The sequence below is a fragment of the Serpentinimonas sp. SMBJO2 genome (genome assembly GCF_056341105.1).
This window is the reverse complement of sequence record NZ_CP150628.1, coordinates 183,125-239,813: the sequence shown is the minus strand read 5'-3', so window position 1 is coordinate 239,813 and position 56,689 is coordinate 183,125. Positions and strand designations below refer to the sequence as shown.

Sequence of the window (56,689 nt, the reverse complement as noted above, 5' to 3'; positions counted from 1 at the left end):
TTTGCGCGCCACGAACCAGGGCGCGTGCTCGCCGCCCCCGTGGGCGCCCGCACGGGGTTTGAGGCCGCCGATGCCCAGCCCCTGGCGCTGGCCCAGGGTGTAAAAGCTCAGGCCCACGTGCTGGCCGATGGTGCGCCCGTCGGGGGCGCGGATGGGGCCCGGCTGGTGCTGCAGGTAGCGGCCCAAAAAGGCGCGAAACGGGCGCTCGCCGATGAAGCAGATGCCGGTGCTGTCTTTTTTGCGCGCATTCGGCAGGCCGATCTCGGCGGCGATGCGGCGCACCTCGCGCTTGTGCAAGTGCCCGACGGGAAAACAGGTGCGCGCCAGTTGCGCCTGCGTCAGGCGGTGCAGGAAGTAGCTTTGGTCCTTGCTGGCGTCGCTGCCCTTGAGCAACTGGTACAGGCCGCTGGCGGCGTCGAAGCGCACGCGCGCGTAGTGGCCGGTGGCGATCTGCTGCGCCCCCAGGCGCAGGGCGTGCTCGAGGAAGGCCTTGAACTTGATTTCGGCGTTGCACAGAATGTCGGGGTTGGGCGTGCGCCCGGCCTGGTACTCGTGCAAAAAGCTGGCAAACACGCGCTCGCGGTACTCGGCGGCAAAGTTGACGTGCTCGAGCTCGATGCCGATCACATCGGCCACGCTGGCGGCGTCGAGCCAGTCCTGGCGGCTGCTGCAATGCGCGCCGTCTTTCTGGTCGCCGTCTTGGTCGTCATCTTCCCAGTTTTTCATGAAGATGCCGACCACCTCGTGCCCCTGCTGCTTGAGCAGCCAGGCGCTCACCGCCGAATCGACCCCACCCGAGAGCCCCACCACAATGCGCGCACGCGCCGCTGCACCCATGCTCACAACCCCCACACCTCCACCGCCCTGCCACTGGGCGCACTTTCCTGCCGCTGCCAGATGCGCGCCTCCCAGCTCTGGTCGGCGCGGCGGTCGAACAGCAGCAGGTGCGCTTCGTCGGCGCCCACGCGCTGCGCGTAGTCGTCGGTTTGCTGCAGACCTTGTTGCAAGGCCGCTTCGGGCGCCTGGCGCACCAGTTTGAGTTCCAGCACCACGCGCTGCAGCGGGCCAAGGAAGCCTTGCGCTTCGCTGGTGGGCCACTCCAGGAACAGATCGGTGCGCTTGCGCGCCAGCCCGTATTCGCGGCTGATGCGCCCGCCGCCGTTGACGATGCGTTGCAGGAAGGCTTGCAGCAGCAACTGCGGCCCGGCTTCGGGGTAGTGGACGCTGTTGAGCCAGGCTTCGGAGTGTTCGCGGAAGAACTGCTGGAAGGCGACCAGCAGTTTGGGGAGGTCGAGCTTGCGCTCGGGCGTCAGGTACCACTCTTGCTGGTGCGCGATCATCACCTGCTTGCTCCAGGTGAGCTCGCGCGGGATCACTTCCTGGTAGATGCGGTTGGCGATGCGCACCTGGGGCCGGGTGTCGATCAGCCCCAGGTCTTCGACGTATTGCAGGTCGTCGTTGGGGTGTTTGCTGTCGCTGGCTTCGCCGCTCAGGAGGTCGGCGACGATGCCGCGCACACGCGCCTCTTGCAGCTTGTCGGTAAGCTGGTCCAGGTGCGTGGCGCGGCTCTGGATCAGGCGCTCGCGCGCGGCTTTGTAGCGCTCGAGCGTGACGGGCAAGGCGCGGTGGTGGCGCAGTTCGCGGTCGTTGTAGACGCATTCGTAACCGAGCGCGTTGACCAGCCAGGGCTGGCCGCGCGTGTCTTCCCAAAGCTCGGGGTAGATGGCGGCATCGATGGGCTGGCCGGTCTCGGCTTCGTGCTGCTGCCACAGGGCAACGGTTTCGCCTTGGCTGAAGTTGCCCAGGCGGATGGAGGTGGCCTTGATGTTGAAGGCACTCCCCCCCGTGATGATCTCGTGGTGCGCGGTGTGGATGCGGTAGTCGCGCACGTCGCGCACGCCGCACAGGATTACCGACTGCGGAAAGGCCCCCGGGCGCTGCGCGTAGCCAGCGCGAATCTGGCGCAGCAGCGAGATGAGCGTGTCGCCCACCAGGGCGTCGACTTCGTCGAGCAGGAGCACGCAGGGGCGATCATCCATGCGCGCCCAGGCTTCGAGCAGCAGGCGCCACCAGTCGTGCGGGGCTTTGTCGGCGCGCAACTGCAGCCGCACCGCTTCCGGGCGCTCGTCCTGCAGATAGACGCTGGCGGCCGAGCTGAAGGCGCAGCAAATCGCGTCCATGGCGGCGGCGACGTCGTGGCGCGCCGCTTGCGCGCCTTCGATGTTCACGTACAGCGCCCGGTAGCGCCCCTGCGCGTTCAGGTGCGCCATGAGCGCCAGCAAGGCCGTGGTCTTGCCGGTCTGGCGCGGCGCGTGCAGCACGAAGTAGCGCTCCGCCTCGATCAGCCCCAGCACCTCGTCGAGCTGGATGCGCGCCAGCGCGTCGACCATGTAGTGCATGTCGGGCTTGCTCGGGCCAGCGGTGTTGAAGTTTTTCATCGGTTCGGTGCCAAAAGCTGCAGCCCATTATGGCGCAGCGCCGCTGCACCCATGCTCACAACCCCCACACCCCCACCACCCTGCCGCTGGGCGCACGCTCCTGCCGCTGCCAGATGCGCGCCTCCCAGCTCTGGTCGGCGCGGCGGTCGAACAGCAGCAGGTGTGCTTCATCGGCACCCACGCGCTGCGCGTAGTCGTCGGTTTGCTGCAGACCTTGTTGCAAGGCCGCTTCGGGCGCCTGGCGCACCAGTTTGAGTTCCAGCACCACGCGCTGCAGCGGGCCAAGGAAGCCTTGCGCTTCGCTGGTGGGCCACTCCAGGAACAGGTCGGTGCGCTTGCGCGCCAGCCCGTACTCGCGGCTGATGCGCCCGCCGCCGTTGACAATGCGCTGCAGGAAGGCTTGCAGCAGCAACTGCGGCCCGGCTTCGGGGTAGTGGACGCTGTTCAACCACGCTTCCGAATGCTCGCGGAAGAACTGCTGGAAGGCGGCGAGCAGCTTCGGGAGGTCGAGCTTGCGCTCGGGCGTGAGGTACCACTCTTGCTGGTGCGCGATCATGACCTGCTTGCTCCAGGTGAGCTCGCGCGGAATCACTTCCTGGTAGATGCGGTTGGCGATGCGCACCTGGGGGCGGGTTTCGATCAGCCCCAGGTCTTCGACGTATTGCAGGTCGTCGTTGGGGTGTTTGCTGTCGCTGGCTTCGCCGCTCAGGAGGTCGGCGACGATGGCGCGCACGCGCGCCTCTTGCAGCTTGTCGGTGAGTTGGTCCAGGTGCGTGGCGCGGCTCTGGATCAGGCGCTCGCGTGCGGCTTTGTAGCGCTCGAGTGTGACGGGCAGGCCACGGTTGTGGCGCAGTTCGCGGTCGTTGTAGACGCATTCGTAACCCAGGGCGTTGACCAGCCAAGGCTGGCCGCGTGTGTCTTCCCAGAGTTCGGGGTAGATGGCGGCATCGATGGGTTGCCCGGTCTCGCTTTCATGCTGCTGCCACAGGGCGATGGTTTCGCCTTGGCTGAAGTTGCCCAGGCGGATGGAGGTGGCCTTGATGTTGAAGGCACTCCCCCCCGTGATGATCTCGTGGTGCGCGGTGTGGATGCGGTAGTCGCGCACGTCGCGCACGCCGCACAGGATTACCGACTGCGGAAAGGCCCCCGGGCGCTGCGCGTAGCCAGCGCGAATCTGGCGCAGCAGCGAGATGAGCGTGTCGCCCACCAGGGCGTCGACTTCGTCGAGCAGGAGCACCACGGGCTGGGCGCAATGCTGGCTAAAGCCGCTCAGCATGGAGCTGATGCGGTCTTCGATCTGCACCTGCGGCCCAGCTTGCGCGAGCCACTGCTGCATCCAGTCGTCGTGCAGATACAGCGCCGCCGAGCGCGCCAGCACCGAGCAAATGGTGGCGATGCCGGCCTCCACGCGCCCACGCGCCGCTTGCGCCGCTTCGATGTTGGCATAAAGCGCCCGGTAGCGCCCCTGCGCGTTCAGGTGCGCCATGAGCGCCAGCAGGGCCGTGGTCTTGCCGGTCTGGCGCGGCGCGTGCAGGACGAAGTAGCGCTTGGCGGCGATGAGCGCCTCGACTTCGGCCAAATCGATGCGCGCCAGCGGGTCGATCAGGTAGTGATCGCCCACCACCGAGGGGCCAGCGGTGTTGAAGTTTTTCATCAAAGGGACGCTTGCGCGCATGACGGCAGACCCAGCGGCCCACCTGCAGGCCATTGTACGCAGCCCCTCAGGTGCATCGGCTTGTGTCAGCCCCAGGGGTCAAAGTCGCCGCGGCTGGCAAAGTCCTGGAGCTGCTGCTGCTCGCGATCGGCAGCGCGCGCAAGACGGCGTTGCTCGTTCAGCCAAAGCTTGAGGCTGGCCAGTGCCTGCACTTGCTGCAGGTCGTGCTGCATCAGGTCGAGCTCGGCTTGCACATCGTCGAGTTCGTCTTGCAGCGCGCGCTGCAGGCTGGCGGTGCTGATTGCCGCAAAGGGCGACAGGCCAAATTCGGCGGCCCAGCGCCGTTGGCAGGCCTGGCGGTCGCGCTCGAGCGCGGCGGCCTGCTGTTTGAGCAGCAGGGTCAGGCTGCGCAGGCGCTCCTCGCCCACACGCTCGAGGTGGTCTGGATCCACCAGCTCGGCGCGCCACTGCAGCTCGAGCAGCGCCACCAGGTCGCGGTTGGCGTAGGCGGCGTTGACGGCGCTCATGAGCGCGTGTTTCTGCTCCTGATCGGCGGCGTCGGCGGCGCGGTCGGGGTGCAGCGCGCTGGCCAACTGGCGGTAGAGCAGGCGCAGGGTGGCGTCGGCATCGGCCAGGCTGGCAGCGGCTTTGGCGGCGGCGGCGCTGGGTTTGCGGCGCGCTTGTTTGGTGGCGCGCTGGCTGGCTTTTTGCTGCTCGTGCGCGTCGATTTGCTGCTGCAAGTGATCGATGGCGGCATGCAGCCCGGCCCCTGGATTGTCGGGGTCGAAGTCGGGCAGCTCGGTGTCGAGCACGTGGCCCATGACGTGCTGCAGCTCTTGGTGCAGGGCTTGGGCTTGCTCACGCTGGCGCTCGGCCAGGGTCTTGGGGCTGCGCCGGTCGTGCAGGGCCGCCATCTCGGCATCGCCCGCGAGCGCCAGGTCCTCGGCTTGGGCACAGACGATGCGGCGCAGCGTGGCCAACTGGTTGGCGCTCAGGCCCTTGGGTTTGCCCTCGAACCACGGGTCGAGCGCCAGCACGATGGCGCGGCGCAGTTGCTTTTGCTGCTCCAGCAAGGGGCCGAGCTGCTGGGCGCAGCGGGCTTGGTGTGCGAGGCAATCGGCTTCGAGCGTTTGCAACTGCAGGCGCAGGCGCTCGATGCGGGCGCGCTCGCGCTCAAAGGCCTGCCCGGCGGCAGAGCGCAGGCGCTGGCCCGGTGCCAGCACGCGCAAGGCGGTGCCGGCCTGCTGGCCGCTGGCGGTGGCCGCAGCGGCACCCAGGGGCGGGGTGTCGTCACCAAACAGGCTGGGTTGCTCGGCAAAGCGCGGGTCGGAGGCGTGCGCACGGGGCGCGCTGCGGCTGGAGCGTGGCATGGGCTCAACCCCGCACTTCGCCTTGGCCCAGCACCACGTACTTGAGCGAGGTCAGGCCCTCGACCCCGACCGGGCCGCGGGCGTGGAACTTGTCGGTGCTGATGCCGATTTCGGCCCCCAGGCCGTACTCGAAGCCGTCGGCAAAGCGCGTGCTGGTGTTGACCATGACGCTGCTCGAGTCCACCTCGCGCAAGAAGCGCTGCGCGTGCGCGTGTTCACGCGTGAGGATGGCGTCGGTGTGCTGGCTGCCGTAGCGGTTGATGTGCGCAATCGCTTCGTCCAGCCCGGCCACCACTTTGACGCTGATGATCGGGGCCAGGTATTCCTCGGCCCAGTCGGCCTCGGTGGCGGGGACGAGCAGCGGGACGGGCGCGCTGCCGGGTGCAGCGGGGGCGACGCCAGCGCCATCCCCGCCCAGTGCCGGCGTCAAAATCGCCAGGCTCTCGGGGCAGCAGCGCATCTGAACGCCCTTGGCGGCAAAAATGGCCCCGATGCGCGGCAAGAACTCGGCCGCCACGGCTTGCGCCACGAGCAGGCTTTCGGTGGCGTTGCAGGGGCTGTATTTCTGCGTCTTGGCGTTGTCGGTCACGCGCAGCGCGAGCTCGAGGTCGCAGGGCGCATCAACATAGGTGTGGCAGTTGCCATCCAGGTGCTTGATCACCGGCACCTTGGCCTCGGCGCTGATGCGCTCGATCAGGCCCTTGCCGCCGCGCGGGATGATCACGTCCACGTACTGCGGCATGGCGATGAGCTGGCCGACGGCGGCGCGGTCGGTGCAGGGGACGAGCTGCACGGCTTGAGGCGGCAAGCCAGCTTGCTGCAGCGCCTGCTGCACCAGCGCAGCCAGGGCGCGGTTGCTGGCGATGGCCTCGGAGCCGCCGCGCAAGATGCAGGCGTTGCCGCTCTTGATGGCCAACGAGGCGGCTTCGATGGTGACGTTGGGCCGGCTCTCGTAAATCATGCCAAAGACGCCGATGGGCACGCGCATCTGCCCGACGCGGATGCCGCTGGGCTGCTGGCGCAGGCCGCTGATTTCACCGATCACATCCGGCATGGCGGCGAGCTGCTCGCAGCCCTGGGCGCAGGTTTCGATGCTGGCCGCGCTCAGGCGCAGGCGGTCCAGCAGCGGCGCGGCCATGGCGGCGGCGCGGGCGCGCTCGAGGTCGATGGCGTTGGCGGCTTGCAGCGGCGCGCCGTGTTGGCGCAGCAAAGCGGCCAGGCCGCGCAAGGCGGCGGCCTTGACGGCGGCGCTGGCGCGGGCCATCTGCGCCGCTGCGGCGCGGGCCTGGCGGCCCAGGGCGGGCATGAGTTCGGGGGTGTAGGCTTGAGCGTGATCGTCCATGGGGGGATTTTCGCATCAGTGGCAGGCTTTTGTCGGGTGCGGGTGCGGGTGCGGGTGCGGGTGCGGGTGCGGGTGCGGTCGGCGCCCATGCGCTAGCATCCGGGTCTTGCCCCCTTTTCTTGCCCTCCTTCTTGCCCCACCCACCAGACCCAGTACGGCATGAGCACCTACCTCTTCGACCCCCCGCCCGTCACCGCGCTGGCCATACGCGGCTTGCCGCAGCGTTTCCCCGTGAAGCGGCTGTTTTTTGTCGGCCGCAACTACGCTGCGCACGCCGCCGAAATGGGCTTTACGGTGGACAAAAGCCGCGAAACGCCGTTTTATTTCACCAAATCGCTCAGCGCACTGGTGCCCAGCGGCGGCGCGCTGCCCTACCCGCCGGGCACGCGCAACTTCCACTACGAAGTCGAGCTGGTGGTGGCGCTGCACCAGAACGGCTTTCAGGTGACCCCGGAGCAGGCGCCGGCGCTGATCTTCGGCTATGGCGTGGGGCTGGACATGACGCGGCGCGACCTGCAGCAGGCTGCGCGCGAGCTGGGCCGCCCCTGGGACTTGGGCAAAGATGTGGAGCACGGCGCCGTCTGCTCGGAGCTGTTGCCGCTGCCGGGGCAGTTGCTGGCGCCGGCGGCCATCGGTCTGCAGGTCAACGGTCAGACGCAGCAGCAAGCCAGTACCGGGCAGCTGATCTGGAGCATTCCAGAGCTGATCGCCGACCTCTCGCGCTTTTACCACCTGCAGCCCGGCGACCTGATCTACACCGGCACCCCCGAGGGCGTAGGGCCGGTGCAGCCCGGCGACCAGCTGCGCGGCTGGGTCGAGGGGGTGGGTGAAGTGCACACCCGCATCGAGGCGGCCGATACCGGGCAGACCCCGAACCCACCATTGCTGGCCTGAACTGCACAGGGCAAAGGGGTCAAGGCTGCGCCGCCGCCCACTGCACCAGCGCATCGAGCGCTGGGCGGGCGGCGTGGGCGTTGGGGTGGTTGACGAGGGCCACCAGCACCAGCCGCTGGCCGTCGGGGCGGTGCACGTAGCCGGCCAGGGCTTGCACGTCGCGCAGGCTGCCGGTTTTGAGGTGTGCAAGGCCGGCGCCCATGCGGCTGCGCCGCAGCGTGCCGTCGAGGCCGCTGGCGGGCAGCGAGGCCATGAGGTCGGGCATGGCGTGCGAAGCATAGGCCTGTTGCAGCAGCCGGCCCAGGGCGAGCGCGCTGGCGCGGCCGTCGCGGCTCAGGCCCGAGCCGTTGCCGACCTCGGGCAGGGGCAGGTCGGGGCCGAAGCGCTGCCGCCACCACTGCTGCAGGCGCTGGCGTGAGCGCGTAAAGGTGGCCGGGCCATCGCCTTGGCTGAGCGCGAGCAGCAGGTGCTGGGCCATGACGTTGTTGCTGAACTTGTTGGCGTCGCGCACCACCTCGGCCAGCGGGGGCGATTCGAACACCAGGCGCTCGGTGGCGCCCGCAGGTACGCTGCCTTCGCGTACCTGGCCCCCGAGCGTGCCGCCGTTGGCCAGCCACATGGCCTGCACGGCGCGCTCGGCCATGCGGCGCGGCTCGGGGTGGGCCAGCGGCCAGTGGCGCACGCCGCAGGCGGCCGGGTAGCTGCCCTGGAAGCGCGGCTGCAAGGGGTGGGAAAAATCGGCGCGCAGTGCGGCGCGCCAGTCACCGCACTGGGCTGAGGCGGCGTGGGCCGCAGCGGGGGCGCCGGCAGCGTGGGCGGGGGCTTGGCTGCTGGCGCTGAGCGGCACCGTGGCTGGCACCAGCACCCCGGCCAGCGGCGGTTCGGCGCGGATGCGCGCCACGCCTGCGGCCACGTCGGGGCTGAAGGTGAACACCTGGACGCGGAAGTTGACCAGCAGCGCGTCCGGGCCGGCGTTGTAGGCGCGCAGCGGCTCGTCGTTGAAGGCGGCGGGGTCGATCTCGGGTTCGGCAAAGGCGCTGCGGTCGAGCACGATGTCGCCGCTGATGCGCTCGATGCCCAGCGCCTGCACCCGGCGCAGCAGCAGCCAGAGTTTTTCGGTCACCAGCGCCGGGTCGCCGCCGCCGCGCAGGTACAGGTTGCCGTGCAGCACGCGCTCGCGCAGGTCGCCGCTGCTATAGACCTCGGTGCGCCAGAGGTGGCCGGGGCCGAGCAGGTCGAGGGCGGCAAAACTGGTCACCAGTTTGAGCGCGGAAGCGGGGTTGAAGGGCGCGGTGTGCTGGTGCGCCAGCCACGGTGCGGCACCGGGTTGCGCCGGGGCGATCCACAGCGCCAGCGCCTCGGGCGGCACGGCGGCGGCGCGCAGGGCGCTGGATACGGCGGGCGGCAAAGGGGTGGTGTGGCTGGCGGCATGGGGGGCCGATGCGGACGGGGCTGCGACAGCAGCCTGGCCCGAGGCCGCCCACGCCAGGCCAGCGCACAGCAGCACCGGGGCGAGGATGGCAGGGGCAGCCCAGGCGCTCAGCGTGCGCCAGGCGCTCGAGGGGGCCGGGGCCGCTGGGCGGGCCAGGGTGCCAAAGGGGTGCGCTGGGGGCATGGGCAATGATCTCGCGGACGAGGCCTTGAATCGGGCCCTGAATGAGGCCTTGGAGGCGCCAAAGCGACCGGACGCAGCTGGGCGAGGACCCGGCTGCGTGGGCGCGCTGCCAGTTTAGCAGCGCCGGTGTGCGCATCTGGCAGGATAATCCAGAGCCATGAATGCTGCCAGCCCCGCTTTGCCCCCGCGCCCGCGCCACGCGGCGCAGCGCGTGCTGGCGATCGAGACCAGCACCGAGCGCCTGAGCGTGGCGCTGGGTGCGGCTGGGGGCCAGCCGCTGGCGCAATACCAAGGCGAGGGCGGGGCCCAGGCGTCGGCGCTGCTGATTCCGTGTTTGCTGGGTTTGCTGGACGAGGTCGGCTGGCGGCTCGATGAGCTCGATGCCATCGCTTTTGGCCAAGGGCCGGGGGCCTTCACGGGCCTGCGCACGGCCTGCGCGGTGGTGCAGGGGCTGGCGCTGGCGGCGCGCCCAGGTGGGGTGCCGGTGTTGCCGATCGGCACCTTGCTGGCGCTGGCCGACGAGGGTGGGCACGCCGGCTGCGCCCAAGGCGCCGGCGGCGAGCAGGTCCGCCCGCAGCGGCTGGTGGCGGCGCTGGACGCGCGCATGGGTGAGCTGTACGTGGCCGAGTTGCGTTGGCAGCCGGCCACGCCTCTTGACGGGCCCAGCGCACCCAGCGCATGGGCCGGCTGGCGCATGCAGGGCCGACCGCGCCTGTGCGCGCCCGAGGCGCTGCCGCTGGACTGGCTGCAAGGCGCCGCGGCAGAACCCACCTGGTTGGTGAGCAACGCCCTGGCCACCTACGCCGAGCGCTTGCCGCTGGCGTGGCGGGCGGTGCCGCAGGTGCCGGCATGGCCGACCGCCGCCGCGCTGCTGCGGCTGGCGGGCTGGCATTGGGCAGCAGGACGGGCGGTGTCCGCCGCCGACGCGCAGCCGCTCTACGTGCGCGACCAGGTGGCGCTCACCACCGCCGAGCGCGCCGCCCTGCAGGCACAGCGCTCGACCGAGGCCCAGGCAGAGCAAGCTGCCCAAGCAGGGCAAGCAGGGCAAATGGCCCAAGCGGTGCACTCAGAGGCCGTGCGCTTGCCGGTCCCCCTCTGGGGGCAGCGGCAGCCATGAACGACGCCTTGCCACTGGGCCTGCACTGGGCACAGATGCAGGCCGCGCACCTGGCGGCGGTGTGCGCGCTCGAGCGCCGCGCCCACGCGCACCCGTGGAGCGAGCAGCTGTTTCGTGACTCGCTGCAAGCCGGGCACCAGGCGCAGCTGTTGCTGTGCTGCGCCAGCACCCCAGCCGTGGAGGTGCAGCCCGTGGAGGCGCAGCCGCAGGCGCTGCGCGTGCCCGATGGCCGTGGTGTGCTGGGCTATTTCGTGGCGCAGACGCTGCTCGACGAGGTGCATCTGTACAACTTGGCCGTGGCCCGTGCGCGCCAAGGCTGGGGCGGGCTGCTGCTGCAGCGGCTGGTGGCTGCGGCCCAGGCCCAAGGGGCGCAGACGCTGTGGCTGGAGGTGCGCGCCAGCAACCAGCCCGCGCTGGCGCTCTACCGGCGGGCCGGCTTTGACACCGTGGCCACGCGCCGGGGCTACTACCCGGCTGCAGGCGGCGCGCGCGAAGACGCGCTGGTGCTGCGCCGCTGTCTGCAGGCGCTGCCCCTGACGTCGCCACAACCGGAGCCCATCCCATGAGCGCGCCCGAGCACGCGCCCGAGCACGCGCCCGACCCAGCGCCCGACCCAGCCACTTGCAGCGCTGCGGCGGCAGGCGCGCTTGCCGCGGCCACGCGGGAGTCCGCCCGCCCGCAGTTGAGCCCGCGCCACAGCGCCATGCTGGCCGCAATGGGCGTGCGGCCGTGGTGGCTGTTTGGCACCGAAACCGAGGCCGCGCCCGCACCTGCTTCGCACACCGTGCCCGCACGGCCTGCGCGCCGCGCCGCCCCCGTCGCGCACCCTGCCGCGCACCCTGCCGCGCACCCTGCCGCCGCCCCTGCGGCGCGAGCCCCCGCCGCAGCCCCCCCGACCACGCCCTGCGCCCCCGCCCCAGACTGGGACGCGCTCGAGCAGCAGATCCGCAGCTGCCAGCGCTGCCCCTTGGGGGCGCAGCGCCAGTGTGCCGTGCCCGGCATGGGCGACCGGCGACCGGACTGGCTGCTGGTGGGCGAGGCGCCGGGCGAAGAAGAAGACCGCCAAGGCCTGCCCTTTGTCGGCCGCGCCGGGCAGTTGCTCGATCGCATGTTGGCGGCGCTGCAGCTGCAGCGCGGGCAGCGGATGCACATCACCAACGTCATCAAATGCCGGCCGCCACAGAACCGCAACCCGGCCGCCGACGAAATCGCCCATTGCACGCCCTATCTGCGGCGCCAGATCGAGCTGCTGCAGCCCAAGATCGTGCTGGCACTCGGGCGCTTTGCCGCCCAGACCCTGCTGGCCGAGGGCGGCTGCCTGCGCCCAGACGAGCTGCACACGCTGCCGCTGGGCAAGCTGCGCGGCCGCATCTACCAGGCCCGCATCGGTGCGCAAACGCTGCCGCTGGTCGTCACCTACCACCCGGCCTATCTGTTGCGCAGCCCAGCCGACAAGGCGCGCGCCTGGGCCGATCTGTGCCTGGCCGCCGATGCGCTCGAGGCTGCGCCCGAAGCCGCAGCGCTGCCCTAGCCCCTGCTGCCTGCTGCCTGCTGCCTGCTGCCTGCGCAGCCCAACGCAAGCGTCGCGCCCCAAGTCAGAACTGCCCGGTCAGAGCCGACCTTCCTCCACCGCGTGGCAGGCCACCCGCACCCCATCCAGGTGTTGCAGCACCGGGCGCTCGCTGCTGCAGCGCCGGTTCGCTGCGGGGCAGCGCGGGTGAAAGGCGCAGCCCGTGGGCGGGTTGAGTGGGTTGGGCACCTCGCCTTGCACCGGGGTGCGGGCGCGCCCGGTGTGGTGCAGCTTGGGGATGGCCTCGAGCAGCATGCGCGTGTAGGGGTGGCGCGGCTGGTCAAACAACAGCGCCTTGGGGGCCAGTTCCACCAGCCGACCCAGGTACATCACGCCCACGTGGTCGCTCACATGGCGCACCACCGCCAGGTTGTGGCTGATGAACAGGTAGGTCAGGCCCTGCTGGCGCTGCAGGTCTTTCATGATGTTGAGCACCTGCGCCTGCACGCTCACATCCAGCGCCGAAGTGGGCTCGTCGCAGACCAGAAACTCGGGCTGCGTGGCCAGCGCGCGCGCAATCGAGATGCGCTGGCGCTGGCCGCCCGAAAACTGGTGCGGAAACTTGACCCGATCCAGCGCGCTCAGGCCGACCGACTGCAGCAGCTCACCCACCCGCGCGTCGAGCGCCGCCCGCGCGCTGAGCAGGCCGTGTTCGCGCAGCGGCTCGGCCACGATGTCGGCCACGCGCCAGCGCGGGTTCAGGCTGGCGTAGGGGTCCTGGAAAATCATCTGGATGTGGCGTCGGATGGCGCGCCCAGAGCGGCTGCGGTAGGCGGCGTGCGCGTCCTGGCCGGCAAACTCGAAGCGCCCGCGGCTGGGCTGGTACAAGCCCACCAGCAAGCGCGCCACGGTGCTTTTGCCGCAGCCTGATTCGCCCACCAGCGCCAGCGTCTGGCCGCGTGCGATCTCGAAGCTCACGCCATCGACGGCGTGCAGCAACAGGCGCGGCTTGCGTTCGATGACGCGGTTGAGCCACGGCGCCGACACATCGAAGGTGCGCGCCAGATCGACGGCACGCACCAGCGGCGCGGCCGGGGCGGCGGCAGCAGCCGGCCCCAGGGCCGCTTCAGGGTGGCCCAAGGCGGCCGTGGCGGTGGGGCGCGCGCTCATGGCTGGGCCTCGATCGAAGGGGTGGCGTCGGCGTGGGCCGCGGGGGTGAGCCAGCAGGCGGCCCGGGTGGTGGCGGCGGGCATGAGTTCGGGGCGCTCGTGGTGGCAGCGGGCAAACACTAAGGGGCAGCGCGGGTTGAAGGCGCAGCCTGGGGGGATGGCGTTGAGGCGCGGCATGGCGCCGTCGATCTGGTGCAGGTGCTGGCGCTCGACCTCGATGTCGGGGATGCAGCGCATCAGGCCCTGGGTGTAGGGGTGGGCGGCGGCGTGGATGACGTCGCGCACCGGCCCGATTTCGGCGATGCGCCCGGCGTACATCACGGCCACGCGGTCGCAGGTTTCGGCGATCACGCCCATGTCGTGCGTGATCAGCATCACGGCGGCGCCGTGCTTTTTGCACACCGACTTGAGCAGGTTGATGATCTGCGCCTGGATCGAGACGTCGAGCGCGGTGGTGGGTTCGTCGGCGACGATGAGCTTGGGCTCGGCCGCCAGCGCCAGGGCGATGACCACGCGCTGGCGCATGCCGCCCGAAAACTGGTGCGGGTAGTGGTCGATGCGCTCTTGCGCCGCCGGGATGCCGGTTTCTTGCAGCAGCTCGATGGCGCGTTGGCGTGCCTGCGCAGGCGTCAGCGGCAGATGGGTGGTGATGGTTTCGATCAACTGGCGCCCGACCGAGTACAGCGGGTTGAGCGAGGTCAGGGGGTCTTGAAAAATGGCCCCGATGCGGCGCCCGCGCACGCGCCGCATCTGCGCCGGCGGCAGGTTGTCGATGCGCTCGCCCTCGAGCCAGATCTGGCCGCTGGCGATGCGCCCGGGTGGCTCGAGCAGGCCGATGATGGCCGCGCCGGTGAGCGATTTGCCCGCCCCCGATTCGCCCACCACACCCAGGATTTCGCCGGGCGCGATCTCGAACGAGAGCTGGTCGAGGGCGCGCAGGGTGCCGTGGCGGCTGGGGAACTCGACCACCAGATCTTGGACTTGCAACAGGCTCATGGCAGACCTCGGTTCAGCGCAGGCGCGGGTTGAGGGCGTCGCGCAACCAGTCGCCCAGCAGGTTCACGCTCAAGGCAATCAGCACCAGCACCAGGCCGGGGAAGATGGTGATCCACCACTCGCCCGAGAACAGGTAGTCGTTGCCGATGCGGATCAGGGTGCCCAGCGAGGGCGAGGTGGGCGGTGCCCCCACGCCCAGAAACGACAGCGTGGCCTCGGTGATGATGGCGGTGGCCACCTGAATCGTGGCCAGCACCAGCACCGGCCCGAGCACGTTGGGCAGCACGTGGCGGCGCATGATGGCCAGCGACGAGACGCCGATCACCCGCGCCGCTTGCACGTATTCCTTTTGCCGCTCGACCAGGGTGGAGCCGCGCACCGTGCGCGCATACTGCACCCAGCCGGTGAGCGTGATGGCGGCGATCAGCACGCCAAAGGCCAGTGCCTCGTGCGCGTTGGGGAACAGGGTGTGGCCGATGCCGGCGATCAGCAGCGCGATCAGAATCGCCGGGAACGAGAGCATCACGTCGCACAGGCGCATCAGCAAGGCATCGACCCAGCCGCCCAGGTAGCCCGCCAACAGGCCCAGCGTCACCCCCAGCAGCACCGACAGCAGCACCGAGATCAGGCCGACAAAGAGCGAGATGCGGGCGCCGTAGATGAGCGCCGACAGGATGTCGCGCCCCTGGTCGTCGGTGCCCAGCACAAAGGTCCACTGCCCCTCGGGGTACCAGGCCGGCGGCAGGCGGGCGTTGTTCAGGTCGAGCGTGGCCAGATCAAAGGGATTGTGGGGCGCCACCCAGGGCGCAAACAGCGCCGCCAGGCCGCAGACGAGGGCAATCGCCGCCGCAAACAGCGCCGCCGGCGAGTTGCGAAAGCTGTGCCCGACGTCGCTGCCGAGCCACTTGAGGAGGGTGGTTTTCATAGGGGGAGGGTGCAGGCCGGGGTCAGTGTCCGCCGGCGTGATCGACGCGCAGACGCGGATCGACGACAAAGTACAGCAGATCGACGATCAGGTTGATGACCACAAAAATCAGCGCAATCAGGCACAGGTAGGCCGCCATGACCGGGATGTCGGCAAAGGTCACGGCCTGAATGAACAGCAGCCCCATGCCGGGCCACTGAAACACGGTTTCGGTGATGATGGCAAAGGCGATCAGGCCGCCGAGCTGCAAGCCGGTGATGGTCATGACCGGCACCAGCGTGTTCTTGAGCGCGTGGCCAAAGTGCACCGCGCGGTCGCTCAGGCCTCGGGCGCGGGCAAACTTGATGTAGTCGGTGCGCAGCACCTCGAGCATTTCGGCACGCACCAGGCGCATGATCAGGGTGAGCTGAAAGATCGCCAGCGTGATCGCCGGCAGCACGAGGTGGTGCCAGCCCTGCAGCGTCAGCAGCCCGGTGCTCCAGCCGCCGATGTGCACCACCTCGCCGCGGCCAAAGCTGGGGAACCAGCCCAGTTGCACCGAAAAGATCAGGATCAGCACGATGCCGATGAGGAACGTGGGCAGCGAAACGCCCAGCAGCGACAGCGTCATGAACACCTGCGACCACGCGCTGCCGCGGCGCAGGGCGGTATAGACGCCCAGCGGAATGCCCACCAGCAAGGCCAGCACAGCGGCCACCAGCGCCAGTTCGAGCGTGGCCGGAAAGCGCTCGGCGATCAGGGTCGCCACCGGGATGCCTTGGCGCAGGCTCATGCCAAACTCGCCCTGCACCGCGTTGTAGAGGAAGTGTCCGAACTGCACCCACACCGGCCGGTCGAGCCCGAGTGCGGCGCGCACCTCGGCGATTTGCTCGGCGGTGGCGTCCTGGCCCAGAATCTGGCTCACCGGGTCGCCGACGAACTGAAACAGCATGAAGGCGATGAAGGCCACGGTGACCATGACCAGGACCGCCTGCAGCAAGCGGCGCAAAATAAAAGCGAGCATGGGGGGTCCTGACTCCGGCAGCAGGGCAAAGCGCGCAGGGTGCGCCATGAACGAAGCGCCGCCGCTGCAGCCCGCAGGGGGCCGCAGCAGCGGACGTGGAGCGCGTGTGGGCGCGGCGCGCGCCGCTCAGTTGAGGTTGAGGATGCGCCAGTCGATGCGGTTGTCGGGCCGGTGCACGATCTGCACGTTGGCGCGCATGGCCCACGGGATGATCTGGTTGTGCAGCGGAATGTGGGCAATGTCGTCGTTGTGCAGCTGCAGCGCTTGCGTGAGCAGGCGCGGGCGGATGTGCGGGTCGGTCTCGGTCTTGATGCGGTCGATCAGGGCGTCGAGTTGCGGGTTGCTGTAGCGCCCGGCGTTGAAGTTGCCGTCGCCACCGGGGCCGACTGTGCGCGCCAGCGACTGCAGGCTGTAGAGCGCGTCGAAGGTCGGCACGCCCCAGCCCAGCATGTAGATGCTGGCTTCATAGCGCTGGATCATGGGGAAGTAGGTCGTCAGGGGCAGGGTGCGCAGCCGGGCCCGGATGCCGACGCGAGCCCACATGGCGGTGATGGCCTGGCAGATCTGCTCGTCGTTGATGTAGCGGTTGTTGGGGCAGGCGAAATCGACCTCGAAGCCGTTGGGCAAGCCGGCCTCGGCCAGCAGGCGCTGCGCGGCGGCCGGATCGAAGGGCAGGCGCTGGTGCACGCCCTCGGTCCAGCCGGCCACCATCGGTGCCACCAGCGCGCCGGTGTTCTGGCTCAAGCCGCGCATGGTGACGCGGTGGATGGCGTTGATGTCGATGGCCTGGTAGAGCGCGCGGCGCACGCGCAGGTCTTGCAGCGGGTTGCGGCCGCGCACGTCGCTGCCCACCAGTTCGGGCCGGTGCTGGTCCATGCCCAAAAAGATGGTGCGGTTCTCGACCCCGTCGAGCACGCGCAGGGCGGCGTTGGCGCGCACCCGCGGCAGGTCTTGCGGCGTCGGATCGAGCACAAAGTCCACCTCGCCCGAGAGCAGGGCCGCCATGCGCGTGGCGTCGGAGCTGATCGGGGTGTAGATGATCTCGGTCACGTTGGACGTGACGCCGCCCCAGTGGTTGGGGTTGCGCTCGAGCACCATGCGCTGATCGGGCTGCCAGGAGCGCAGCCGAAACGGCCCGGTGCCCATGGCGTTGCGGTGCGCGAAGTTTTCTTCGCGGGTGCGGATGTTCATCGGCTCGAGCGAGCGGTTGCGCTCGGCCCAGGCGCGGCTCATGATGCGCAGCTCGGTGAGCTGGTTGAGCAGCACCGGATTGGGGCCGCGGGTGAAGATGTCGATGGTGCGCGCATCGACACGCACCACGCGCTCGATGCCTTGGGTGAAGATGGAAAAGTTGGAGGTCGGCGCCATGGCGCGCTGCAGCGAACCTGAATCCGTGACCTCAATCCCCGCATCACGACATGCCCGCCCAACCGCCGCCCCAAACTGAGATTTCTCGCACTTTTCCCGCCCAGCGGGCCGCGCGAAGACCCATCGGCGCTCACAAACACCCCGCACAAGGCGCTTGCAAGCCCATCTAACCGTGTTTTCGCCCGCTTTCGCCACCACCAGCGCAGCCTTAGCCCCGCAGAACCCCGCGTTTTTCGCAATCCGTGAGTTCGCTGAGCCCGATCTGACCCAGCCAGCAACCTTAAGCTGCCTTCATCTTGCCAAAGGCACGCTCAAACACCGCAAAGCCCGAGTCCGAGCCCGAGATGCCCAATGCCCAGCCCCGCGCATGGCTGATGACGCGCGCGGCCTTGTACATCAGCTCTTGCATCACGGTCTTGATGCGCCGGCGCAGTGCGGTCTTGCGCATCGGGCTGTCGCTCTCGTGCAGCGTGTACTGCCCCACGATGCGCAGCAGGTTCATGGCCAGCGCCGCCAGCGAGCACACCAGATGGTTGGTGGCAAACTTGCCCGAGGGCAGTCGGTTCAAGTCCATGTCGGTCTTGAACTCGGCATGAAACTGCTCGTGCGTGGCATGGTCTCGGTACAGGGTGATGACTTGCTCATGCGTGACTTCTGGCCCCAGCGTGGTGCTCCAGCCTTCCAGCACGTACTCGGGAAAGAGCAAGGGCTGGCCCCGCTTGTCCAGCGTGCGCTCGGTCAGACGATAGACGCGGCGCAGGGTGCGGCTGCCTCCTTGGGGCACTTGCACGGCAGGCAGTGCTTCGCTCCACAGACACTCGCGCTTGCCGGCTCGGATCTGGTTCCAGACGGTGCTGACATCGGCGCAGCGCTGGGCGGCAATTTGCTCCACCGGCGCCGAGCGTGGGTTCCATTTGATCAGCAGATCGACGGCTCGCCCCAGCTTGTCCGCTTGTTCCAGTGTGCGCGCCATCAGGTGCTGCGAGCAAAAGCCCGAGTCGGCGCGCAGCAGCAAAGGCGCTTGGGCCACCGCACAGGCGGAGCCGAGTGCCCGCTCGATGTTGTATTCGCTCTCGCGCGCGCTGTGCTGGCTGCCCGCTCGCAGATCGAGCTCCAGACAGTAGCCGCGTGTGCCCAAGTACAAGGCGATGGGGCAGTAGCCATCGACGCCGGCGTAGGTGTAGGAGACGCCTTCTTTGGCGCTGTCGCTCTGATCCATGACGAAGGTGTCGATGTCCAGTGGCAGGTGGCCGCTGGGCAGGGTGCCGAAGTCGATCGCTGCACCATCGATGTGCAGGCCCAGCAGGGCGCGGTTGATCGAGTCGGCCAGTTCGCTCCACTCGCAGCCCATGGCGTCGAAGCGCTGGCGCAAGGTGGCGCTGGAGGGCACGGCGCGCAGGCCCAAGGCTTGGTGGGCAAAGCGCTGCTTGCGAAAGGCTTCGACGGCTTCGAAGTCGTTCTTGCCCAAGGTGAGCATGGCTACGTAGCACTTGAGGATGTCGCTGTTGGCGATGCCAGCACGCACCGGGTACTTGGGGTCCACCATCGCTGGCAGGTTGATGCGCTTGAACAAGCGCCCCACCAAGGCCAAGCCACCGTGGCTGCTCAGGTCGTAGGGCAGCTTCTTGACAACGAACTCGACTGGGTCAGTCATTTGCGGCGCTTGCACCTAGTGGGTGCGCGTTTGTTTGTGGATAGTTCGTTGATTATAATAGAAAAACATGGGGTTTGCGGGACTCAGGTCACGGATTCAGGGCGAAAAGACGGCATCCTCGGCGGTGAAGGGCGTGCCGTCGTGGAACTGCACGCCTTGGCGCAGCGTCAGGCGCAGCTGGTTCGGGCTGACTTGGGTCCAGGCGGTGGCCAGCTTGGGCTCGATGCGGAAGGTGCGGCTGTTGTAATAGACCAGCGACTCATAGACCGAGGCGTGCACGCCATTGCCCAAGGCGTTGTTTTGTGCGTGGATGTCCCAGGTGGGGATGTCGCTGGCGCTGGACCAGCGGAAGGTTTTGCTGTGCGCGGCACTTGCCACGCCCAGCGCCAAGGCAACAGACAGGGCCAGCAGTTTCAGTTGGAACATAGGGAGGCTTTCGTAAAATTTTGAAAATTCGATTATCCGCCTGCCCCGCTCGTTTTTTCATCGGCTTGAAATAATCTGTAACCTGGGCGACAGGCTTTTGTGCTCAAATGGGGGGTCAAGGGCGGCCAGAGGGCGGTCTGAGGGCGGCCTCAGTCCGCCTGCCCCAGGCAGACCCCGATCTGCTGCGCCGCCTGCAGCAGCGGGTGCCCGGGCGGCACGGTGCGCTGCTGCTGCGCCACCGCGGCCAGCGCTACGTGGCCCAGTTGCCCGCCGCTGAGCGTGACCATGCAGCCAAACTGGCCCTGCAGCAGCAGCTGCGCCGCTTGGTTGCCGTACAGGGTGGCGAGCACGCGGTCGAAAGGCGTGGGGCTGCCGCCGCGCTGCACGTGGCCGAGCACGGTGGCGCGCACCTCGGCATCCAGCAGCGGCTGCAGCTGCGCGCTCAACTGGTGCGCCACCCCGCCCAAGCGCGGCACGGGGTGGCCGTCTGCGGGCAGCGCCGGGCTGGTTTGCAGCGTGGGCGCGCCGCCCTGCGCCTTGGCCCCTTCGCCGATGCAGATCACGCTGTAGCGCTCGCGCTGCAGCCGCGCTTGGCAGTGGCGCGCCAGAGTGGGCAGGTCGTAATCGAGCTCGGGCAGCAAGATCGCGTCGGCGGCCCCGGCCAAGCCGGATTCGAGCGCGATCCAGCCGGCCCAGCGGCCCATGGTCTCGACGATCATGACCCGGTGGTGGCTGTGCGCGGTGGTCTGGATGCGCTCCAGCGCCTCGGTCACGGTGGCCACGGCGGTGTCAAAACCAAAGCTGCGCTCGCAGCCGTAGAGGTCGTTGTCGATGGTTTTGGGCACCCCGACGATGGCCAGCCCCTGCTGCGCCAGCCCGTGCGCGATCGTCATGCTGCCGTCGCCGCCGATCACCACCAGCGCATCGAGCCCGAGGCGGCGCACATTGGCCAGCGCCAGCGCCGTGGCTTGGGCGCTGGCCAGCGGGTTGGCGCGGTTGCTGGAGCCCAAAATGGTGCCGCCGAGCAGCAAGATGCCGCTCACCGCGTCCCAGTCGAGGCGGCGGGCGCGCGCGGGCTCGCACAGCAGGCCGGCAAAGCCGTCTTCGATGCCGATCACCTCGGCGCCGCACTGGCGCAGCAGCGACTGGGTGACGGCGCGGATGACGGCGTTGAGGCCCGGGCAGTCGCCGCCGCCGGTGAGGATGCCCACGCGCTGCGGGCAGGCGCGGGTGCTCATGGGGCGCTGCGCGGCCACAGCGCCCACAGGTGCACCGGCTGTTTGATGCCGGCGGCCTGAAAGAACGCCTGCTCGCCCCAGCCGGTGAAGAAATCGGCCCGCGCCGCGCCGACGATGGCGGCCCCGGTGTCTTGCGCCAGCACGAGGCGGCGCAGCTCGATGAAGGGGCCGCTGGAGTGCAGCCAGACCGGGGTGCCGTAGGGGATGCTGCGCGGATCGACGGCGATCGAGCGCCCCGGCGTGAGCGCCACGCCCTGGGCGCCGCGCGGGCCAAACTGGGCCTCGAGTTCGTTCAGGCTTTCTTCGCGAAAAAACACCGTGCGCGGGTTGCTCCACAGCATCTCGTTGATCTGCTCGGGGTGGGCGGCGGCCCAGGCGCGGATGGCCTCCCAGGTGCCGGCGCGGATGGCGCCGCGGTCCAGCAGCCAGCGCCCGACGCTGCGGTAGGGGTGCCCGTTGTGGCCGGCAAAGGCCAGCCGCACCAGTTGCTGGCGGCCGTCGGGTTCGCGCACCAGCACCCGGCCCGAACCCTGGATTTGCAGCAGCAGCGCATCGAGCGGATCGGCCAGCCAGACGATTTCGCGCCCCTGCAGCTGCGCCAGCGCCTGCGGGTCGGTGGCCATCTGCTGGCGGCTGAACCAGGGCCGATCCCGGCTCAGGCCGGGGGGCACGGCGTGCAAGGGGGTCTGGTAGGGGCCTTGGCGCACCCGGTTGGCGTGCAGCAGCGGCTCGTAGTAGCCGGTGAGCAGGCCGCGCGGGTTGCCGTCGAGCGACTGCACGCGGTAGGGTTGCAGGTGGCGCATCATCCACTCGTGCTGCGCGCTGGCGTCGGCGATGCTCAGGCGGCGCACTTCCAGGCACAGCGCGCCCAGGGTGGGGGCCGGGCGCTCGCAGCTGCGCAGCCAGGCGTTCCAGGCCTGGGGCAGGGCGTCGCGGCCCCAGCCGGGCAGTTCGCTCCAGCGCACTGGCTGCCACCGGCTGTAGGCGCGCACGAGCGGTGCCGGCAGCGGCTGCGCCTCGGCCCATTGCCAGACGGCGGAATCGGGGCCGAGCACGGGCTCGGGCCAGACTTCGTCAAAGCCGCTGGCCGGGCGGGCGCCGGGGGTGGCGGGGTCTGGCGCGGCGAGTGCGGCGACCTCGGGGGCCGGGGTGGCCGCACCCGCCCTGACCGGGGGTGGCGCGCCGGTGGCGGCGGGCGCGGTGGCGGGCGCGGGGGCAACGGGGGGGTGGGTGGCGCAGCCAGCCAGCAGCAGGCCAGCCAGAAGGCCGGCCAGCAGCAGGTGCGCGCGCTGCAGCCGGCAGGCCCAGGCGGGGTTGGCCCAGACCGGGGCGGGCCGCAAGGCGTGCAAGGACAGGGGCGAGGGTGGGGGTGACACGGCTGGCTCAGAGAGATTGGGGAGGTGGCGGGCGATGAAGGAGGCGCCTCAGAGATCGCGCAGCAGATGCACCAGATCGACGGCCGAGCGCACCCCCAGTTTGTCGAACACGTGGGCGCGGTGCACCTCGACCGTGCGCACGCTGATGTGCAGCTGCTCGGCCACCAGCTTGTTGGGCAGGCCGGCGGCGATCAGGTGCATGACGGCGCGCTCGCGCTCGGTCAGGTTGCCGACCAGCGACTGGCGCCGTTGCGCCTCGCGGCGCTGCGCCAGCAATTGCCCCGAGTGCCGCAGCGCTTGCTCGACGCGGTCCACCAGGGCGTTGTCGGAAAACGGTTTTTCGCAAAAATCGAAGGCCCCGCGCTTGACCGCCTCGACCGCGGTGGCGACGTCGGCGTGGCCGCTCAGAAAAATCACTGGCATGGCCGCGCAACCCACGAGGGCGGGCAGGCGCTCGTACAAGGCCAGTCCGCTCTGGCCGGGCAGGCGCAAATCCAGCAGCAGGCAGGCCGCCTCGGTGGGCTCGGCCCAGCTTTGGGCGCAGTCCCAGAACGCCTCGGCGCTCGGGTAGGCGCAGCTGAGCAGGCGGCGCGTGCGCAGCAGCCAGCCCAGCGCTTCGCGCACGGCGTCGTCGTCGTCCACGATGTGGACGCAGCCTTGCAGGGCAGCGGTGGCGTTCATGGGGCTGGATGATAGGGCCTTGGGCGCCATGCGCAAGGTGGGGGCGCCTCCAGGCCGGCCTGAGCGCTGGCCTCTCAGGCGGGAGCCCTGGGCAGGGTGAAGCGAAACACCGTGCCGCGTGGCTGCTGGGCGCTGTATTGCAGCGCGCCGCCGTGCTGTTCGACCACGGTTCGGCACAGGCTCAGCCCCAGGCCCATGCCCTCGGGCTTGGTGGTGAAAAAAGGCGTGTACAACTGCTCGGCCTGCTCCTGGCTGATGCCCAGTCCGTGGTCGGCCACGGCAAACTCGACCCCCTCGCCGCGGCCATGCCGACCCCGGCCGGCGCTCAGGCGCAAGCGGCGCAGCCCCGAGGTGGCCGCCGGGTTGCCCGCTGGCATGGCTTGCATGCCGTTGCGCGCCAGGTTGAGCAGCACCTGTTCGATCATCGTGCGCTGGCACCAGACCGAGGGGCAGCCGGGTTCGATGTCGAGCTCGAGCTCGATGTGCTGCTGCCGTGCCTGCAGCTGCAGCAGCGGCCAGATGGCATGAAACAGGTCGGCCGGCGGCACCGCCACGCGCTCGCGGTCGCGCTGGCGCACCAGGTCGGCCACGCTTTTGATGACTTTGCCGGCGCGTTCGGCTTGCTCGCTGATGCGCTGCAAGGCGCTGCGCACGAGGTGGGTGGGGTCGGGCTCGGGCTCGGGCCTGGTCGGCGCGGGCAGCAGGTTCAAGGAGCCGCTGGCGTAGCTGGCGATGGCGGCCAAGGGTTGGTTGAGCTCGTGGCTGATGAGCGAGGCCATCTCACCGGCCATGGCCAGCCGCGCCGTGGCCTGCAGGCGCTCTTGCGAGGCGCGCAGCAGCTCCTCGTTGCGCCGCTGCTCGCTCAAGTCCAGGATCGCGCTCATCCAGCCGGTCTGGCGGCCTTGGGCGTCTACCAGCGGCGCCTCGATCACCCGCACCGGCAGGCGGCTGCCATCGGCGCGCATGAACACCGACTCGAAGCCCTCGCGCGGCGAGCTTTGGCCCGCCAACCGCGCCTGCAGGCGCTGGCGGTATTCCTCGATCTGTTCGGTGGGCCAGTAGGGAGCCGGAATGCTGGTGCCCAGCAGCTGCTCGGCGCTGCGCCCCACCATTTGGCAAAAGGCTGGGTTGACGTAGGTCAGGCGGCCATCCAGGTCGAGCGCGCGCAGACCGGTCAGGAGCGAGTCTTCCATGGCCTGCCTGAAGGCCAGCGCCTCGGCCAATTGGCTTTCGGCGCGCTGGCGCCGGCGCAGGTCGCGCAGCAGCAGCGCCAACAGGCTGAGCAACCCCAGCGCCAGCGCCCCCACCGCCAGCGGCAGCGCGGCGACGACCGGGTGTTCGCCGCCGCCGCTTTGTTCGACCAGCAGCACCCACGCGGCGCCGGGCAGAGCCACCAACTGGCTGGCGCGGTGCAGGGCTGGCCCCGGCTCGACCAGTTCGCCGACCATCACCAGGCGGGTGCCATCGGCTTCGGTCCACGACAGGCGCCGCCCGCGCTGGGCCTCGGCGGGAATGAGCTCGGCCAGCAGCCCGGCCATGGCGTAAGTGGCCACCAGGTAGCCGTCGGGGCGGCCGTTGCGCTTCAGGGGCAGGCACAGCTCCACCAGCTCGACGCCCCGGCCCTGTGGCAGTGGCCAAAAGTAGCTGGTCGAGTAGGCCGCTTCATCGAGGCGGCGCGCCAGCGCGCAGGTTTGGGGCACGTCGATGAGGGCGTCCTGGCGTGGGCGCATGGCGTGCAGCGTCGGCCAAAAGGGCGACAGCCGCTGCACCAAAACGGTGTGTGCGGGGTCGCGCCACTCGAGGTGCACCAGTTGGCGCTGCGCACTCAGCAGATCGGCCGCTGCGCTGGGCCAGAAGGCCGGGCTGGGGGCCACGCTTTGCAGGGCATGCAGGTCTTGCACGCTGCGCGCCAGCCCGCTGCGCACGTCCAGGCCCATGCGCGCGGCCTCGCGCTGCAGGCCGTCTTGAAGCTGGCCGTGCTGGTATTCGCGCATCAGAAACAGCAGCAGGGCAAACAGGGCCGCCAGCAGCAGGCCGGCCAGCAGCCACAGCAGGTGGCGCACCACCCAGGCGGGTTTCAGGGCTGGCACGGCAGGGTGTGAAAGCGCCGGTGCTGCAGCGCCGGCAGCTGCTGGCGCACCTGCTGCAGCCGGTTCCAATCGAGCCTCGGCCAACACCACCCCGGGCCCGCTGGCCCGCTGCGCCAGCACGCTGCCCCAGGGGTCGATGACCATGCTCTGGCCCCAGGTCTGGCGGCCGTTGTCGTGCTGCCCGCCTTGGGCGCTGGCGGCCACGAAAGCCAGGTTCTCGATCGCGCGCGCGCGCAGCAGCAGCTCCCAGTGCGCCTGTCCGGTGCCGTGGGTGAAGGCGGCGGGCAGCAGCAGCAAATCGGCCTGCAGCAGCCGGTAGAGCTCGGGGAAGCGCAGGTCATAGCACACGCTCAGGCCCACGCGCCAACGCTGGCCACTGCGGTCGCTGAGCTCAAAGGCCACGGGCGTGCTGCCGGCCACCAGCACCGCCGCTTCGTCGTAGCGCTCGCGCCCGTTGTCGTAACGAAAGAGGTGGATCTTGTCGTAACGCGCCACCGGCTGGCCACTGGGGTCATGGACCAGGCAGGCGTTGGCCACGCGCCCGGCGACCGGGCTTTGCAGCGGCAACGTGCCGCCGACGACCCAGAGCCCGTATTGGCGCGCCGCAGCGGCCAGAAAGGCCTGGATCGGGCCGCTGCCGTGGGCCTCGGCCAGCGCCAGTTTGTCGGTCTCGCGCTGGCCCATGAGGCAAAAGTACTCGGGCAGCACGGCCAGTTCGGCGCCGGCCTGGCTGGCTTGTTGCAGCAAGGCCTGGGCCTGGTCGAGGTTGGCCTGGAGCTGGCTGCCCGAGACCATTTGCAAGGCGGCGATTTTCATCTTCAATGCGCTCCGGTGGGGGCATGGGGGTCGGGGCGGGCGGCGGACTGGCGCTGCACCGGCGTGACCACGGGGTCGGCCCAGGGGCCGGTGATGTGAAACTCGCGTGTGGCGGCTTGCTGCAGCGGCTGGCGCAGCAGAAACTGGGCCAGAAAAGTGCCCAATCCGGTCACTGGGTTGATGAGAGTGGCCACCAGCGAGACGGTGTCGGCGTTGAGCTCGGGCACCACCACCACGCGCAGGTCTTGGGTTTCGCGCACGATGTCGGCGCTGCCCTCCATCAACACGGCGGCATTGATGCCCTTCATCTGCAGGTTGTTGCTGCGCGCCACGCCTTGGGTGATGGCGACGTTGCCGCGGATGAAGTCGAACGCAAAGCCTTCGCTGAACACGTCGCGGAAATCCAGCATCAGCCGCCGCGGCAGCGCCTGCAGGCTGAGCACCCCGATCAGTTTGGCCACGCCGGGTTCGGCGCGCAGAAACTGGCCGCGCCCGACGTCGAGCTGCAGCTCGCCGCTCAGGCTGGGGGTGTCGAAGTTCAGGGGCGAACCCAGCCAGCCCAAATGGCCCTCGATGCGGCCCTGGCCGCCGCGGATGGTCTGCGGCTGGCCCATGCGCTCGAGCAAGGCGCCGGCGTCGCGGATGTCGAGTTCGAGGCGCAAGGCGGTGCGCCGGGCGGCGGCATCGCGCCCGTGCGCGACCCAGTTGCCGCTGGCCCTGAGGGTGGCTTCGGGCGTGCCGAGCGTCAGCGCATGCAGGCGCCATTCGGATACGCCCGCCTGCGGCCCTTGGGTGGCGACGCGGTTCGCGGCCTGCACCTCCAGCCGCCCGAGCTCGCGCCCGTCCAGGCGCAGGCGCTCGATCACCAAGTCGACGGCGGGCAGGGCCTCGGGCTGTTGCAGCACCGGTTCGGCGGGCTGCACGACGCCGGCGCGCGGCCAGTCGAGGCGACTCAGGCGCGCATGCACCAGGCCTGCCGCTTGCGGACCGCCGGCGCGGTAGCTGAATTGACCGGCCAGTTCGCGTGCCACCACCGCCGAGCGCCAGGTGTCGCGCTCCAGGCTGCCGCTCAAGCTCAGGTCGTGCCAGCTGCGGCCGGCGTGGGTGAAGCGCGCGGCTTGCAGCCGCCACTGCGTGGGCCAGTAGGGGCGGCTGTCTTGCAGGGTGAGCGCGCCGGCGGCTGGGGCCGGGGCGGCGGCGGTGGGCAGCGGTGTGGCCGGGGCGGCGGCGTAGAGGCGCGCCCAGGCGTCGGCGTCGAAGTCGCCCAGATCGAGCGCGGCCAGCACGCCCGCGGCGGGCAGCGCCGGGCGCGCGCTGCGCACGGCCACGCTGCCGCGCAGCACCCGGGTGGCCGCGTCGCGGTGCTCGCGCTGGTAGTGCAGGCTGAGCAAAGGGGTGGGGCCAGGGCCCAGTTCGAGCTGCAGCTCGTCGCGTGTGGCCCCCCTGGGGGCACCGGCCAGCGGCTCGATGCGCAGCCGCAGCGGCAGCGCCGCCTCGGCGCGCTTGCTCAGCGGCGCGGGCAGCTGCAGCGCCAAGCCCTGCAGGTCGGAGTCCACCTGCACCGAGGTGCCGTCGGGGCCGATGCGCAGTGCGGCCTGATAAGCCGCGGAGCCGCTGCCGGCGCGCCCCAGCGGGGCCAGCCAGGGCCAAGGCTCGGCTTGGGCCAGCCCCAGCGCCGTGGCCTGGCCCTGGCCGCGCAAGCGCAGCACCGACTGGCCCTGCTCGGTGGCCATGCGCCCCGAGAAGCGCAGCGGCCCGCCCAGCATCTGGGCGTTGGCGGCGGGGATGTCGAAGCCGTTTTCGGTGAAATCGAGCACCCCGTGCAGGGCCTGCAGGGGTGGGGTTTCGGGGCCGATGCGCAGGTCGTTGCCGGCAAAGCGCAACTGCCCGCGCACGCGGGTGGCGTCGGTGTCGTTGAGCGGCATGTCGAGTTGCAGCCCCAGGTCGAGCGCGCCGCTGGCCTGGGCCTGGTCGAGCGCGGCCTCGGTCATCAGGCGCAGCGGCGAGCCGTGGATCAAGGCCAGGGCATCGGTGGCCGGGCCGCGCACCTGGCCGTTCAGGCGCAGTTGGGGCTCGGTGGCCATGAAGTCGGGGATTTCGGCTTGTGCCTGCACGATGCGCAGCTGCGGCCACAGGCGCACCTGGGCGCTGGCTTGGTCCAGGCGCAAGCGTGTGCCCTCGATCAGCAGGCGCGCCTGTGGCATCTGCAGGGTCGGCCAAGGCGGACTGCCCGCCGGCAGCAGGTGCGCCGGCGCGTAGTCGAGCTGCACATCGTGCAACGGTGCCTCGAGCGTGAACACGCCGCTGCCCGGTTGCTGAAAGGGAAAGTGCCACAGATCGCCGCGCACCCGCACCTGGGCCTGCGCGATGCGCCCGGACAGGACGGCGCTGCGCAGCCAGGTTTTGGTCTCTGGCCCGACGTTGAGCGGCAGGTAGCGCACCACTTGCGCCGCGTCGGCGCGCAGCAGGCGGCCATCGAGCTCGAGCACGCCGGGAAAGCGCGCGCGCGCCGGGCTCTGGGCCGGGTCGGCACTGTGCCAGCTCAGTTGCAGCTCGGCTTCGAGGTCGGGGTTGCGCAGCAGCAAGCGCGGCACCTCGACCGTGATCTGCTCGCCTGCCACGCGCCAGCTCAGGCCGGCGTGCAGCCGTTGCAGCGCCACCCGGGGTTGGGCAAAGACGCCGGGCAAATCGAGGTGGCCGTTGTCGAGCCGCAGCTCGGCCTTGCCGCCGCTGGGGCTGAGGCTGAAGTCGAGGTCGGCGCCGCCGATGCCGGGGCGTCCGGGCATGTGCACGTCCCAGCCCTGGGCATGGCGGTACACCGGCGGCGCGGCCCCGGCGCGCAGCCCGACGTTGCGCAAGCGCCCGCTGGCGCTCCAGTTGGCTGCGGCCCCGGTCTGGTCGGCGCCAGCCGCCTGGGGGGCGCGCCATTGCATCTGCATCTGCTCCACCAGGCCGCTGGGGGCGGTTTCGCGCAACCACTGGTGCGCGCGCGCGGGCAGGGGCAGTTGCAGCGCCAGTTGGCTCAGCACCTGCGCATCGAGGCGCTCGGCCTGGAGTGCAAAAGCGGCCGGGGTCGTGTCGCTGCGGCGGGTGTGCTGGGTGCGCACGTTGCCGCCCGGCCACACCAGCCCGTCGGCGGTGCGAAAGGCCAGCCCGTGGGTGCTCAAGATGGTTTGCAGCCCCTCGTGCTGCAGCTCGAGCCGGGTTTGCAGGTTTTGCAACTCGAACGGCTGCGCCACTTCGGGCCACTGCAACTGCACCCGTTGCAAGCCGAGGTCGGCGCTGGCCTGGCGCAGCACGCCGCGCTGCCAATCGAGCCACAGGCGCGCCGCCCCCTGCCCCTGACGCACCTGCAGGCCCAGCCAGTCGGGCGCATCGAGGTAGCGCCCCATCTGCTCCCAATCGACCCACGGCAGATCGGCATAGAGGGTGCCGCGCCAATGGCGCCACTGGCTCGGGCGCAGTGGCCAGAACGCACCGGTGAAATCGCCGCGCACGCTCAGGCGCTGCCCCCAGTGCGCGGGCGGGGTGGCGTCGAGCCGGAATTGGTGCTGGCGCCCGGGGTTGCGCAGCACCAGATCGATGCCCGTGAACTCAGCCACCGGCACCTCGGGGCGGGTCAGGTCGTGCCAGCGCAGCGTGCCTTGCAACAGGGCCAGCTCGGTTTGCGCCAGCAACCAGTCGGCCAGCGGGGATTCGTCGCCGCTGTGTTCGAGTCGGCCCAGATCGATGCCGCCCAGCAGCCAGCGCCCATCGGCGCTGCGGCGCAGCTCCAGCACCGCGCCCTCGACCACGATCTGATCAAAGCCCAGCCGCCACAGCGAGGGCAACGACAGCGCGGCGCGCACGCTGGGCAGGCGCAGCGCCTCGGCACCGGCGGCGTCGCGCAGCACCACATCGCGCAGCTGCAGGCTGGGCACCGGGCCGCTGGAGTTGGCCGCCAGGGCCCCGATCTCGACCTTCACCCCCAGCGCCGCGCTGGCCATGCGCTCCAGCGCCGGGCGCCATTGGTCAACTCTTGGCACAATGAGCTGATGCAACGCCACCCAACTGAGCCCCAGCAGCAGCCACGCCGCCACCAGCAGCCACAACAGCGCACGCAGCAGACGGGCCTGCCAGTGCAGCCAGCGCGGTGGATGGGGGGGGCGGGGTTTATCGAGCACACCAAATTATGATCGTTAGCGCCACTTTGGGCCCTGGCGGCCCCGACCAAGTTGTATCAAAAGCTCTCGCGGCCGCGGCCCACTCGCGCTTCGTGCAGCGCGTGCGGCGCCGCTACCACGCCGAGCGGGCGCTGTTGCCCCCAGGGCCGCCCACGGCCGGCACCATGCGCCAGACGCTGGCGGCGCTGCAGGCGGGGGGGCTGGACACGGCTGCGGCCCTGCGGGTGTTGCGCCATTTGGTGCTCGAGCGGCTCGCGGTGCTGGATGTGGAGCACGAGGCGCCGCTGGCACTGGTCACCGGGGCCATGACCGATCTGGCCGAACTCGCGCTCGACACCGCCTTGCACATGGCTCTGAGCGAGCTCGACGAGGTCCATGGCGCGCCCATGTGTACGGATGAAGCGCAGGTGGCCTCCAGCTCGGCCCCGGCGGCAGCGGCCGAGTGCCGCCGGGCCCAGTTGTGGATCGTGGGCATGGGCAAGCTGGGGGCGCGCGAGCTCAACGTGTCGAGCGACATCGACCTGATCTACGTCTATGACCAGGACGGCGAGACGCGCGGCAACGCGCTCGGGCGCGGGCGCATCAGCAACCACGAGTATTTTGCCAAGGCGGTCAAACGCATTTACAGCCTGATTGGCGACAACACCGAGCACGGCCAGGTGTTTCGGGTCGATCTGGCGTTGCGGCCCAACGGCAATTCGGGCCCGCCGGCGCTCTCGCTCGACGCGCTCGAGGAGTATTTTCTGGTGCAGGGGCGCGAATGGGAGCGCTTTGCCTGGCTCAAAAGCCGCGTGGTGGCACCGCAGCAAGCGCTGGACACCGACCAGCCGCAGGCGCTTCGCGCCTTGGTGCAGCCCTTTGTGTTCAGGCGCTACCTCGACTACAGCGTGTTCGATGCGCTGCGCAGCCTGCACCAGCAGATTCGGGAGCACGCGGCCAAGCGGGCGGCGGGCAACCCGGGCCGTTTGAACGACGTCAAGCTCTCGCGCGGCGGCATCCGCGAGATCGAGTTCACGGTGCAGCTGCTGCAGGTGGTGCGCGCCGGCCAGTTCCCCGAGCTGCGCACCCGCGCCACGCTGGAGGCGCTGACGCGACTGGTGCGCGCCGGCCTGATGCCCGAGCCCAAGGCGGCCGCGCTGGCGCAGGCCTACGAGCTGCTGCGCAGGGTGGAGCACCGCATCCAGTACCTGGACGACCAGCAAACCCATCTGCTGCCCACGCGCGACGACGACCTGAGCTGGATTGCCCAGACCCTGGGTTGCGCCGACAGCGCCGCTTTTTTGTGCGTGCTCGACGCCCAGCGCGAGCTGGTGGCGCAAGAGTTCGACACCCTGCTCGGGGCCGGTGCGCTGCCCTGCAACGGCAAGGGCTGCAACGGCCACGCGCAGGCGGCGCCCAGCCACGATTTGCTCACCGTGCTGGCGCAACTGCCGTCGGGGCTGCGGCAGCGGGTGGCGCAGTGGGCCGAGTCGCCGCGCGTGCAGGGCTTGCGCGATAGTGCGCGCCAGCGCCTGCTGCGGCTGCTGCAGCGCACCGGGGCCTGGCACGCGGAAGGGCGGGTGAGCGAGGGCGCGGCGCTGCGCCTGTGCGACTGGATCGAGCCGCTGCTGCGCCGCGAGAGCTACCTGGCGCTGCTGCAAGAGCGCCCGGCGGTGCACGAGCGCCTGTTGCGCATGCTCGGCGCCGCCCAGTGGCCGGCGCGCTACCTGTTGCGCCATCCCGGTGTGATCGACGACCTGGCCGGGCAGCAGCTGTACCAGGAGCGCTTCGAGGCGGCGCAGTTCGAGGCCGACCTCGAGGCGCGCCACCAAGCGCTGGCCGCTGGCGGCGACGACGACGAGGAGGCGCTGCTGGACCTGCTGCGCCGTGCGCACCACGCCGAGGTTTTTCGCACATTGGCGCGCGACGTCGAAGGCGTGCTCACGGTCGAGCAGGTGGCCGACGACCTGAGCGCCCTGGCCGACGCCGTGCTGCGCGTGAGCGGCCGCTGGTGCTGGCAGCGCCTCAAGCAGCGCCACCGCGACGAGCCGCGCTGCGCCCTCATCGGCTATGGCAAGCTCGGTGGCAAAGAGCTGGGCTACGGCAGCGACCTCGACCTCGTGTTCGTCTATGACGACCCGGACGAGCGCGCGCCCGAGGTCTATGCCGCGCTGGTGCGCAAGCTCATCAACTGGCTCACCGTCAAGACCGGCGAGGGCGATCTGTACGAGATCGACACCGCGCTGCGCCCCAACGGCAACTCGGGCCTGCTGGTGACTGGCTTCGACGCCTTTGCGCACTACCAGCAACACCGCGGCAGCAACACCGCCTGGACTTGGGAGCACCAGGCCATCACGCGCGCGCGCTGCGTGCTCGGGCCGCCCGACTTGGTGCAGCGCTTCGAGGCCGTGCGCCTGGCGGTGCTGACGGCGCCGCGCTCGAGCGCCGCACTGGCGGCCGAAATCTGCGCCATGCGCGAGCGCCTGCGCCAGGCACACCCAGTGCGCGCGGGGTTGTTCGACATCAAGCACAGCCCCGGTGGCATGGTCGATGTCGAGTTTGCGGTGCAGCACCTGGTGCTGGCGCACGCCGCCGCGCACCCGGCGCTGTGCGCCAACAGCGGCAACATCGCCTTGCTGCACGCCGCCGAGCAGGCCGGGCTGCTGCCCGCCGGCATGGGCCAGGCGGCCGCGCACGCCTACCGCGCCCTGCGCCAGCGCCAACACCGCTGCCGCTTGGACGAAGCCAGCACGCAGATCGACCCGGCGCTGGTGGCCGAGCACAGCGCGGCGGTGCGCGCCCTGTGGGCGCAGGTGTTTGGGTTCGTCGCCTGCACCGCCCCCGCAGGCCCCGCGGCCTCGTCCCCCCGCTAGCGCCCAGCGCAGCAGACCATGCAAAAACTCGAAGGGGCGGCCCTGCAAGCCCAGATCGCACGCCTGCCGCTGTGGCGCTTCAACCCGCAGCGCCACGCGCTGGAGCGGCGTTTGGTGTTCAGCGATTTCAACGCCGCGTTCGGCTTCATGAGCCGGGTTGCGCTGGCAGCCGAGCAACGCAACCACCACCCCGAGTGGGCCAACGTGTACAACCGGGTGGAGATCGCTTTCACCACCCACGAAGTGGGCGGCTTGAGCATGCGCGACATCGAATTCGCGCTCTGGGTGGACACGCTGGCGGCCGGCGTGGGCGGCTGAGGCGCCGCCTGCAGCTTGCCCACGGCGGCGCGTCGATGCGCCGCGTCAGGCCGTGCCGCTCGGGCGCGGCGAACCCAGGGCTTTTGAGGTTGGCGGCGCCCAGCTTGGGCCGCCTCTCAGAACTCGATCGCGTCGGCAATGGCCGCAATGCCGGCCCGAGCGCAACTGTCGTCGGCGTCGCCGCCCGGCGCACCCGAGACACCAATGGCACCCAACACCTGTCCGCCGGCTTGGATCAGCAGACCCCCGCCGACGGCCAGGAAGCGTGGCAGCGAACGCAGCCCACTCATCGGTTTGCCGGCCTGGGTTTCACGCCCGAGTTCGGTCGTCGACAGCCGAAAACTGACCGCCGTCCAGGCTTTGTCGGTGGCGACGGGAACGGTGTGTGGGCCGGCAAAGCGATCCCGCAGCAGCACCTGCAGGGTGCCAGAACGGTCAACCACCGCGATGCTGGCCTGAAAACCCTGTTGCCGGCAGTGCTCCAAGGCCGCTTGCGCCGCCGTCAGGGCGGTCTCGGGCGTCAGGGAGCGGACGGTGAAAGTGGCCTCCTGGGCGTGCAGGGCAAGGGGGGCCGCTGCACACAAGGCGAGCACGGCGTGGCGCAACAGGTTCATGGGGCTTGTCTCCGGGTGGGTGGGCCATCTCGAGTGGCCCATGAAGCTCAGTGTAGCAGCAAAGCCGATCGGCGCGCCCAAGGCCGATGCGCCGCCCCCTAGGCCCCCTTGGGAGCCCTGGCGCACCCTTGCGCGACCTGCTGCGCCAGCCGCTCCAGCGCCTGCCAGGGGTGGGCGGGCCAGTCGGGGTGGCGCAGGCCCTTGACGATGCCATCGACGGTGTGCGCGTCCAGCAGCCAGCGTTCGAGCTGCGCCAGACCGAGCCGGGGCAGCAGGCGTTCGAAGCGCTTTTCGCGCCCGCCCCAGACGCGCTGTTCGCGCAGCGCCAGCGGCAGGGGCTTGCCTTGCGCGAGTTCGTTTTTCACGCGCCACAGCGCCCGGATGTCTTCGGCCAGCGCCCAATGCACCAGCACGGCGGCGCTGCCGTCGGCTTGCAGGCCGTCGAGCAGGCGCTGCACGCGCAGCGGTTGGGCGTCGAGCACCGCCTCGGCGAGTTTGAAGGGGTCGTGGCGCGCCACATCGAGCACGGCGCGCTCGATCTGCGCAAAAGTGAGTTCGCCCACCGGGTAGAGCAGCGCGAGTTTTTGCAGTTCCTGGTGCGCCGCCAGCAGGTTGCCCTCGACCCGGTCGGCCAGAAAATCCAGGCATAGCTGGCCGGCCTCACCGCTGGGCACGTGTTGCCCCTGCAAACGCAGCCGCTGCGCGATCCAGGCCGGCAGCTGGGCGCGCTCGACCGCGTCGATGCGCAGCGTCAGGCCGTGCTGCTCGAGCGCGGCAAACCAAGGGCTTTTGAGGGTGGCGGCGTCCAGCCTGGGCAGCAGCACCAGGGTGAGCAGATCGGGGTGCTGAGGGGCGGTGGCGGCCAGTTGCTGCAGCACCGCCGCGCCTTCCTTGCCGGGTTTGCCCGAAGGGATGCGCAGCTCCAGCAACTGGCGCTCGGCAAACAGGCTCTGGCTGCGGCCAGCGGCCAGCACCGAGCTCCAGTCGAAGTGCGCGCCGCTGACCGTGCACACGCTGCGCTCCGCAAAGCCCTGCACCCGTGCGGCGGCGCGGATGGCGTCGGCCGCCTCCTGCACCAGCAGCGCTTCGTCGCCGTGCACGGTGTAGAGGGCCTTGAGGCCACGCTGCAGGTGGGCGGCCAGTTGGGTGGAGGAGCTTTGCATGGCAGGGCTGCAGTGTAGCGGCTGCGCGGTATACCGGGCGGTCGCTGCGGGGCTGGCAGCCCGAGGCTGGCGACCCAGTTGGCGACCCGGCGCATGGGCGTGGCCTTATTTGCTTTCGAGCACCAGGCGCTCCCCGCTCTCGCCTAACCTGAGGCGCTGGTGGTGTAGGCGCACCAGCGGGTCGTCTGGGTAACGCTGCGCCAGCGCGGCAAAAAGCGGCTCCGCCTCGGCGCCCGACCGCGCCAGCGCGGCGTAGGCGGCCTGGTATTCATCCAGGGGGGCGTAGGGGCCGGGCACCTCTGCGCTCAGTGGCTCGAAGACCGCCAGATCCTGGCTCTTGCCCTTGAGCACCAGCCGCCCGATCGGCCGCGCCGGCAGGTCGGGGCAGTCGGCCAGCGTCTGGCCCGAGACGCAGATGCGGGTGCCCAACTGCTTGTTGGCGCTCTCGAGCCGTGCGGCGGTATTGACCGGGTCGCCCAGGGCGCGGTAATCAAAAATGGCTTTGCCGCCAAAATTGCCCACGATCACCTCGCCCGAGTGCACCCCCAGCCGGGTGTGGCCAAAGGGGATGCCGCGTGCCTGCAGATCGCTCGCGTAGCGGCTGGCAAAGGCGTGCATCTCGAGCGCGCAGCGCAGCGCACGGCGCGGGTGATCGGGTTGCTGCACCGGGGCCGAGAACATGATCGCCACCGCGTCGCCCACGATCCGGTCCAGCGTACCCTGGTGCCTGAAGGCAATCTCGATCATCTGCTCGAGGTAGTGGTTGAGCAAACCGAGCGCCTCGCCGGGGTCGGTTTTTTCCATCAGGCTGGTAAAACCGGCCAGATCGGTGAACACGAAGCTGCAGGTCTGGCGCTGGCCACCCAGGTTCAGATCCTGCGGGTGCTCGACCAGGTATTCGACCCGGTTCGGCGACACATAGCGGGCAAAGGCCTGCTTGATGAAGCGCTGCTGCTGCTCGCTGCGAAAGTGGTGCGCAAGGCTGGCAACCACAAAGGCGGCGATCCAGACCAGCGCCGGGATCACGCTGTTGAACAGCAAGCCCTGGGAGCTGAAGGCCCACCAACCGCCCCACAGGATGGCACCTGTGAGCAGCGCCGCCGCCGCCGCCGCCCACAGGGCGCGGGCGTAGATGGCCAACAGCACCAGCAGCACGGTGCCCAATGACTGCAGCAGCGCCTCCAGCCCCAGCGCCCAGGTGGGGCGGGTCAGAAAATGCCCGCCCAGCGCCTGCTCGAGCGCTTGTGCGTGGGCTTCGACGCCGGGCATGATGCGGCCCAGGGAGTTGAAGCGCAGGTCCATCAGGCCCTGTGCCGAACTGCCCACCAGCACCAGATGGCCTTGCAGCAGCGCCGGATCGGCGCTGCCGTCGAGCAGTTTCCAGGCCGGGATGTAGCGCTCGGGCACCGGTTCGGTGTAGTGCAGCCAGATCTCGCCGGCCGCCGTGGTCGGCAGGGTCAGGTCGCCGATGCGCACCTCCTCCAGCGCCGGCCGACCCTGCTCGGCGCTGCGCATCAGCACATTGCGGGCGTCGAGTCCGACGCGCAGCGTTTCCGTGACCAAAGAGGGCACGAGCTGATCGCCCAGGCGCAGCACCAGCGGCACCCGGCGCACCACGCCGTCGGCATCGGGGACGAAGGTCAGGGCCCCGTTGCCGGCGGCCTGTCGTTCCAGCTTGTCCAGCGCCACCAGGGCCGAATCAAAGCCGTGCAGCGCCTGCGGCTGCGCCCCGCCGCCGAGCCAGACGAAGCGCGCGGCCACGGCGGGCGGGCGTTCGTTGGCACGCGCGGCGCGTTCGCGCTGCAGCGCAAAGCCGAGCACCACGTGGCGATCGGCCAAGTGTTGAGCCAGCACCGCGTCGTGGTCGGGCAGTTGCAGCAGGGCTTGGCGGGTTTGGGGCGTCAAGGGCCAGAGCGGGGCCAGCGCCTGCGGTGAGGTGCGATCGGGCTCGATGAACAAGACGTCAAAGCCGATCGCGGCCACTTCGGCCGCGTGCAGCCGCTGCACCATCTCAGCCACCTGGGTGCGCGGCCAAGGCCACTGCCCCAGCCGCTGCAGGCTGGCTTCGTCGATGTCGATGATGCGCACCGGCTGCGGCGCATAGACCCGCGGCGACCAACGCTGGTACTGGTCGAACACCTGATAGCGCAGGGTTTGCAGCAGCACCGGATCGGTCACCAGCAGCAGCAGGCCCAAGGCCAGCCCCAGCAGCGACAACCAAAAAGCCATCGCGCGCTGGTAGAGGTGTTTCATGATGGGTGGGGACGCCATGGGTGGACAGAGCAAATCCTGCGCAAGCGCCGGCGTTCATGTATCATTCTAAGCAATGAGCTGGGTCTGTGTGGGAGGGTTCTTGTACACGGGCTGGCTTTGGCCCGGTGCGCCGTTCGGTTCAGTCACGCCGCGGGCTTTTTTAGGAGCTTATTGTGATGCCACCCTTCAAACCCCTGGGGCTTGCCCTTTGTTTGGCCGCGGCAGCGGCCAGTGCGCAGCCTTTGCCGGCTCCTTTGGTGCAAGCCACCCAGGCGGCGGTGCTGCACAGCCCCGAGGTGCAGGAGCGCTGGCGCGCCTTGCAGGCCACACGCCAGCAGGCGCCGTTGGCGGCCGCCGGCTGGCGGCCGCAGGTCGATCTGCAGGCCAGCGTCGGGCGCCAAGAGCGGCGCGCCCCCGGCCAGGGCGGGGCCTGGATGGGGGTGAGTGGGGTGCAGATCAGCCTGAATCAGTTGCTGTTCGACGGTGGGCAGGCCGCCGCCGCCCTGCGCCAAGCCAGCCAGGCCGAGGTGGCGGCGTATTTTGATCTGCGCCATGGCAGCGAAACGGTGGCGTTGCAGGTGGTGTTGGCCTACCTCGAGCTGCTGCGCCTGCAGCAGCGGGTGGAACTGGCGACCGAAAACTACGTCGAGCACCGCAAGGTCTTTGACGCCATAGGCGAGCGCACCCGCGCCGGGGTCGGGCGACGGGTAGATGCCGAACAGGCGCAGGCACGGCTGGCGGTGGCCGAATCGGCGCTGGTGGGCGAGACCAGGGCCTTGCACGAAGCAGGGTTGAATTACCAGCGCTTCGTCGGGCAATTGCCGCCCACCGCGCTGCCGGCTTGGCCCAGCGGGCGCGGCGTGGCCCCCATGCCCGACTCGGCGGCGGCGGCGCTGCGCCAGGGTCTGGAAGCCAACCCGCAGCTGCGTGCCGCCTTCCACCGCTGGCAGCAGGCCCAGCAGGCGGTTGAGGGCCGGCAAGCCGCCTTCATGCCGCGCCTCGAGGGGCGCCTATCGGCCAGCGAGAGCCGCAACCGCGACGGCGTGCGTGGCGAGTTCCGCGATCAGGTGGCCGAACTGGTGCTGTCGCACAACCTGTACCGCGGCGGCGCCGACACGGCGGCGCTGCAGCGCGCCACCGAGCTGCAGGCGCGCTCGCGGGCCGAGATGGACCTCGTTTGCCGCCAGGTGCAGCAAAACCTCTCGATCGCCTTCAACGACACCGAAACCTTGCGCATACGCCAGCGCCTGGCCGACGCGCAGCGGCTGGCGGTGGAAAAATCGGTCACCGCCTTGCGTCAGCAGTTCGACATCGGCCAGCGCAGCCTGCTGGATGTGCTCGACACCCAAGCCGAGTTTTTTGACGCTGCGCTCACCTACACCGATGCCCAACACGAGCAGTTGCGTGCCGAGGCCCGCACCCTGGCCTCGATGGGCCAATTGGTGGCGCTGTTTGGCGCCGCACCCGCCGACCAGGCCGCCGCGCTCGAGGCGCTGGCGGCGCAGCAGCCCAGCGGCTTCGATGCCGCAGCGCTGTGCCCGGCGCAGGTCACACACATGGAGTCGCTCGAGCGCATCAAGGCCGCGCTGGTGTTGCCGCCGCTGCCGCAGCGCGCCGACCGCGTGGTGTTGTTGCCCAACCCCGATGGCAGCGTGGGCCAGGTGGTGGTGACCGGCCGCGCCGGGCAGCAGGTGCTGGGTGCGGCGTTCACGGGCACCGATCTGACCGGTGCCGCCCCCGCCGTGGCCATTCCCGAAGAGCAGGTGCGGCGCCAATTCGCTGCCGCGCTCGAGGCCGAGCCGCAACGGCCCGAGCGTTTTACGCTGTTCTTTGAAGACGGCAGCGTCAACCTGACCCGGGCCAGCGCCGCCGAGTGGCCGCAAGTGGTGCAGCGGCTGCGGGCGCGCCAGGCGCTCGACCTGACCGTGTCCGGCCACACCGACACCAGCGGCCCCGCACGGCTCAACGAGGCGCTGGCGCTGCGCCGGGCGCAACTGGTTGCTCAAAGGCTGCGCGCCAGTGGCCTGCAAGACATCGAGATCGCCATCGAAGGCTTTGGCGAGCGCTTGCTCGAGGTGCCCACACCCGACGGCACGCGCGAAGCGCGCAACCGGCGCGTGGTGATCAGCGCGCGCTGACCTGGCCGGTGACGGCGTCCACTTCGACCACGAAGTGGGTGCCGCGGATGCCGATGGTTCCGGTGGGGGTGCGCATCTGGACATTTTCGGGCCGCTGGCGCGCAATCGCTCCCGAGACGTAGTTCAGGGTGCCGCGCGCCAGCCGGGTGCTCAGGCGACCGTCGCGCTGCGCCGGCGCATAGACGAACTCATCGACCGTGAGTTCGGTGTTGGGGCCAAACGACATCACGGTTTCGTCGCGCAGGGTCACGCCCATGCTGCTGCGCGCGCCGGTGCGCAGCACGCTGCCCAGATGCACCGGGGTCCCGACCGCCGCCGGTTGCGTTTGGGCACCGGTGACCACCTCGGCCTGGCCCGAGACGGTCTTGACGAAACCGATTGGCACCCCCGTGGCCTGGGCGGCGGCCATGGCCGACCACAGCAGCAGCGTCAGAGCGAATTTGAGCATGGCGAGTTCCTCTTGAATGAGGTATCAGTGTAAGCGTTTTTTTGTGGCCGCGTCAATTGCCAGCAGAACGCCTCAGAAGTCGAAACGCTGCCCCGATTCGAGCCAGATCAAGGGGTAACGCTGCGCCAGGCCCAGGGCCGCGATGTCGGCTTCGATCTGCGGCCGCTCGGCCGGTTTGGTGTGGGTGATGCCGACGCGCAACCCCGGGTGGCGGCCGCGGTCGAGCTGGGCCAGCTCGAGCGCCAGCAGGCTCGGGCTGAGGTGCTGGCTGCGCAGCGCCAGCCAGTGCTCGCGTTCGCTGAAGGCGCATTCGATCACCAGCATGGCCAGGGGCAGCTCGTTGACGCAGCGCCAGAAGGCCGGGTTCGAACAGGTGTCGCCCGTAAAAACCCAGTGCCCGCTGGGGGTGGCCACGGCGTAGCCCACGGCAGGCACGTTGTGCTGGGCAGGCAGCGCCTGCACGCGGTGGCCGCAGACCTCATGCACCGCACCCACTTGCAGCGGCTCGAAGCACAGGAACGGGTGCTGGGGCGAGGGAATGACCGAAAAATCAGGCCAGATCACATGGTTGAAGATGTGCTGGCGCAGCGCCGCGATGGTCTCGGGCAGGGCATGCACGCGCAACGGGCGGCGCAAGCCGGCGGCCATGGAGTCGATCATCAGGGGCAGCGCGGCGATGTGATCGAGGTGGGCGTGGGTCAGAAAGACGTGCTCGATGCGCAGCATTTCATCGACCGTGAGGTCGCCCACGCCGGTGCCGGCGTCGATCAGGATGCGCTCGTCGAGCAGAAACGAGGTGGTGCGGGCACCGCGGGCGATGGCGCCGGAACAGCCCAGTACGCGCACTTGCATGGCTGGGTCAGAGTGAGCGCAACGCCGCCAGCCGCGCCATGAGTTGGCGCGCCAGGGCCTGTTGCATGTCCTGGTACAGCAGCGCTTCTTCGGCTTCCTTGCCCAGGGCCTGGGCTTCGGTGAAGCTGAGCTCGCGTTGCTGCAGCAGCTCGGTGTCGGGGATGAGCTCGCGCCCGGCCAAGGTGCGCAGGCGAAAGCGCAGGCGCTGGCGCAGTTGCAGCTCGCGCACCTGCCCGGCGGCGGTGGTGCCGGCGACGGCGCGCTCGCTCTGGTCGAGTGCGATGTCGAGCAGCACCTCGGGCGGCGCGCCGCCCGGCGGCAGCGGTTGTGCCACCAAGCTCACGCCGCTGGCCTGCAGTTGCGGGATCAGCAGCCGCGCCACCGGGCTGTGCGGCGGGGCACTCAGTTGCAGCCGGCCAAAGACCAGTGGGGTGGCCGTGCCACGCAGGCGAAAGCCGCAGGCCCCCAGCAGCAGCGGCGCACCGGCCAGCGCCAAGCCTGCCAGCCAGCGGCGGCGCGTGGGTGCGGGCCCAGTGGGTGCGGCAGACGCCTGCGCAGGCGCGCGGGCAGCAGCGCCCTTCCAGCCGGCTGGGGCGCGGTGCGCGGGTTGAACGCTGGGGCGGTGGGTCATGGGGCAGGATGCAAAAGCGGGCGCTCCGTTGGGCCAGTCCAAATCGGCGAACACCCGCTCAGAGTACCACGTTGACCAATCGCCCCGGCACCCACACCACCTTTTTGGCTGCGGCGCCTTGGGACAATTTTTGCACCGCCTCGTGCGCCACGGCGGCGGCTTCGATGGCCGCGCGCTCGGCCTGTGCGCTCACGCGCAGCGCGCCGCGCAGCTTGCCGTTGACTTGCAGCACCAGTTCGATCTCGTCTTGCTCCAGCGCTCGCGGGTCCACCTGCGGCCAAGGTGCATCGAGCAAATCCCCCAGTTGGGCCGCATAGCCCAGCTGCTGCCAGAGCGCGTGCGCCAGGTGCGGGGTGGCGGGGTAGAGGCAGCGCAGCAAAATCCCCATGCCCTCGGCCAGTGCCAGCCCCAGGCTGGGGTCGGGCGCGGTGCCGGCGGCGCTGGCGCGGCGCTGCTCGGCCAAGGTGGCTTCGAGCGCGTTGCTCAATTTCATGCAGCCCGAGACCACGGTGTTGTATTGCAGGCGCTGGTAGTCGTAGTCGATCTGCTTGAGCAGGCTGTGGACTTCGCGCCGCAGCGCCTTGGCCGCTGGCCCAAAGGCGATGTCCGTCAGCTTCTGCGCCGCGCTGGCGCTGGCTTCGGTGGCGGCCCAGTCGGCCTGCCCGAGCTGCTGCCCGAGCGCCCAGACGCGCTTGAGGAAGCGGTGGCTGCCTTCGACCGCCGCGTCGTTCCACTCCAGAGTGGCCTCGGGCGGGGCGGTGAACATGGTGTAGAGGCGCGCGGTGTCGGCGCCGTATTTTTCGATCAAATCCTGCGGATCGACGCCGTTGTTTTTGGACTTGGACATCGTGCCCACGCCCTCGTAGTCGATGGCCGTGCCGGGGGGCAGGCGGCCGTCGGCGCTGTCGGCGGCGCGCAGCAGGCGCGCACCGACGACCTTGCCGCTGGCGTCGAGCACGTGTTCCACGTCGTGCGGCCAGAAGTAGTCTTTGCCGCCGCGCTGGTTGCGGCGCGAGTAGATGTGGTTGAGCACCATGCCTTGGGTGAGCAGGCGCTTGAAGGGCTCGTCGATCTGCACCAGCCCCAGATCGCGCATGACCTTGGTCCAAAAGCGCGCGTACAGCAGGTGCAATATGGCGTGCTCGACGCCGCCGATGTACTGGTCCATCGGCATCCAGTACTGCGTGCCCGCGCCGACCATGGCCTGCTCGTTGTGCGGGTCGCAGTAGCGCATGAAGTACCACGACGAATCGACGAAGGTGTCCATGGTGTCGGTTTCGCGCCGCGCCGGCTGCCCGCAGACGGGGCAGGTCACGCCGGCATGAAAATCCGCGTGCCTGAGCAGCGGGTTGCCCGAGCCGTCGGGGACGCAGTCTTCGGGCAGCAGCACCGGCAAGTCGCGCTCGGGCACCGGTACCGCACCGTGCTCGGGGCAGTGGATGATGGGGATCGGTGTGCCCCAGTAGCGCTGGCGGCTGATGCCCCAGTCGCGCAGGCGCCAGGTGGTTTTCTTGGCGCCCAGGCCGCGCTCGGCCAGCAGTTGCGCCACCTTGTCCACCGCCGCCTGGTAACCCAGGCCGTCGAGCACGCCCGAATGGACGCAGACCAGCCCGTGCTTGTCGGCGTACCAGTCGTGCCAGCGCGTGGGGTCGAAAATTTTCGCTTCTGGGGGGGCTGCGGCTGGGCGGGCGGGGGGGGCGCGCTCCTCAGGCGCGCCGGTCGCGCCGCTGGGGCGCGCACCCGGTTCGTCAGTCGCAGGCTCCGATTCCTCACCGGGTGCGCGCCCCAGCGGCGCTCCAGCCTCGGCGGGTGTGGCGGCGTTTGGCGCTGGCGCGTCGCCCCCGCTGGCGTGCAGCGAGCTGGGTGGGGTGGGGCTGCCCCTGGTGAGGAATCAGAGCCTGCGACTGACGAACCAGGGGCAGCGCCGCCCCACCCAGCGCCATCGAGACCAAACCATCGGCCCCCACAACGGTGCCACAATTCGCATCCGCCTCCGGCCACCCCACCACCTGCCGAATCGGCAACCCGTACTTGAGCGCGAAGGCGAAGTCGCGCTCGTCGTGCGCCGGCACCCCCATCACGGCGCCGTCGCCATAGCTCATGAGCACATAATTGCCCACCCACAGCGGCAACTGCTCGCCCGTGAGCGGGTGCTGCACGCAAAAGCCCGTTGCCATGCCGCGCTTTTCCTGCGTTGCCAGTTCGGCCTCGGTGTGGCTGCCGGTGAGGCATTCCTCGATGAACGCCGCCAGCGCCGGTTGGCCCTCGGCGGCCTGGCGCGCCAGCGGGTGCTCGGGCGCCACGGCGCAAAAGGTCACGCCCATGATGGTGTCGGCGCGGGTGGTGAACACGTACAGGCGGCCGTCCTGGATCGGGTTGCCGTCGTGGCCGCAGATGCGGTGCGTGAAGGCAAAGCGCAGCCCTTCGCTCTTGCCGATCCAGTTTTCCTGCATCAGCCGCACCTTGTCCGGCCAGCCCTCCAGCGTGGCGTGTGGGTTGCCCAGTTGCACCTGCTGCAGCAACTCGTCGGCATAAGCCGTGATGTTCAGATAGTAGCCCGGGATCTCGCGCCGCTCCACCGGGGCCCCGGTGCGCCAGCCGCGGCCGTCGATCACCTGCTCGTTGGCGAGCACGGTCTGATCGACCGGGTCCCAGTTCACCACTTGGGTCTTGCGGTAGGCGATGCCGCGTTCGAGCATGCGCAAGAACAGCCACTGGTTCCACTTGTAGTACTCGGGCGCGCAGGTCGCGACCTCGCGGCTCCAGTCGATCGCCAGCCCCAGCGCCTGCATCTGGCGCTTCATGTAGGCGATGTTGTCGTAGGTCCAGCGTGCCGGCGCCACTTGGTTTTTGATCGCTGCGTTCTCGGCCGGCAGGCCAAAGGCGTCCCAGCCCATCGGCATGAGCACGTTGTAGCCCTGCATGCGCAACTGGCGCGCCAGCATGTCGTTGATGGTGTAGTTGCGCACGTGGCCCATGTGCAGCTTGCCGCTGGGGTAGGGCAGCATCGAGCAGGCGTAGTACTTGGGCTTGGGCGCGCCTTGGGCGTTGAGGGCGTGCGCGTGCACGCGGTAGGCGTCGCGGGCCTGCCAATGCGCTTGGGCCGCGCGTTCGACCTCCAGGGGCTGGTATTTTTCTTGCATGGGCCTTATTTTAGGCCGAAGGGTGGCGGCGGCCCATGCACTGCCCAGCCCGGCAGCAGCGCGCTTCAGCGCAAACCCAGCACGTCGTACATATCGTAGAGGCCGCTGCTGCGCCCGGCCAAAAAGCGCACGGCTTGCAGGCTGCCCTGGGCGTAGGTGGCGCGGCTGCTCGACTGGTGGCTGATCTCGATGCGCTCGCCCGTGCCGGCAAACAGCACCGTGTGGTCGCCCACGATGTCGCCGCCGCGCACCGTGGCAAAGCCGATGCTGCCCGGTGCGCGCGCGCCGGTGTGGCCGTATCGTTCATAGACCGCACAAGCGGCCAGGTCGCGCCCCTGTGCCGCCGCGATCACCGCGCCCATGTGCAGCGCGGTGCCGCTGGGCGCATCGACCTTGTGGCGGTGGTGCGCCTCGACGATCTCGATGTCGTAGTCGGGACCCAGCGCGCGCGCCGCCTGCTCGAGCAGCTTGAGCGTGACGTTGACGCCCACGCTCATGTTGGGCGCCATGACGATGGCGATGTGCTGTGCCGCGGCCTCGATCGCCGCCTTTTGCGTCGCATCAAAGCCGGTGGTGCCGATCACCATCTGCACCCGCTGCTGCACGCAGGCTTGCAGGTGCGTCAGCGTGCCTTCGGGGCGCGTGAAGTCGATCAGCACCTGGCAGCCGGCCAGGGCCGACAGGTCGGCGCCGATCACGGCGCCGCTGCGCTGGCCCAAGAAGGCGGCGGCATCCTGGCCCAGCGCGGCGCTGCTGGGCTGGTCAAAGGCGGCGCCGAGGCGGCAGTCGTCGGCGGCCAGCACCGCTTCGACCAACATGCGGCCCATGCGGCCGCTGGCCCCGGCGATGCCGATGCGGTGGGGGGATGAGGGGGCTGGCACGGGGTTCAGGCGTTGCGTTCAGCGCGCTTCGAGCGGCGGGAACGGGCCGGCGGGCACGGGGGGCGGGGTCGGGCGGGCTTCGGGCGCGGGGTGGCGTTCGCGGAAGGCGCGCAACTGCTCCTCGCTGGCTTGCAGCACCGGTATGCGGCCGGCGGCGCGCCCGGTTTGCAGCGAGGCCACGAATTCCTGCTCGGTCGGCAGTTCGTCGGCCTCGACGCGCTGCAGGGCGTTGCCCTCAAAGAACACCGTCACGCGGCGCAGCTGTGGCTCTTGGCCCTGGCGGTTGAAGGTGAACACGTAATCCCAGCGCGCAGCATGAAAGGCGCTGGCCACCAGCGGCGTGCCCAGGATCGCCTGCACCTGCGCGCGTGGCATGCCCGGTTGCAGCGCTTGCAGTTGCTCGCGCACCACCACGTTGCCCTGCTGGATGTCGATGCGGTGTGGCGTGAGCAGGCCGCCCAAGGTGCTCATTTGGGTGCCGGCGTTTTGGAAACTGGCGCAGCCCGACAGGGCCAAGGCGGCGGCCACGAGTGCGCCCACACCGACCGGGCGAGCGCACGACAACAAAGGTTTGAACATGTGGGCGGTGCGGATGATGGAAACCACCGGTGCACACCAAGGCGCACCGTACTATGATGCAGGCCATTGTAGCCCTTGCCGCACCAGGCAGCCACCCGCACCATCCGCATGAGCAACATCGACGAACTCAAAAGCACTGGCCTCAAGGCCACCCTGCCGCGGCTGAAAATCCTGGAGATCTTTCAGACCGGCCGCCAGCGCCACATGACGGCCGAAGACGTGTTCCGGGTGCTGCTGGCCGACCACGCCGACATCGGGCTGGCCACCGTGTACCGGGTGCTGACGCAGTTTGAGCAGGCCGGGCTGCTGGTGCGCAGCAACTTCGAATCCGGCAAGGCGGTGTTTGAGCTCAACGAAGGCCAGCACCACGACCACCTGGTGTGCCTGGACTGCGGCCGGGTCGAGGAGTTCTACGACGCCGAGATCGAGTCGCGCCAGCACGCGATCGCCGAGCAACGCGGTTTTAGGCTGCAAGAGCACGCCTTGTCGCTGTACGCGCACTGCACCAAGCCCGACTGCCCGCACCGGCCGACCCCGGCTGGGCGGCGCTGACGGCGCCCTTCGCCCCCCTCCCCCCGCTTGGCCGCCTGCGGCCTGCGGCCTGCGGCCTCAGCCGCCGCGCAGCATGGCCGCGCGCTGGCGCTGGGCAAACTCCTGGTAGGTGTCGATGCCGCGCAGCTGCAAGATGGTGTTGCGCACCGCGGCTTCGACCAGCACCGCCATGTTGCGCCCGGCCACGACCTGGATCACCACCTTGCGCACCGCCACCCCGAGCACGTCGTGGTACAGCGGCTCGTGCGGCAGGCGCTCGAAGTCGCGTTCCAGCGTCTCTTTGCGCACCAGATAGACGATCAGGCGCAGCCGCATCTTGCGCCGCACGGCGGTTTCGCCAAAAATGGCCTTGATGTCGAGCAGCCCGATGCCGCGCACCTCGAGCAGGTTTTGCAGCAACTCGGGGCAGCGGCCTTCGAGCACGGTCTGGTTGATGCGGTCGATATCGACGGCGTCGTCGGCCACCAGGCCGTGCCCGCGCGAGATCAGTTCCAGCCCCAGTTCGCTCTTGCCCAGGCCCGATTCGCCGGTGATGAGCACACCGAGACCAAAAATATCCAGGAACACGCCGTGCAAGGTGGTGCGGTCGGCAAACAGGCGCGACAGATGCGCGCGCAGCACGTCGATGACAAAGGCGGCTGAACAGGCGGTGGTAAAGAGCGGAATCTGGGCGCGCTCGCACATGGCCACCAGTTCGGCCGGCGGGGGCACCTCGTCGGCCAGCACCAAGGCCGGGGGCTCCAGTTCCACGATGCGTGCCACGCGGCGCAGGCAATCGTCGGCGCTGGCGTTGAGCAGGTAGTCGACCTCGCGCCGCCCCAGAATCTGCACCCGGTAGGGGTGGATGTAGTTGAGGTAGCCGACCAGGTCGGCACCGGAGCGCGCCGCGCTCACCGCCTGCTCGAGAAAGCGGCGCTCGGAGGCGCTCTGTCCGGCCACCCACTGCCACTTGAGGGTCTCGCGGTGCTCCTCGAACAAGGCGTCGGCGTTGATCGCAACCGGCTTCATCTGCGGTGCGCGGCCATGACGGGTTGGCGCCTGAGCCGCTCAGGCCAGTGCGTGCGCCGAATGCCAGTTGTGGATCAGGGCGTGCAGATCGGCAGCCGCCGCGCTGCTTTTCATCTGCTCGCGCAGGGCCGCATCGCTGAGCAGTTCGGCGATATCGGACAGAATTTCGAGGTGTTTTTGCGTTGCCGCTTCGGGCACCAGCAAGAAAAACATCAGCCGCACCGGTTGTTCGTCGGGGGCGTCGAAGCCGATCGGCTCGGCGAGCTGGAACACCGCCGCCAAGGGCTGCTTGAGGCCCTTGATGCGCCCGTGCGGGATCGCCACCCCGTGCCCGAGCCCGGTCGAGCCCAGCCGTTCGCGCGCAAACAGGCTGTCGGTGATGAGGGCGCGGTTGAGCCCGTGCAGGGATTCAAACAGCAGCCCAGCTTCTTCGAAGGCGCGCTTCTTGCTGGTGGCATCAAGCGCGACCAGCACCTGCTCGGCAGGCAAAATGGCAGAAAGACGGTTCATAAAGACCTCGCAAGGCGCGAATTATGCGCCTTTGCGACGCGTTGGCAAGTGCAGAAAACAAACAAGCCGCTTGACAAAATGGGCGGCTTGTTGCAGTGCAGCACAAAAGCTGCGCGGGCTCAGGGGGCGGCGTCAGTGCGTTTCGCGTTTGGCCGTCTCGTGGTGGTGGTCTTTCAGCTTGGTTTTGTGGCGCAGCACCTGGCGGTCGAGCTTGTCGGCCAGTTCATCGACGGCGGCGTAAAGGTCGGCGTGGCTGCTTTCGGCAAAAATGTCCTTGCCCTTGATGTGGATGTTGCACTCGGCTTTTTGGCGCAGGGCCTTTTCGGTCTGGTTGTCCACCGTCAGCAGCACGCGGACATCGACGACTTGGTCAAAATGCCGAGCAATCCGGTCGAGTTTGGCCGTGACATACGAGCGCATTGCCGGGGTGACTTCGAGATGATGACCGTTGATCGACAGGTTCATGGAGAGCCTCCTAAAGCTCGGGTGGTAAAGGCCGACCCCAATGGGTCAGCCGGCGAAAATGGGCTGCCGCCTCGCATTCACTATGCCATGTTCGGTGGCTGGGGGCAAGTGTGCCACGAATGCAGGTGCCATGGCCTTTGAGCTGGCTCAAGGTGCAGTGGCGGCGGCCCCTTGGGCGTCACACTTTGCGGGCATAATGGGGGGCTGAATCAACCACTGAAAGCCCCGAATGGACAGCGCCCCTAGTCGCGCGCTTTCGGTTTCCGCAGCGTTCCGCTGACGTCGAGCCCCGTTGGGGGTGTGGCGCAACAGGCGGGGATGGGAGACCGAAAGCGCATCGCTCCCCTCCCACCTTGCCGCAATGGGCAGCGCCCGCTGCTGCCCGAACCGCCCCCCTCAGCCCCAAGGAGCCGACCCCATGCTCAACGTGTTCACCTTGGCCAACGGCCGCCTGTTTCAAGAAGAAATCGAATCGCTCGAAGACCTGGCCCGCTTCACGCCGGTGTGGGTCGACATGGAGTCGCCCACGCCCGAGGAGCGGCGCTGGGTGCGCCAGCACTTCGGCCTGTCGATCCCCGAAGACGCGATGGACGAGGACATCGAGGAATCGGCGCGCTTCTTCCAGGAAGACAACGGCGAGCTGCACGTGCGCAGCGACTTCCTGATCGCCGACGACGATGACCCGCGCACCGTGCGCGTGGCCTTCATTCTGAACGAGCACAACGCCGCGCTCAAGAGCCACGGCGTGCTGTTTTCCATCCACGACGAAGACGTACCCGTGTTTCGGCTGCTGCGCCTGCGCGCGCGCCGCATGCCGGGCCTGATCGAGGACGCCAAGGACGTGCTGCTGAGCCTGTTTGACACCGACGCCGAATACTGCGCCGACACGGTCGAGGACATTTACGACGATCTCGAAAAAGTCAGCCGCCAGGTGCTGGCCGGCGACGTCACCGACCACAAGGCGAGTGAGGTGCTGGCGGCGATCGCGCGCCACGAAGACATGTCGGGCCGCATCCGGCGCAACATGATGGACACCCGGCGCGCGGTCAGCTTCATGATCCGCACCCGGCTGCTGAGCGCGGCGCAGCACGAGGACGCACGCCAGATTCTGCGCGACCTCGACTCGCTCGACAGCCACACCGCGTTCATGTTCGAGAAAATCAACTTCTTGCTCGACGCCACCATCGGCTTCATCAACATCAACCAGAACAAGATCATCAAGATCTTCTCGGTGGCCGCGGTCTCGCTGCTGCCGCCGACGCTGGTGGCGAGCAGCTACGGCATGAACTTCGAGTACATGCCCGAACTGCAATGGGAGCTCGGCTACCCGATGGCCATCGGCATGATGGTGCTGGCGGCGGTGATCCCGATGCTGTACTTCCGCAAGCGCGGCTGGCTGCGCTAGGGCCGCCAAGCCGCGCAGCCGACCAGAGGCTGGTCTGGCCTCTCAGAGCAAGTTGAGCGCCTTGCGCACGATGCGCGCGCTGTAGTGGCGCGCCACCTGCTGCAGAAAGCGCGGGAAGTCGAGCGGGGCCTGGCTGTCGGCGCGGTCCGAAATGGTGCGCACGGCGGCAAAGGGCACGCCGTAGTCGTGGCACACTTGCGCCACGGCAGCGCTTTCCATGTCCACCGCCAGCGCCTCGGGCACGGCGGCGCGCAGCGCGGCGCCATCCACGGGGCAGTGGATGAAGCGGTCGCCGGTGGCGATCTCGCCCCGGTGCACGCTGGGCGCATGCAAGCCCATGGCCAGCAGCACGTCGGCGTCGAGCAGTTTGGGCAGCCAGGTCACGGCGTCCTTGGCCGCCAGGTGCAGCACCTGCGCCAGCGCCAGGTCCGGCAGCAGGCGGCTGCGGCCATAGCCCGGCAATTCGTGGCGCGGGTACAGCGGCGAGGCATCGAAGTCGTGCTGCACGAAGGCGCTGCCGACCACGATGTCGCCCACCTCCACCCCCGGCAGCAGGCCGCCGGCGACGCCGGTGAAGATCACCTGCTGCGGCGCAAAGCGCTCGAGCAGCAGCGTGGCCGTGGTCGCCGCCGCCACCTTGCCGATGCCGCTGAGCACCGCCACCACCTCGTGGCCTTGCAGGTGCCCTTGCCAGTACGTGCGCCCGCCCAAGGCCACTTGGTGCTCGTCGGGCATGAGCTGCAGGATTTCGGCCAGTTCTTCTTGGACGGCGCTGATGAGGGCGATGCGTTGACCCATGTACACTCCGGTTCAGTTTGGCTGGCGCAATAGTCGGCGCAAAATTTTTCCGACCGGGGTTTTGGGCAGTTCGCTGCGGAACTCGATCAGCTTGGGGATTTTGTAGCCGGTCAGGTGCTCGCGGCAGTGGTCGCGCACCGCCTGCTCGCTCAAGCCTGGGTCTTTTTTGACTACGATCAGCTTGACCGCCTCGCCCGAGTGCTCGTCGGGGATGCCCACCGCCGCGCACTCGAGCACCCCGTCCATGCCCATGACCACGTCTTCGACCTCGTTGGGATAGACGTTGAAGCCGCTGACCAGGATCATGTCCTTCTTGCGGTCCACGATGCGAAAGTAGCCGCGCTCGTCCATCACGCCGATGTCGCCGCTGCGCAGCCAGCCGTCGGCGCTCATCACCTTGGCGGTTTCGTCTGGGCGCTGCCAATAGCCGGCCATGATCTGCGGGCCCTTGATGACGATCTCGCCGGGCTGACCCAGCGGCACCTCGCGGCCTTCGTCGTCGATGCACTTCATGAGCGTGCTCGGCAGCGGCACCCCGATGCTGCCGCTGAAAGCCGTGACCGTGACCGGGTTGCAGCTGACCGAGGGACTGGTTTCAGACAGGCCGTAGCCCTCGCAGATCGGGCAGCCGGTGCGCTCGAGCCAGAGCTTGGCCACCGCCGCCTGCACCGCCATGCCGCCGCCGATCGAGACCTTGAGGTGGCTCCAGTCCACACTGCCGAAATCGGGGTGGTGCAGCAAGCCGTTGAACAGCGTGTTGACGGCCGGAAAGCTGTGAAAGGTCTGGCCCTTGAGGGCTTTGAACACCGCCGGCAAGTCGCGCGGGTTGGGGATCAGGATGTTCTTGCCGCCGCTGCGCAGGCTCAGCATCATGTTGACCGTGAAGGCGAAGATGTGGTAGAGCGGCAGCGCGCACACGGCGGTGGGCTGCTCGCCGGGCGGAATGCGCTGCATCACCGGCGCGTCCCAGGCCTCGGATTGCAGCACGTTGGCCAGCACGTTGCGGTGCAGCAGCACGGCGCCTTTGCTCACCCCGGTGGTGCCGCCGGTGTATTGCAACACCGCCATGTCGTCCGGGCCGATGTCCACCGGCTTCAGGCTCAGCGCCCGGCCCTGGTGCACGGCGTCGGCAAAGCGCACCGCGCTGGGCAGCTCAAAGGGCGGCACCCCTTTCCTGACGTGGCGCACGACGTAATTGACGAGCCAGCGCTTGGGCCAGGGCAGCAGCTCACCCATCGAGGCCAGCACGACGTGCCTGACCGGCGTTTTGCCCAGGCAGGCGGCCAGGGTGGCGGCAAAGTTCTCGATGATCACGATCGCCTTGGCGCCGGAGTCGTTCAACTGGTGCTCGAGTTCGCGGGCGGTGTAGAGCGGGTTGACGTTGACCACCACCAGCCCGGCGCGCAGGATCGCCGCCACCGCCACCGGGTACTGCAACACATTGGGCATCATCACCGCGACCCGGTCGCCCTTGACCAGGCCCTTGCTCTGCCAATAAGCCGCCAGCGCACGCGCCTGGGCATCGACCTCGGCGTAAGCCATGTCGTGGCCCAGGTAGTGGTAGGCGCTGCGCGCGGCGTACTTGGCCAGGCTCTCGTCGAGCAATTGCACCAGCGAGCGGTACGGCGAGAGATCGATGTCGGCGGGCACACCGTCCGGGTAGGCGCTCAGCCAAGGGCGGTCGGAGGCGGTGGGAGGGGTGGACAATGGATGCTCCTGCTTGTTTTGGTGATCGCAGTCTTCAGGCCAAGCTGAAGGCTTGCGCTGGGCCCACCATTATGCAGGCATCAAGGCCTGGGGTTTGCTAGCGCAAGTCCCTGACCCGGCTCTGACAGAGGGGCAAGCGGCGCGGGGGTTGCGTGCGCGCCCTTGCAGTCACGGCGACGCCCCGGACGAGCCGGTGCATGAGGGTTGCGCACGGGCTGCGGTCTCGAGGCTGAAGCGCTGCTTGAGGTCGTTCATCCACGAGGGTATCCGTCAGGCAGGGTCATATGGCCCCTGCCTGGCCTTTTTGGTAGGTCTCATAGCCAGCCTGGCGCAATTCGCATGCCGGGCACTTGCCGCAACCGTAACCCCACGCGTGACGCCGACTGCGGTCGCCCAGGTAGCAGGTATGCGTCTGTTCCAGAATCAGCGCGACCAAATCCTTGCCGCCCAGTTGCTCGGCCAGGCGCCAGGTGGCTGCCTTGTCGATCCACATCAACGGCGTCTCGATCACCATGCGCTGATCGAGCCCGAGGCTGAGGGTGACCTGCAGCGATTTGAGCGTGTTGTCACGGCAGTCGGGGTAGCCCGAGTAGTCGGTCTCACACATGCCGCCCACCAGCACCGTCAGGCCCCGCCGGTAGGCGAGGGCGCCGGCGACGGTCATGAACAGCAGGTTGCGACCGGGTACGAACGTGTTGGGCAGTCCGGTCTGCTCGAACTCGATCGCCCTTTCCTGCGTCAGGGCGGTGTCGCAAACCTGACCGAGCAGCCCCAGGTCCAGCAGGTGATCCTGGCCCAGCCTGCGACCCCAGGCGGGGTATCTCTGGCGCAGCGCCTGCAGCAGGGCCCCACGGCAGTCCAACTCGACCGCATGGCGCTGACCGTAGTGGAAACCGATGGTTTCCACCCGTTGATAGCGCTCGAGCGCCCAAGCCAGGCAGGTGGCCGAATCTTGGCCACCAGAGAACAACACGAGGGCGCAGGTGTGCATGGGGTCAGGCCAGACGGCGTGGTGTGCGCACTTGCCGCCTGGTCGGCGCAACCAAACTAGTGTGGCGTTGCGCGCTATCTGGAACATAAAACCGCGCCTTTTCGTCCCTGCTGTCGTTGCAAATCCGCGCCATAGTGGCACTATGGCTGTGGTTTGCGCCTAAGCAGGGCCAAAAATCCATCGGTTTTATTTGTCCCATCAAGCGCGCACCACCACACTAGAACGGAATGTCGTCTTCCATGCCGTCAAAGTCGGTCGAGGCGGCGGCGGGCTTGGCGGCAGCGGGGCGGCCGGGGGCGGGCCGGCTGGCTGCCGGGGCGGCGGCGCGCGGTGCGGCGCCGCCATCGTCCGCGGCAGGTGCGCCCAGGCCTTCGCGGCTGCCCAGCAGCTGCAGCTCGGAGGCCACGATGTCGACCGTGTTGCGCTCGACGCCGGACTGATCGGTGTACTTGCCGTATTTCAGGCGCCCTTCGACGTAGATCGGGCGGCCTTTTTTCACGTACTCGCCGGCGATCTCGGCCAGCCGCTCGTAGAAGGTGATGCGGTGCCACTGGGTGTCTTCGACCACTTCGCCGCTGTTGCGGTCCTTGCGCCGGCTGGTGGTGGCCAGGGTGACGTTGGCCACTGCCTGGCCCGAGGGCAGGTAGCGGATCTCGGCGTCGCGGCCGCAGTTGCCGACCAGGATGACTTTGTTGACGGATGCCATGGCGCGGGTGCTCCTCTCTGAGTGTGGGGATGGTGGGTGGGATGCGAAGGATTGTGCAGCATTTCAGGCTCGGTTCGGCGGTCGGCGTCGCAGCCCAGTCTGCAGCCGGTGGCCCCACCGATCTTCACCGTTGACCCGGCTGCGACCAGTGGCTTGGCGCTTGCCTACAATGGCAGACGCGCAACCCATGTTTCCCGATCGGTCCAGTGTTTTGACCACGCCCCCCTTGCCCCTCAACCCAGAGCCCACCGTGCTGGTGGTCGATGACGAGCTGCGTTCGCAGGAAGCGATCCGGCGCACCCTGGAGGAAGACTTTCGCGTGCTCACCGCCGGCAGCGCCGAACAGGCGTGCGCCTGGCTCGAGCGCGAGCCGGTGGCGGTGCTGTTGTGCGACCAGCGCATGCCCGGCACCACCGGTGTGGCTTTTCTCAGGCAGGTGCGCCAGCGCTGGCCCGAGGTGGTGCGCATCATCGTCTCGGGCTACTCCGAGAGCGCCGACATCGTGGCCGGCATCAACGAAGCCGGCATCTACCAGTACATCCTCAAACCCTGGGCCCCCGAGCACCTGCTCGACTCGGTGCGCAACGCCGTGGAGGCGCAAGCCCTGCAGCGCCAGACCGCGCGCCTGGATCTGGAACTGCGCACCAGCACCCCGGCGCTGCGCCAGCGCGTCAGCCAGCGCCAGCAGCAGGTGCAGCAGGTGTATGGCTTCGAGCGCATCGTGCGCGCAGCGGGCAGCCCGCTCGATCGCGTCTGCGCCGTGGCGGCGCAGGTGGCGCGCTACGACCTACCAGTGCTGGTGCTGGGCGAATCGGGCACCGGCAAGGAGCTGCTGGCGCGCGCCATCCACTACGCCTCGCCGCGCGCGAGCGGCCCGTTCGTGGTCGAAAACTGCGCCGCCATCACCGACACGCTGCTCGAGTCCGAGCTCTTTGGCCACAAGCGCGGCGCCTTCACCGGTGCTTTCGAAGACCACGTCGGGCTGTTTCAGCGTGCCCACGGCGGCACCATACTGCTCGACGAGATCGGCGAGACCTCGGCCGCGTTTCAGGTCAAGCTGCTGCGCGTGCTGCAAGAGGGCGAGGTGCGGCCTGTGGGTGCGGCGCGGCCGCTGCCAGTCGATGTGCGCGTGCTGGCCGCCACGCACCGCGAGCTCGAGCAGCGCGTGCGCGACGGGCTGTTCCGCGAAGACCTGTACTACCGCCTGGCTGCGGTCACGCTCACCATGCCGCCGCTGCGCGAGCGCGTGGCCGACATCGGGCCGATCGCGCAGCAGTTGCTGCACCAGGTGGCGACCGAGCTGCGCCGCCCTGCGCCCGAACTGCCCGATGGCACCCTGGCCTGCCTGCTGGCCTACCCGTGGCCGGGCAACATCCGCGAGCTGCGCAACGAAATCGCGCGCGCGCTGGCGCTGCACGACGGCGTGCGGCTGCCGCCCGAGGCCTTCTCGCCGCGCGTGCTGCAAGGGCACGGCAGCGGCAGCGCTGCGGCCCAGCTGGCGGCGCTGGTGCCCAGCAGCGGCACCTTGGTGCAGCGGCTCGAGGTGATCGAGGCCATGCTGCTGCGCGAAACGCTGCTGCGCCAGCGCTGGAACAAAACCCGTGCGGCGCAAGAGCTGGGCTTGTCGCGCGTGGGGCTGCGCAGCAAAATCCAGCGCTTTGGGCTGGAGCCCGGCGCATGAACCTGCTCTGGTTGCAAGCCGGGGGCTGTGGCGGTTGCAGCATGTCGCTGCTGTGCGCCGACACCCCCGACTGGCACGGCCAGTTGCGCGCCGCCGACATCGAACTGCTCTGGCACCCCTCGCTTTCGCTGGCCAGCGGCGCCGAGGTGCTGGCGCTGCTGCAGCGCTGCGCCGACGGCCGCCAGCCGCTCGACGCGCTGTGCATCGAAGGCTCGCTGCTGCGCGGCCCGCACGGCACCGGGCGCTTTCATGTGCTGGCGGGCACCGGGGTGCCAATGATCGATTGGGTGCGCCGCCTGGCCGTTCGGGCGCGGCACGTGCTGGCGGTGGGCAGTTGCGCCGCGTGGGGCGGGGTCACCGCAGCGGGCGAGAACCCGACCGACGCCTGCGGCCTGCAATACGAGGACGAGCGCCCCGGCGGCCTGCTGGGGGCCGAATTTCGCAGCGCCAGCGGCCTGCCGGTGATCAACGTCGCCGGCTGCCCGACGCACCCGAATTGGGTGCTCGATACGCTGGCGGCGTTGGCGGCCGACAGCCTGGCCGCCGCCGACCTCGACGCGCTGGCGCGGCCGCGCTTCTACGCCGACCAGCTGGTGCACCACGGCTGCACGCGCAACGAGTATTACGAGTTCAAGGCCAGCGCCGTCAAGCCGTCCGATCTGGGTTGCTTGATGGAGCACATGGGCTGCAAGGGCACCCAGGTGCACGCCGACTGCAACATCCGGCTCTGGAACGGCGAGGGCAGCTGCACCCGCGGCGGCTACGCCTGCATCGCTTGTACCGAGCCGGGTTTCCAGGAGCCGGGCCACGCCTTTGCCCAGACGCCCAAGCTGGCGGGCATCCCGATCGGGCTGCCGACCGACATGCCCAAGGCCTGGTTCATCGCGCTGGCCGCGCTGTCCAAGAGCGCCACGCCCAAGCGCGTGCGCGACAACGCCGAAGCCGACCACCTGCTGCAAAAACCCGCGCTGCGGCGCACGCGGCTGAAATGAACGCACCATGAACGCACGCCCATGAGCCGCCTGATCGTCGGGCCCTTCAACCGCGTCGAGGGCGACCTCGAGGTCACGCTCGACGTGGCCGACGGCGCGGTGCGCGCGGCGCACGTGAACGCGCCCATGTACCGCGGCTTCGAGCAGATTTTGCACG

Annotated in this window: 43 protein-coding genes and 4 pseudogenes (2 of these 47 cut by a window edge); 12 read left to right on the top strand and 35 right to left on the bottom strand. The window is 69.4% G+C overall.

Features of this window, described 5'->3' with window-relative positions; translation table 11 throughout:
- The 5 genes from mnmA to AAAZ40_RS01100 form a co-directional block, all read right to left on the bottom strand.
- Nucleotides 1-837, bottom strand: the 5' portion of a protein-coding gene (mnmA, locus tag AAAZ40_RS01120) for a tRNA 2-thiouridine(34) synthase MnmA (protein WP_476661651.1). It extends 384 nt beyond the left edge of the window; the window shows 837 of its 1,221 coding nt (coding positions 1-837); it begins with the start codon at nt 835-837; the stop codon falls past the left edge of the window.
- A 2-nt stretch (nt 838-839) separates the two neighbouring features.
- Entirely contained in the window at nt 840-2,438 is a 1,599-nt protein-coding gene (locus AAAZ40_RS01115; RefSeq protein ID WP_476660777.1) for an AAA family ATPase, read from the bottom strand.
- Between the two features lie 55 nt (nt 2,439-2,493).
- Nucleotides 2,494-4,113: an AAA-like domain-containing protein gene (locus tag AAAZ40_RS01110; RefSeq protein WP_476660776.1), complete on the bottom strand. Its 1,620-nt coding sequence runs from the start codon at nt 4,111-4,113 to the stop codon at nt 2,494-2,496.
- Between the two features lie 65 nt (nt 4,114-4,178).
- The gene (locus tag AAAZ40_RS01105) at nt 4,179-5,462 is read right to left on the bottom strand and encodes a coiled-coil domain-containing protein (protein WP_476660775.1); all 1,284 of its coding nucleotides are present in this window, start codon (nt 5,460-5,462) and stop codon (nt 4,179-4,181) included.
- A 4-nt stretch (nt 5,463-5,466) separates the two neighbouring features.
- The gene (locus tag AAAZ40_RS01100) at nt 5,467-6,804 is read right to left on the bottom strand and encodes a glutamate-5-semialdehyde dehydrogenase (RefSeq protein ID WP_476660774.1); all 1,338 of its coding nucleotides are present in this window, start codon (nt 6,802-6,804) and stop codon (nt 5,467-5,469) included.
- Between the two features lie 159 nt (nt 6,805-6,963).
- On the opposite strand from AAAZ40_RS01100, the gene AAAZ40_RS01095 reads away from it, so the two are divergent.
- Nucleotides 6,964-7,698, top strand: a complete 735-nt coding sequence (locus AAAZ40_RS01095) for a fumarylacetoacetate hydrolase family protein (protein ID WP_476660773.1) — start codon at nt 6,964-6,966, stop codon at nt 7,696-7,698.
- Between the two features lie 19 nt (nt 7,699-7,717).
- On the opposite strand, the gene dacB is transcribed toward AAAZ40_RS01095, so the two are convergent.
- Nucleotides 7,718-9,313: a D-alanyl-D-alanine carboxypeptidase/D-alanyl-D-alanine endopeptidase gene (gene dacB / locus AAAZ40_RS01090; protein ID WP_476660772.1), complete on the bottom strand. Its 1,596-nt coding sequence runs from the start codon at nt 9,311-9,313 to the stop codon at nt 7,718-7,720.
- Between the two features lie 157 nt (nt 9,314-9,470).
- Between dacB and tsaB the strand changes: the two genes are divergently transcribed.
- Genes tsaB through AAAZ40_RS01075 form a run of 3 tightly spaced genes read left to right on the top strand, consistent with a single transcriptional unit; the run spans nt 9,471 to nt 11,961 of the window.
- On the top strand, nt 9,471-10,430 hold the full coding sequence (gene tsaB / locus AAAZ40_RS01085) for a tRNA (adenosine(37)-N6)-threonylcarbamoyltransferase complex dimerization subunit type 1 TsaB (protein WP_476660771.1): 960 nt from the start codon (nt 9,471-9,473) through the stop codon (nt 10,428-10,430).
- A complete protein-coding gene (locus tag AAAZ40_RS01080) occupies nt 10,427-10,996 on the top strand; it encodes a GNAT family N-acetyltransferase (RefSeq protein ID WP_476660770.1) in 570 nt (189 codons plus the stop codon). Before tsaB ends, AAAZ40_RS01080 begins: the two co-directional genes overlap by 4 nt.
- The gene (locus tag AAAZ40_RS01075) at nt 10,993-11,961 is read left to right on the top strand and encodes a uracil-DNA glycosylase (RefSeq protein WP_476660769.1); all 969 of its coding nucleotides are present in this window, start codon (nt 10,993-10,995) and stop codon (nt 11,959-11,961) included. Before AAAZ40_RS01080 ends, AAAZ40_RS01075 begins: the two co-directional genes overlap by 4 nt.
- A gap of 78 nt (nt 11,962-12,039) precedes the next feature.
- Here AAAZ40_RS01075 and AAAZ40_RS01070 read toward each other — a convergent pair whose 3' ends face one another.
- From AAAZ40_RS01070 to AAAZ40_RS01015, 12 genes and pseudogenes are all read right to left on the bottom strand, one after another.
- Nucleotides 12,040-13,110 (bottom strand): ABC transporter ATP-binding protein, encoded by a 1,071-nt coding sequence (locus tag AAAZ40_RS01070; protein WP_476660768.1) that lies wholly within the window; start codon nt 13,108-13,110, stop codon nt 12,040-12,042.
- Complete coding sequence (locus AAAZ40_RS01065; RefSeq protein WP_476660767.1) at nt 13,107-14,105, bottom strand: ABC transporter ATP-binding protein; 999 nt, start codon at nt 14,103-14,105, stop codon at nt 13,107-13,109. Before AAAZ40_RS01065 ends, AAAZ40_RS01070 begins: the two co-directional genes overlap by 4 nt.
- 13 nt (nt 14,106-14,118) lie before the next feature.
- Entirely contained in the window at nt 14,119-15,030 is a 912-nt protein-coding gene (locus tag AAAZ40_RS01060) for an ABC transporter permease (protein WP_476660766.1), read from the bottom strand.
- 22 nt (nt 15,031-15,052) lie between these two features.
- Nucleotides 15,053-16,033, bottom strand: a complete 981-nt coding sequence (locus AAAZ40_RS01055; RefSeq protein ID WP_476660765.1) for an ABC transporter permease — start codon at nt 16,031-16,033, stop codon at nt 15,053-15,055.
- Between the two features lie 126 nt (nt 16,034-16,159).
- Nucleotides 16,160-17,416, bottom strand: a pseudogene (locus AAAZ40_RS01050) (ABC transporter substrate-binding protein); the annotation flags it as partial.
- Nucleotides 17,417-17,681: 265 nt separating this feature from the next.
- The gene (locus AAAZ40_RS01045; protein WP_476660395.1) at nt 17,682-19,055 is read right to left on the bottom strand and encodes an IS1380 family transposase; all 1,374 of its coding nucleotides are present in this window, start codon (nt 19,053-19,055) and stop codon (nt 17,682-17,684) included.
- A 102-nt stretch (nt 19,056-19,157) separates the two neighbouring features.
- Nucleotides 19,158-19,481 (bottom strand): annotated as a pseudogene (locus AAAZ40_RS01040) (ABC transporter substrate-binding protein); the annotation flags it as partial.
- A 149-nt stretch (nt 19,482-19,630) separates the two neighbouring features.
- Nucleotides 19,631-20,719, bottom strand: a complete 1,089-nt coding sequence (locus AAAZ40_RS01035; protein ID WP_476660764.1) for a 6-phosphofructokinase — start codon at nt 20,717-20,719, stop codon at nt 19,631-19,633.
- Nucleotides 20,716-22,095, bottom strand: coding sequence for a murein transglycosylase A (gene mltA / locus AAAZ40_RS01030; RefSeq protein ID WP_476660763.1), 1,380 nt, complete (start codon nt 22,093-22,095; stop codon nt 20,716-20,718). Before mltA ends, AAAZ40_RS01035 begins: the two co-directional genes overlap by 4 nt.
- A 48-nt stretch (nt 22,096-22,143) precedes the next feature.
- Complete coding sequence (locus AAAZ40_RS01025) at nt 22,144-22,776, bottom strand: response regulator transcription factor (RefSeq protein WP_476660762.1); 633 nt, start codon at nt 22,774-22,776, stop codon at nt 22,144-22,146.
- Between the two features lie 74 nt (nt 22,777-22,850).
- Nucleotides 22,851-25,682, bottom strand: a complete 2,832-nt coding sequence (locus tag AAAZ40_RS01020; protein ID WP_476660761.1) for a nitrilase-related carbon-nitrogen hydrolase — start codon at nt 25,680-25,682, stop codon at nt 22,851-22,853.
- 2 nt (nt 25,683-25,684) lie between these two features.
- The gene (locus tag AAAZ40_RS01015; protein ID WP_476660760.1) at nt 25,685-29,845 is read right to left on the bottom strand and encodes a YhdP family protein; all 4,161 of its coding nucleotides are present in this window, start codon (nt 29,843-29,845) and stop codon (nt 25,685-25,687) included.
- An 8-nt stretch (nt 29,846-29,853) separates the two neighbouring features.
- On the opposite strand from AAAZ40_RS01015, the gene glnE reads away from it, so the two are divergent.
- Both glnE and AAAZ40_RS01005 read left to right on the top strand, forming a co-directional pair.
- Nucleotides 29,854-32,697: a bifunctional [glutamate--ammonia ligase]-adenylyl-L-tyrosine phosphorylase/[glutamate--ammonia-ligase] adenylyltransferase gene (glnE, locus tag AAAZ40_RS01010; RefSeq protein ID WP_476660759.1), complete on the top strand. Its 2,844-nt coding sequence runs from the start codon at nt 29,854-29,856 to the stop codon at nt 32,695-32,697.
- Between the two features lie 18 nt (nt 32,698-32,715).
- A complete protein-coding gene (locus AAAZ40_RS01005; protein ID WP_476660758.1) occupies nt 32,716-33,015 on the top strand; it encodes a 4a-hydroxytetrahydrobiopterin dehydratase in 300 nt (99 codons plus the stop codon).
- A gap of 116 nt (nt 33,016-33,131) precedes the next feature.
- Here the strand turns inward: AAAZ40_RS01005 and AAAZ40_RS01000 are convergent, their stop codons facing one another.
- The 3 genes from AAAZ40_RS01000 to AAAZ40_RS00990 all read right to left on the bottom strand — a co-directional run bounded on the left by AAAZ40_RS01000 (nt 33,132) and on the right by AAAZ40_RS00990 (nt 37,045).
- Complete coding sequence (locus AAAZ40_RS01000; protein WP_476660757.1) at nt 33,132-33,629, bottom strand: GlcG/HbpS family heme-binding protein; 498 nt, start codon at nt 33,627-33,629, stop codon at nt 33,132-33,134.
- A 98-nt stretch (nt 33,630-33,727) separates the two neighbouring features.
- Complete coding sequence (gene holA / locus AAAZ40_RS00995; protein WP_476660756.1) at nt 33,728-34,792, bottom strand: DNA polymerase III subunit delta; 1,065 nt, start codon at nt 34,790-34,792, stop codon at nt 33,728-33,730.
- Between the two features lie 105 nt (nt 34,793-34,897).
- Nucleotides 34,898-37,045 (bottom strand): CHASE2 domain-containing protein, encoded by a 2,148-nt coding sequence (locus AAAZ40_RS00990; RefSeq protein WP_476660755.1) that lies wholly within the window; start codon nt 37,043-37,045, stop codon nt 34,898-34,900.
- 176 nt (nt 37,046-37,221) lie between these two features.
- Between AAAZ40_RS00990 and AAAZ40_RS00985 the strand changes: the two genes are divergently transcribed.
- On the top strand, nt 37,222-39,183 hold the full coding sequence (locus tag AAAZ40_RS00985; RefSeq protein WP_476660754.1) for a TolC family outer membrane protein: 1,962 nt from the start codon (nt 37,222-37,224) through the stop codon (nt 39,181-39,183).
- Here AAAZ40_RS00985 and AAAZ40_RS00980 read toward each other — a convergent pair.
- The 7 genes and pseudogenes from AAAZ40_RS00980 to AAAZ40_RS00950 form a co-directional block, all read right to left on the bottom strand.
- Complete coding sequence (locus AAAZ40_RS00980; protein ID WP_476660753.1) at nt 39,170-39,631, bottom strand: FecR family protein; 462 nt, start codon at nt 39,629-39,631, stop codon at nt 39,170-39,172. The two genes, AAAZ40_RS00985 and AAAZ40_RS00980, sit on opposite strands and share 14 nt — an antisense overlap.
- A gap of 72 nt (nt 39,632-39,703) precedes the next feature.
- Nucleotides 39,704-40,483: an MBL fold metallo-hydrolase gene (locus tag AAAZ40_RS00975; RefSeq protein ID WP_476660752.1), complete on the bottom strand. Its 780-nt coding sequence runs from the start codon at nt 40,481-40,483 to the stop codon at nt 39,704-39,706.
- Nucleotides 40,484-40,490: 7 nt separating this feature from the next.
- Nucleotides 40,491-41,114 (bottom strand): LPS-assembly lipoprotein LptE, encoded by a 624-nt coding sequence (locus tag AAAZ40_RS00970; RefSeq protein ID WP_476660751.1) that lies wholly within the window; start codon nt 41,112-41,114, stop codon nt 40,491-40,493.
- 58 nt (nt 41,115-41,172) lie between these two features.
- A pseudogene (locus tag AAAZ40_RS00965) lies at nt 41,173-42,780 on the bottom strand (class I tRNA ligase family protein); the annotation flags it as partial.
- 289 nt (nt 42,781-43,069) lie between these two features.
- Nucleotides 43,070-44,257, bottom strand: a pseudogene (locus tag AAAZ40_RS00960) (class I tRNA ligase family protein); the annotation flags it as partial.
- Between the two features lie 65 nt (nt 44,258-44,322).
- A complete protein-coding gene (gene dapB / locus AAAZ40_RS00955; protein WP_476660750.1) occupies nt 44,323-45,138 on the bottom strand; it encodes a 4-hydroxy-tetrahydrodipicolinate reductase in 816 nt (271 codons plus the stop codon).
- 18 nt (nt 45,139-45,156) lie between these two features.
- A complete protein-coding gene (locus AAAZ40_RS00950; RefSeq protein ID WP_476660749.1) occupies nt 45,157-45,717 on the bottom strand; it encodes an outer membrane protein assembly factor BamE in 561 nt (186 codons plus the stop codon).
- 108 nt (nt 45,718-45,825) lie between these two features.
- Here AAAZ40_RS00950 and fur point away from each other — a divergent pair, with 108 nt between their 5' ends.
- The gene (gene fur / locus AAAZ40_RS00945; protein WP_476660748.1) at nt 45,826-46,269 is read left to right on the top strand and encodes a ferric iron uptake transcriptional regulator; all 444 of its coding nucleotides are present in this window, start codon (nt 45,826-45,828) and stop codon (nt 46,267-46,269) included.
- Between the two features lie 57 nt (nt 46,270-46,326).
- On the opposite strand, the gene hprK is transcribed toward fur, so the two are convergent.
- From hprK to hpf, 3 genes are all read right to left on the bottom strand, one after another.
- A complete protein-coding gene (hprK, locus tag AAAZ40_RS00940; protein WP_476660747.1) occupies nt 46,327-47,277 on the bottom strand; it encodes an HPr(Ser) kinase/phosphatase in 951 nt (316 codons plus the stop codon).
- A 39-nt stretch (nt 47,278-47,316) separates the two neighbouring features.
- Nucleotides 47,317-47,787 (bottom strand): PTS sugar transporter subunit IIA, encoded by a 471-nt coding sequence (locus tag AAAZ40_RS00935; protein ID WP_476660746.1) that lies wholly within the window; start codon nt 47,785-47,787, stop codon nt 47,317-47,319.
- 132 nt (nt 47,788-47,919) lie between these two features.
- Complete coding sequence (gene hpf, locus AAAZ40_RS00930) at nt 47,920-48,252, bottom strand: ribosome hibernation-promoting factor, HPF/YfiA family (protein WP_476660745.1); 333 nt, start codon at nt 48,250-48,252, stop codon at nt 47,920-47,922.
- 418 nt (nt 48,253-48,670) lie between these two features.
- Here hpf and corA point away from each other — a divergent pair, with 418 nt between their 5' ends.
- Nucleotides 48,671-49,657: a magnesium/cobalt transporter CorA gene (gene corA, locus AAAZ40_RS00925; RefSeq protein ID WP_476660744.1), complete on the top strand. Its 987-nt coding sequence runs from the start codon at nt 48,671-48,673 to the stop codon at nt 49,655-49,657.
- Nucleotides 49,658-49,699: 42 nt separating this feature from the next.
- On the opposite strand, the gene AAAZ40_RS00920 is transcribed toward corA, so the two are convergent.
- From AAAZ40_RS00920 to ssb, 4 genes are all read right to left on the bottom strand, one after another.
- Nucleotides 49,700-50,455, bottom strand: coding sequence for a 5'-methylthioadenosine/adenosylhomocysteine nucleosidase (locus AAAZ40_RS00920; RefSeq protein ID WP_476660743.1), 756 nt, complete (start codon nt 50,453-50,455; stop codon nt 49,700-49,702).
- 12 nt (nt 50,456-50,467) lie between these two features.
- Nucleotides 50,468-52,162, bottom strand: a complete 1,695-nt coding sequence (locus AAAZ40_RS00915; protein ID WP_476660742.1) for a long-chain-fatty-acid--CoA ligase — start codon at nt 52,160-52,162, stop codon at nt 50,468-50,470.
- Between the two features lie 280 nt (nt 52,163-52,442).
- A complete protein-coding gene (queC, locus tag AAAZ40_RS00910; protein ID WP_476660741.1) occupies nt 52,443-53,153 on the bottom strand; it encodes a 7-cyano-7-deazaguanine synthase QueC in 711 nt (236 codons plus the stop codon).
- Nucleotides 53,154-53,370: 217 nt separating this feature from the next.
- The gene (gene ssb / locus AAAZ40_RS00905; protein ID WP_476660740.1) at nt 53,371-53,859 is read right to left on the bottom strand and encodes a single-stranded DNA-binding protein; all 489 of its coding nucleotides are present in this window, start codon (nt 53,857-53,859) and stop codon (nt 53,371-53,373) included.
- 187 nt (nt 53,860-54,046) lie between these two features.
- On the opposite strand from ssb, the gene AAAZ40_RS00900 reads away from it, so the two are divergent.
- The 3 genes in view from AAAZ40_RS00900 to AAAZ40_RS00890 are tightly spaced (at most 21 nt apart) and all read left to right on the top strand, a layout consistent with a single transcriptional unit that may run on beyond the window.
- Nucleotides 54,047-55,540 (top strand): sigma-54-dependent transcriptional regulator, encoded by a 1,494-nt coding sequence (locus tag AAAZ40_RS00900; protein ID WP_476660739.1) that lies wholly within the window; start codon nt 54,047-54,049, stop codon nt 55,538-55,540.
- Nucleotides 55,537-56,532, top strand: a complete 996-nt coding sequence (locus AAAZ40_RS00895; protein ID WP_476660738.1) for an NADH-quinone oxidoreductase subunit B family protein — start codon at nt 55,537-55,539, stop codon at nt 56,530-56,532. Before AAAZ40_RS00900 ends, AAAZ40_RS00895 begins: the two co-directional genes overlap by 4 nt.
- 21 nt (nt 56,533-56,553) lie before the next feature.
- Nucleotides 56,554-56,689 carry the 5' end (the start) of a nickel-dependent hydrogenase large subunit gene (locus tag AAAZ40_RS00890; RefSeq protein WP_476660737.1) on the top strand. Its footprint extends 1,340 nt past the window's final position, so the window shows 136 of its 1,476 coding nt (coding positions 1-136); its start codon is at nt 56,554-56,556; the stop codon falls past the right edge of the window.

Coding starts and splice junctions, on each gene's coding strand:
- AAAZ40_RS01105 (WP_476660775.1), bottom strand. CDS start 5,462: ATGCCACGCTCCAGCCGCAGCGCGCCCCGTGCGCACGCCTCCGACCCG.
- AAAZ40_RS01065 (WP_476660767.1), bottom strand. CDS start 14,105: ATGAGCCTGTTGCAAGTCCAAGATCTGGTGGTCGAGTTCCCCAGCCGC.
- glnE (WP_476660759.1), top strand. CDS start 29,854: ATGATCGTTAGCGCCACTTTGGGCCCTGGCGGCCCCGACCAAGTTGTA.
- AAAZ40_RS01060 (WP_476660766.1), bottom strand. CDS start 15,030: ATGAAAACCACCCTCCTCAAGTGGCTCGGCAGCGACGTCGGGCACAGC.
- holA (WP_476660756.1), bottom strand. CDS start 34,792: ATGCAAAGCTCCTCCACCCAACTGGCCGCCCACCTGCAGCGTGGCCTC.
- AAAZ40_RS00920 (WP_476660743.1), bottom strand. CDS start 50,455: ATGGGTCAACGCATCGCCCTCATCAGCGCCGTCCAAGAAGAACTGGCC.
- AAAZ40_RS00970 (WP_476660751.1), bottom strand. CDS start 41,114: ATGACCCACCGCCCCAGCGTTCAACCCGCGCACCGCGCCCCAGCCGGC.
- fur (WP_476660748.1), top strand. CDS start 45,826: ATGAGCAACATCGACGAACTCAAAAGCACTGGCCTCAAGGCCACCCTG.
- AAAZ40_RS01075 (WP_476660769.1), top strand. CDS start 10,993: ATGAGCGCGCCCGAGCACGCGCCCGAGCACGCGCCCGACCCAGCGCCC.
- AAAZ40_RS00900 (WP_476660739.1), top strand. CDS start 54,047: ATGTTTCCCGATCGGTCCAGTGTTTTGACCACGCCCCCCTTGCCCCTC.
- AAAZ40_RS00990 (WP_476660755.1), bottom strand. CDS start 37,045: ATGAAACACCTCTACCAGCGCGCGATGGCTTTTTGGTTGTCGCTGCTG.
- AAAZ40_RS00985 (WP_476660754.1), top strand. CDS start 37,222: ATGCCACCCTTCAAACCCCTGGGGCTTGCCCTTTGTTTGGCCGCGGCA.
- AAAZ40_RS01020 (WP_476660761.1), bottom strand. CDS start 25,682: ATGAAAATCGCCGCCTTGCAAATGGTCTCGGGCAGCCAGCTCCAGGCC.
- AAAZ40_RS01055 (WP_476660765.1), bottom strand. CDS start 16,033: ATGCTCGCTTTTATTTTGCGCCGCTTGCTGCAGGCGGTCCTGGTCATG.
- tsaB (WP_476660771.1), top strand. CDS start 9,471: ATGAATGCTGCCAGCCCCGCTTTGCCCCCGCGCCCGCGCCACGCGGCG.
- queC (WP_476660741.1), bottom strand. CDS start 53,153: ATGCACACCTGCGCCCTCGTGTTGTTCTCTGGTGGCCAAGATTCGGCC.
- AAAZ40_RS00935 (WP_476660746.1), bottom strand. CDS start 47,787: ATGAACCGTCTTTCTGCCATTTTGCCTGCCGAGCAGGTGCTGGTCGCG.
- AAAZ40_RS01045 (WP_476660395.1), bottom strand. CDS start 19,055: ATGACTGACCCAGTCGAGTTCGTTGTCAAGAAGCTGCCCTACGACCTG.
- AAAZ40_RS00980 (WP_476660753.1), bottom strand. CDS start 39,631: ATGCTCAAATTCGCTCTGACGCTGCTGCTGTGGTCGGCCATGGCCGCC.
- AAAZ40_RS01110 (WP_476660776.1), bottom strand. CDS start 4,113: ATGCGCGCAAGCGTCCCTTTGATGAAAAACTTCAACACCGCTGGCCCC.
- AAAZ40_RS01070 (WP_476660768.1), bottom strand. CDS start 13,110: ATGAGCGCGCGCCCCACCGCCACGGCCGCCTTGGGCCACCCTGAAGCG.
- AAAZ40_RS00895 (WP_476660738.1), top strand. CDS start 55,537: ATGAACCTGCTCTGGTTGCAAGCCGGGGGCTGTGGCGGTTGCAGCATG.
- corA (WP_476660744.1), top strand. CDS start 48,671: ATGCTCAACGTGTTCACCTTGGCCAACGGCCGCCTGTTTCAAGAAGAA.
- AAAZ40_RS01025 (WP_476660762.1), bottom strand. CDS start 22,776: ATGAACGCCACCGCTGCCCTGCAAGGCTGCGTCCACATCGTGGACGAC.
- AAAZ40_RS01115 (WP_476660777.1), bottom strand. CDS start 2,438: ATGAAAAACTTCAACACCGCTGGCCCGAGCAAGCCCGACATGCACTAC.
- AAAZ40_RS01000 (WP_476660757.1), bottom strand. CDS start 33,629: ATGAACCTGTTGCGCCACGCCGTGCTCGCCTTGTGTGCAGCGGCCCCC.
- ssb (WP_476660740.1), bottom strand. CDS start 53,859: ATGGCATCCGTCAACAAAGTCATCCTGGTCGGCAACTGCGGCCGCGAC.
- dacB (WP_476660772.1), bottom strand. CDS start 9,313: ATGCCCCCAGCGCACCCCTTTGGCACCCTGGCCCGCCCAGCGGCCCCG.
- AAAZ40_RS01095 (WP_476660773.1), top strand. CDS start 6,964: ATGAGCACCTACCTCTTCGACCCCCCGCCCGTCACCGCGCTGGCCATA.
- AAAZ40_RS01035 (WP_476660764.1), bottom strand. CDS start 20,719: ATGAGCACCCGCGCCTGCCCGCAGCGCGTGGGCATCCTCACCGGCGGC.
- hpf (WP_476660745.1), bottom strand. CDS start 48,252: ATGAACCTGTCGATCAACGGTCATCATCTCGAAGTCACCCCGGCAATG.
- AAAZ40_RS01100 (WP_476660774.1), bottom strand. CDS start 6,804: ATGGACGATCACGCTCAAGCCTACACCCCCGAACTCATGCCCGCCCTG.
- AAAZ40_RS00950 (WP_476660749.1), bottom strand. CDS start 45,717: ATGTTCAAACCTTTGTTGTCGTGCGCTCGCCCGGTCGGTGTGGGCGCA.
- AAAZ40_RS00975 (WP_476660752.1), bottom strand. CDS start 40,483: ATGCAAGTGCGCGTACTGGGCTGTTCCGGCGCCATCGCCCGCGGTGCC.
- AAAZ40_RS01005 (WP_476660758.1), top strand. CDS start 32,716: ATGCAAAAACTCGAAGGGGCGGCCCTGCAAGCCCAGATCGCACGCCTG.
- AAAZ40_RS01080 (WP_476660770.1), top strand. CDS start 10,427: ATGAACGACGCCTTGCCACTGGGCCTGCACTGGGCACAGATGCAGGCC.
- hprK (WP_476660747.1), bottom strand. CDS start 47,277: ATGAAGCCGGTTGCGATCAACGCCGACGCCTTGTTCGAGGAGCACCGC.